This is a genomic window from uncultured Methanobrevibacter sp. (assembly GCF_900314615.1).
Taxonomy (GTDB): Archaea; Methanobacteriota; Methanobacteria; order Methanobacteriales; family Methanobacteriaceae; genus Methanocatella.
In genome coordinates this window covers 1-57,671 of record NZ_OMWA01000010.1, presented here as the reverse complement: position 1 = coordinate 57,671, position 57,671 = coordinate 1, and the positions used below count along the sequence as shown (strand labels likewise).

Sequence of the window (57,671 nt, the reverse complement as noted above, 5' to 3'; positions counted from 1 at the left end):
TCGATTATCTCCTCAATGGTTGCATTCTGAGGAATTGTTACATTGGCTCCGCCTGCATCAACGCTTAATGTGATTCCGGTTATCAGCAACCCCTCCTCAGATTTGAGGTCATAAACAATGTTTTTATTGATTCGGGCGTTTCCAAGTGACACCACATTGATTGCCTTGATGTTTCGTGATTCAAGATCAGTGATGTTATTTCTGGATACGTCAACCATTGCCTTGAAGTTTGTATACTCTATTGCTGTAGCTGAGATTGCGGTAAGAAGTTTATCTGCACGGATATTTTTCAAATCATTGTCTGAAACATACACATCAACACAGCCGACACCTGTTGTTGTTATGCCTGTTGCAGTAGAGTTTTCACCTACCGCTTTAACATCCCGAACTTTAACATCATGAATCAGAGTTTTTGAAGTGTCATTCTGCCCTATTGTTGTTACAGAAACGCTCAGCCCTGTTGCAGATGCATTTGCATTGCTGCTTGTTGAGATTTTGCTTACATCCAAATCAGACACATCGATTGTAGGCAATGTTGTATTGAGTGAAAAAACATCTACATAAACCCCGTATGCCTCAACTGCAGCCAAAATGTTTTTGACAACATTTCCTCCAACATCCAAACCTGTTAAAGTGTCAAATATGCTGTTTGCTCCAATATCAAGCCCGTATGCAGAATCTTTCAGCGACTTGACATTCGAAACATAGTTGTCGGTTACGCTAACCGTCAAATCATCTGATACAATTCCGATTCCGTTTACCTTGATTCCTATTGCAGTTCCATTTTCCCGAGTATTTACAATGTTTATAACCCTGTTTCTTGAAACAATAGGATTGTATGTGTTGATTGATATTCCCGCACCGTTAAGACCTGTGATATTGTTTCCAACAATAAGAGTGTTGTTAATTACTCTTATTATTATTTCACCGGAGACATTTCTTGCAAAGTCATCTGTTGCAATCCCGATGTTTCCTCCGGTTATTTTATTGTCAGTTATCCTGCATCCGCTTGCATTGACATATATTCCTGTTCCGTTAATGTCGGAAATCCTAATGTCAAAGCCTGAAATGGAAGTGTTATTTGCATCTGGAAGAATCATGAAAGCTGTTTTTGAGGATTTCAAAACAGCTCCGTTACTTTTCAGTGAAAGTTCCTTTGAAACAATGACATCTTCCTCATATGTTCCGCTTTCTACAGTTATTGTGCTTCCGGGACTTGCCCTGTCAATTGCAGACTGGATTGATTCTCCTTCACGAACGCTGATTTGTGAAGCATCTAAAATATCCTCATCCTCACTAACTTCAATAGAAATATCTTCACCAATGCCAAGAGCAAAGCCATCATCATCTATGAGGATTTCGCCATCAGATGAAGTTGTAGTGTTGTCGATTGCAGAAACTGAACCTGCAAAGACAAAAATAAGTAAAAATAAAAAAAGTTTATATTTCATTTTCATCAAAAAAATTAAAAAAAAGAAGGTTATTTAGCCTGATAATAGAAGTAAATTGTTTCTATACCATCGCCATTTGATTTACCATCTTTTAAAGTCTCGTTTCCTTTAAGCAATGTGACAGTGGTTGTACCGCCTCCATACTGGTTGACAGTTACACTTGCCATTTTCAAATCAGTAGTGTTTAAGTTTATGGTCTTTGATCCGACACCCTCAGCAGAGGAATAATTGCCGTCAACTGTCAGGTCTAATCTCCATTTGGCAGTTGTATTAATTTGTAATGTACAATTGCCGTCATCTGTTGCCGCATCAGTACTGGATACGGCAGTCACCATTGTTAATGCACAAATTATAATAATTATTGCACCGACTATACCGAACTTCTTGTAATTCATAATACCACCTCAATATTAGAGTAGTTAATAATAGATTACACATTCTAATATATAAATTATACAGTTTGACAATAATATTTAATTAATCTAAACATGCGAAAAAAATTTTAAAAAATAATGTCCGAATAAACTATAATTAATCTAATTTTTATACAATTACTATTTATAACCACGTTATAATTTTTTACATCCAGAATTAAAAAAAGATTATGAAAAAATATTGGACAAAATTCATTATTTCGGCCAAACTAAAAAAAATAACCCTTCAAAAGTAAAAGCAACCGAAGCTATGAGTCCATTAAAAAACGTCCTCTGAAAAAGAAAAAACATCACTGCCAACATGGAGCAAAAAGATTTCATCAGCAAAGTTTTTGAAAAATCACTCTTCAAAAGAAAATTTTATAGTTACTTATGAGTAATATATTATATTATAATAAATCAATGAGGCAAAATATGTTTTGGAATGAAGAAATAGAAACTATGTCAAGGGAAGACCTTGAAGAATTGCAACTAAAAAAGCTTCAGGCTACTGTTAAAAGAGCATTTGAAAAAATTCCATACTACAATCAAAAATATAGTGAAGCTGAAGTATTTCCCGAAGATATAGAAACTTTAAAAGATATTGAAAAACTCCCTTTCATCACAAAGGATGACCTGAGAGAAAGCTATCCTTTCGGATTATTCGCAGTCGACATCAAAGAAATTAAAGAATTGCATTCATCATCAGGAACAACAGGAAAACCAGTTGTTTCCGGTTACACTGAAAAAGACCTTGATACATGGGCAGAAACCATTGCACGTGGACTGACCATGATGGGAATAGGTGAAGAAGACATTCTTCAGAATACACACGGATACGGAATGTTTACCGGAGGATTCGGTGTTCACTACGGTTCACATAAGGTTGGAGCTGCAATCATTCCTATTTCAACCGGACAGACACGCAGACAGATTGAAATCATGAGCGACTTTGGAACAACAGGTCTCATATTTACCCCTTCATACGGTATCCACCTTGGAGAAGTTGCACTTGAAGACGGAATTGATCCAAAAGAATTGGGAATCAAGGCTATCGGATTTGGAGCTGAAATGTGGACTGAAGAGATAAGACAAAAAGTTCAGAATCTCTTCGGATGCAAAGCATACAACATCTACGGATTAACCGAACTTATGGGTCCGGGAGTAGGTATTGAATGTGAAGCGCAAAAAGGTCTCCACATTCCGGAAGACATCTACTATCCTGAAATCATCGATTCAAACACAGGCAAAACCTTAGGCGCCAATACCCCCGGAGAGCTTGTACTCACCAATCTTGAAAGGGAAGGAATGCCGGTCATAAGATTCAGAACAAAAGATTTAACCAAAATCACTTATGACAAATGTGAATGCGGAAGGACACATGCAAGAATGAGCAGAATAACAGGCAGATCCGACGATATGATTAAGGTTAAAGGAGTAGCTATTTTCCCATCACAAATTGAAAAAGCACTGCTTAAAGCAGGTGATGTTGAGCCTCATTACATGATTATAGTTACAAGACCTGGAACTTTAGATGAAATCGAAGTTAAAGTTGAAGCATCACAGGACATTTTCTTTGACGGCGTAAAACAGATGATGTCAATTCAGGAAAAAATCGGAAAATCAATCGAAAACGAAACAGGAATCAGAGTAAAAGTAACACTAGTAGAACCAAAAACACTACCAAGATTTGAAGGAAAAGCAAAAAGAGTAATTGACGAAAGGAATTTACATTAGGTGAAAACATGAAAATCAAACAGCTATCAATATTTTTACAAAACAGAATGGGAAGCCTGTCCAAACCTCTTGAAGTCTTATCAGAAAATGGCATTAACATAAGAGCAATGTGTATGGCAGACACTTCCGAATTCGGTATTTTAAGACTTGTTGTCGACGATCCTTTAAAAGGAAAAGAAGTTCTTGAAGAAAATAATTTCCTGGTTAAAATCACTGAAATTATCGGTGTTGAAATGAATGATACCCCCGGTGGCCTTACTGACGTTTTAAAAGTAATCAAAGACAATGAAATTGATTTAGAATACCTTTATGCATTTACACACGATAAAGTAGATAAAGCTATTCTACTGCTTCATGCAGAAGACATCAATAAGCTAATTAAAGTGATTGAAGACAACGGCATTGTCATTGTTCCTTCAGCTGAAGTTTATGACTTATAACATGTAACGGAATTATAGGATTTTTTTAATCCACTATAATTCCCAAATTATTTTTTTAACACCGCAATTAACTATTTTTCTAATCTACATCCTTTTTACAATCAAATAACCCTGTTTTACCAACACGGCATGCTTTGAGATTAATTAAAAACTGAAGATAATCCAAAATTCAAGAATTTTAATGAATAATATACAATATTTTTTACATTATTAAGTTAATATTTAAATATTATCAAAAATATATTACCAAACATAACTGTCATGATTTATCATGGCAGTATTAAAAAGGTGATGAAAACGGGAAAACTAGACGGAAAAGTAGCAATAGTAACAGGAGCAACCTCCGGTATGGGCAGAGACTCTGCAAAATTATTTGCAGCTGAAGGAGCAAAAGTTGTCATTACCGGAAGAAACGAAGAAAGAGCAAAAGAAGTAGTAGACGACATTAAGGCTGAAGGAGGCGAAGCAATCTATGTAATCGCAGATATGGCAAACCTCGATGATGTTGAAAAAATCTTTGATGCAACAATGGAGGAATACGGAACTGTCGACGTACTGTTCAATAATGCAGGAATGCTTTCAATGTCTCCATTGATGGACCTTACAATTGAAGAATGGAACAGAGTATTCAACGTTAACGTTACCTCAGCACTGCGCCTTACACAGCTCGTTGCACCAGTAATGAAAGAAAAAGGAAAAGGAACTATTGTAAACACATGTTCTGTAGCATCCTTTGGAGCACACCACGGATTTGCAGCATATGTTGACAGTAAACATGCAATGATGGGACTTACCAAATCCATCGCATGGGAATTAGGTCCTGAAATCAGATGTAACGGTATTGCACCGGGATTAATCCACACCGCAATGGTCGACAGTATCGGAGGACCTGGAGCACTTCAGCAGATGATTGACCAGTGCCCTGTAAAAAGACATGGAGTGCCTGAAGACATTGCAACCGTCGCTCTGTTTTTAGCAAGTGACGATTCATCATTCATTGATGGTCAAATCATCAAAGTGGACGGCGGATTTGAAATTTAAATTGATTAAAGACATACCTATATTAGAAAATTGGAAGTTAGAACCTCACTAACTTCCATTTAACAATATCTATTTTTACAAAAGAATATTAACCATCCAACCAAATAGTATATCATGGACAGACATTGTGAAAAATGTGGTGCTAAACTAAATGAAAACGCCAAATTCTGCAAGAATTGCGGCTTCGAAGTGCCCCAAGAAAAAAGGAATTATTCAAAAATTATTGCAGCTTTGATACTTGCGGCCGTTGTAATTATAATTGTCGCAGCGTCAACATCAATGCTTTTAACACCACAAACACAAATTGTAACTGTAGACAATGTCCAGTTTGAAATCCCTATGGACTACAAAAACGATCCCTCAAGAACTGAAATCAGCTATGACGGAAATGTGAAATCAAGTGCAATGGGATGGAGCAACGACAAGCATTACATTGAAATCGGAGTTACAAGAACACCCGGAAACGGAATCAACAGCAGGGAAGTGGCATCCACACTTGGAGGAACACCGACAAAAATGTTCGGATATGACGGATACTATCAAAAATACGATGAAAAGAGCTATTCTTTCATATTCGGCATCAAGGATGAAGTCTGCATGATTTATGTATCAGATTATGATGCATTTGATGATGTTAAAGTAATAGGTCGTAGATGACCTTAAAAAAAAGAAAATTGGACACTATTTTTCAATAGTGAATCCATGGTTTTGAGCTTTTGTGACAAATACAGTTCCTTTATCACCAATAATCTCTTTAGTTTTTTCTACAATATCTGCATTTGATTCGTCAAATACTGTATATAAAACCGGTCCGAATGAACTGATTCCAACACCATAAGCTCCGGCATCTTCAATAGCTTTCATTGTAGGCAGGTAGCTGTCATCCAATGAGTGTTCAAGCTTGTTGAATCCTACTTTTTGAAGCTCGCTTACAGCCCAACCGAAGTTTTTAATGTCCTTTTCAAGCATAAATGGAACAAGGTTCATTAAAATCAGGTGAGATACCTGTTCAACTTCCTCTTTAGGGATTGGACAATATGTCTGGAATACATCAACTTCATCATCTCCTTCCACATGTTTTTCTATGTGAGGAATAGCAATTAGAATATCCCATTCTTCAGGAAAATCATACCTGGCAATCAGTGTTGCAGGTTTTGCCTGTGATGCACCGGACGGCAGGAATAAAGGTTTTTCTTCTTTGCTGTGTCCGCCGTCTAAAATAAATCCGCCTAAATCGTGAGTGTATGTTCCGATTCCGGAGGTTCCTCCTCTTCCAACAATACTGCTTAATTCACGGCTTTCTATTTCAATGCCCATGGTTTCTGTTATCAGGTGAGCTGTTGAAACAGCAATCTGTGTTCCGCTTCCAAAACCGGAATGTGGAGGATATGTATTATGTACAGTAAATTTAAAGCCTGCGTCAATATCAAAATGTTCAATAGTTCTTTTTGCGGCATCAGGGATTTTTTCCCTGCATTCTTCAATAGCTTCCTGGTCTGTTACAGTTTCAGCAAATTCAAGTTCAATTCCGCTTTCAATCTGCTCAACTTCCAAAACAAATTGTGGATCCTGCAATGCAAGACCAATTCCACCGTCGACTCTCCTATATGACCCGTTCAAGTCTATAAGGGACATATGTATTCTTGAAGGTGCTCTGATAATCATTTTTTCACTTCCAATATTATAAGTTTCTTTTAAATATCTATTTTTAATAGTATATATATGTTAAAACGATAGATTATCAACAATATTGATTAATTTTCCGGCCAGACTTAAAGTTACTTCCATCGGCTCATATGAATAGCATTCATAGACAAGTGTGGCAATTCCTGCTTCGGCTGTGGGTTCTGTTATGTATTTTGGACTTGAGCGAAAATCAGGTGCATAATAAATTATCTCATCAATTGAATCAATTATAATATCCATATAAACTGATGATTTATCGTCAAATCCAGGTGCAAAGACAAAATTGGTTATTTCATACTTGCCGGGACCCACTGAACCACGGTTTGAGTGGATATCCAAAAAGAGACTGTAATTTTTTTCTATAATGTCATCCTTTACGAATTCCTGGGCAAGAAGCTGGCCTTCATCCCTGCCTTCGCTGTCAGTAGTTTTATCTTTAACATTGATATTGTAGAGATAGTAGCAGTAATTCAAATCAGTTTTAGAGATAAGCTTTTCAAAAAGCGCCCTGTGGGATTTGCTTTCAAGAGGATGCATGCCTATGAGATAGGCTATTTTTATATCTGAATTTTCATCACCAAAAGGACCGTGGAGATGCACGCTTCCCAAATCGTTTTCACCCAATAATACAGAGTCGTACTGGCAAGAATCAACCTGAGCCTTATCTGTTGGACCGTCAGGATAATTCATATTATCAAAAAAAAGTAAGTTAGACTAGATTAAATCTAGTCTTCGGAAGGTGATCTTTCACCTAATTCTTTGTTTAATTCATACATTAATCTGTTGTCGCCGTTTGCAAATTTAACTTTAGCGAGCAATTCCATTGCGTTTTCTTCTTCTTCAACCTGTTCTTCTACGAACCATTGGAGGAAGTTGTTGGTTGCGTGGTCTTTTTCTTCAATAGCTAAGTCAACTAAATCGTTGATAAGACCGGATACCATTTTTTCATGTTCTAAAACATGTTCGAATGCAGCGAGAGGAGAGTCCCATTCGGTTTGAGGTCCGTCAATTGCTGTTAAGGTTACGGAAGCTCCTCTTCTGATGATGTAGTCATAGAATTTCATTCCGTGTTCTAATTCTTCTGCAGCCTGAACTCTCATCCAGTTAGCAAATCCTGCTAAGTCTTCATCTTCAAAGTAAGCAGCCATAGATAAGTATAAATATCCTGAGTAAACTTCAGCGTTTAATTGTCCGTTTAATGCTTTTTCCATTTTTTCTGATACCATTTTATATCACCAATTTAATTTTTCTGTAAATAATTATTATATATTTTAATCTATTTAAAAATTTAGAAAAAAAAGGATTTTGAAAAGAGATGGAAAAACCATCTCATTTTACAATTTATTACGAATAAATGAAAACAAAAAAATATTCATTAAAAACACATGATATGTGTAATTAAATATATTTTTTTAATATTATATAAACGCTTTGATTTTGAATTATATACGATTAAAATATTAAATGAGAAAAAATTCATTAAAAAAGAGGTGTTAGCCTATGGCGAACTTAATCTGGGTTTTTTATCTTTTTTCAAAAACCGTCATCGGATTTTTGAAATTGCTTTGGCTTAGCTAAAGTAACGGATTGAATTTCAACGAACTTTGTAACTTTTTAAAGGAGAGGTTAAAAACTCAATGAATGGAGTTTAGATTACTTTTCATAGTTAAATTTCACAAAAAATTTACCAGATTACCCCACGCCATCACCTCCCAATCAATCAATTTATTAATTTTCAATATAAATCATTAACCATGATAGAAAAATCCCTCTATGAAAACTACCAGATTGAGTTCAGTGACGAAATTACACCAGCAGATGACGATTACCTATTTATTTTTAATGAAAACAGAGAACTCTATTTAACCGAAAATAAAGAATTGCCAAAAACCTTGGATAACTTTAACGTTGACTTTTGCTTATATATCGGCATATACAAAGGCAAAAAAGCATTTGTTGTCAGTGCCAAAAGCGAAGATGAATTCTATCCTCTTCAGGAAGTCTATGAATTTGACCATGACCTCTACCATATCGGTGGAAAAGCTGTTCTGGTCAGAGATTGGTACCTCCTACACAGATTTTGCGGAAGATGCGGAGTTGAAACTCAATTAGATGAAAAGGACATGATGTTAAAATGCCCTTCCTGCGGACAAGTGCACTATCCGCGCATCGCTCCTGCAATTATTGTAGCTATCAGAAATGGGGATGAATTGCTTATGGCCAAACACAGCTACCATGACAACATCAGATATGCACTTATTGCAGGTTTTGTGGAACCTGGAGAGTCAATTGAAGAAGCGGTTCACAGAGAGGTTCTTGAAGAAGTAGGCATTAAAATCAAAAACCTGAAATATCAAAAAAGCCAGTCCTGGCCGTTTCCGAATTCCCTGATGCTGGCATTCACTGCCGAGTATGACTCAGGAGATATCAAAGTTGACGGCGATGAAATCCTCAAGGCGAAATGGTTTAAAAAGGACGAAATTATCAGATATGATTCAGACATCAGCATTTCAGACTGGCTGATTCAGGATTTCATAGACAGATATTAATAGAATAATTTAGAAAAATTACCTTATGAGTAATAAAAAATTTACATTAATATTATTATCTTTAACAATACTGTTTTTATCAATATCTGCAGCCAGCGCGGCTGATTTGAATGATACTGCAGCAGATGATTCACTTATGGCTTCATCAGATGAAGACAGTGATGTTATTGCAGTTAGTGAAGATGAAAAGCTTTCTGGAGGTTATGCAAAAACCTCATCTCATAACACATCCCTTGAAATTTCACAGACAGGCAACTATTACGGAGAAATTAAGCTTAAAGTATCCCTGACCAATTTAAGTGAAAATAAGGGTATCGCAAATGAGAATGTGGGAATATATGTAAACAATAATTTCTGGAAAGAATTTAAAACCGACGATAACGGAAAATTTGAAGTCAATTTCAACAGATTACCTGGAACATATTTCATCAAAGCGGAATTTTTAGGTGAAACTTTCGATTTGACCACACCAAACTTTTCAATGGGAATATCCGGAATAAGCACATATCTCAAATTAAAACAGACCGGAGCATATTACAAGGACACCAGGCTTACCTTTGAGCTGACAAATCTGGCTAACGGAAAAGGAATTGCAAACGAAAAAATCAGCGTTAAATTTTCAAACAGTAAAAAAGTTACACTGACAACAAATTCAAAAGGAACTGTCACATACAATGTTCCTTTCAATCCGGGAAAATACAGCCTGACTGCAAAAACCCAGTCAAAATACCTTACCCCGAATTCAGTTAAATTAAACAATTTCCAAATAGCTAAAACCTATCTTACATTTACTCCTTCAAAATTAACCACCAGCACTGCATCAGGCAAATATTTCACCGTTAAAGTTACAAACATGTTTACAAAAAATGCAATGAGCAGCATTAAACTCAAATTAAAAGTATTTACAGGTAAAAAATATAAAACAGTCAGTGTTAAAACCAATTCAAAAGGTATTGCAAAATATGACACCTCCAAATTATCACTGGGCAGTCATAAAGTGCTCATCAACAATGCTAATAAATATATGGTCGGCTATGAAAAAGCAAGCTCCATTAAAATTACAAAAGTAAAACTGAGCATTTCAGCTCCTAAAATAACAGCATCTCTCAACAACACAACCACTTTCAAAATCACAGTCAAAAATAAAGAAACAAAAAAAGTTTTAAGCGGCGTTAAAGCTACAATTAAAGTCTGGAGCGGCAAGACATCCAAAACTTTTACAGTCAAAACAAACAAGAACGGTCAGGCCACAATTTCAACCGAGGGATTAAAGACTGGAATCCACAATGTTGACATTACTACTGCTGCAACTTCCAAAATTAACAAGGCAACCTATAAAAGTTCAATAACAATAACTGAATAATGGTTTGATTTCTACAAACCATTATTAAAATTTTTTAATGTTATAACACCTGCTTTCAGGCGTCTTAAACCATCCATCAGCAATTCCTGAGGACATGCAATATTCATTTTCTTCAAAATAACAATTATTTTTTCTATTACAATTAAATATATTTATCCTATTTAAAAATCTCTAAAACATTAGCAAATAAAGTGAATACAAAAATACTAATTTAAAAAAAAAGTTTGATACAATTCAAAATCAATATCAATTGCAGAATAGAATCCTGCAATTTAACACACGATATTGATTATCTACCATTAAATTTGGCCAATTAGATTATCATCTAATTGTGGAGGTTTTACCTCTTGATTAATAATACATTTTTTATAATATATAAAGATTTACATCATATATATAGTTTTAAGCTTAAATAATCCCCAAATAACAGTATGAAGCCAATATTGAGATTATAATATAAAAATAGTAAAAATAAGAAAAAATGATTTGTTTCTACAAACCATTATTAAAATTTTTTAATGTAATAACACCTGCTTTCAGGCGTCTTAAACCATCCATCAGCAATTCGTTGGGACATGCAATATTCATTCTCATAAAGTCCTTGCCGATTTCACCAAATTCATGGCCAGGAGAGAGAAAGAGTCCCTGATTTGTTCTTAAAAATTCCCCTAAAATCTTTGAGTGGACGTTCAGTGCCGAACAGTCAAGCCACAAAAGATAGGTCGCATCACCCGGAACCAGTTTAACAATCGGCAGTTCTTCTTTTAAAAAATTATCAACAGTACATCTGTTTTCATATAAAACTTCTTTAAGCTCTTCCAGCCAGTCTTCTGAGTGATTATATGCTGCAATTACGGCAGTTGCTGCAAAGACATTGCATGCGTCTGAATTATCCACATGCATCTGGGTTCTGATTTTTTCAAGAAGTTCTGTGTTTTTTGTATGAACAACAGAGCTTTGAAATCCTGCTATGTTAAATGATTTTGAAGGTGACAGACATGTAATGACCTTATCATAATCAGATGATGTTTCAAAGGGATTGTATTTAACACCTGGATCAGTCAAGTCACAGTGAATTTCATCAGATATTAAAATTACATCATGTTTTTTGCACAGCTCACCAATTCTTGCCAGATCATCTTTTGACCAGATTTTACCCACAGGATTTTGAGGATTGCAGAGTATCATCATCTTAACGCGGGATAATTTTTCATCAAGATCATCAAAATCAATTCTGTATGCGCCATTTTCATATATAAGCTCATTTTCCAGGACCTTGCGGTTATTGTCTTGGATAAAATAGAAAAATACATGATAAACAGGTGACTGAATCAATATTTCATCACCGACATCAGTTAAACATCTAATCATTGAAGCTATTGACGGCATTACGCCGATTGAATAGATCATGTCTTCTTTTGACATTTTAAATTCATAACGGCAATCCCACCAGTTAATGTATGCTTCAAACAGTTCATCGGGAACTATAGTGTATCCGTATACGGGATGTGCGGCTCTTTTTTGGATTGCTTTTTGAATTGCCGGAGCAACCCTGAAGTCCATATCAGCCACCCACATAGGCAAATCATCATCAAAAAAGTCCCATTTCACACAGCTGGTATTATGCCTGTCAATAAGATTTGTAAAATCATAGCTAGTATTTTTCATAGTGAATCCTTTCTTCATCAAACTTGTCCATGAATTTGTTTTCCCAGCCTTCGGCAGGATAACCGATTGTAATGATACAATAAGGTTTGGTTTCGGTTATATCATCTATTCCAATGATTTTACCTATTTTTTCCATTCTTTCCTCTTCAGGTGCTACTCCATTCCACAGACCACCTAATCCAAGATTGACTGCTTCAAGAAGCATATTTTCTGCAGCCGCACCCATATCCTGTTGCCAGACAGTTTTATAGAATGCTCTTTCAATGTTTGCCACCAATACAATTGCAACAGGAGCATTTGTAACTCTCGGTTTGATTTCACCAAGTTTAGCCAGTGTTTCCTTGTTTTTGACTACTACAAACTCCCATGGTTCAGCTCCAAGCCTTGAACCTGGTGCCTGCATTCCTGCCCTGATGATTTTTAATATATCTTCATCGCTGACATCCTTTTTAGCATATTCACGAATGCTTCTTCTTGTATTAATTATTTGTTCAAAATCAGACATATTTTTAAATAATATCTTATCATATATAAAAATTAGCTTAAGTTAATGGAGGTGAAATAGATGAGTGTTAACAGATATTTCGGATTGTTTTCAATTATTTTAGGTTTGATTTTCATTATTTTCCCGATGTTTTCCAGTGAACTCGTATCCATAATTGTAGGTTTAAGTTTACTATTCTATGGAATAACTACAGTATTCATGGGATGGAATATGAGGTCATCCAATGCAGGCATTTTTTCAACTATTATTATGATTATTGGAATAATTGCGGTAATCTTTGGATTCCTGTTCATATTCTACATTAATGCATTATCATTCTTAATCGGCATACAGTTCTATATTGTTGGAATAATTATGATTGTATGCGGAATAAGTGCATTAATTTCCGGATATCACAGAGCATCTGCCTTTTCTTCAATATTATCCATTTTAATGGGTATTCTGGCTATTGCTCTTGGAACATTTGCAAGTAACCAGCCAGTATATCTTGCAATAATAATCGGCATTATTCTGATTATTGAAGGAATATTGTTCACTATGTCAGATTAAGACCCGGTTAACAATACAAAAAAAAGAGATACAATTCAACCGAAATACTAACCATTACCATTTAAACTTTATCGTTAACCAAGCCGGGATTATTAAATCCTAATACTACTTGGTTTTTTAATTTTTATATGATTTTTTGAAGTGCAAAAAAGCACAGATGCACACTTCAAAAAGCTTTAAATATTACCTGCTTAATTTAGCTCCAATTTCAAAAGCATTTTTTAAATCAGCTGCAAATTCTTCTTCTTTTGCTTTAATGCTTTCATCACCAGATTCAGCAAGATTATATTCTCTTACAGAAATGTGTGAAATATAATTGGATTCAACTTCACCATTGAAGAGTTTAAACAAATCTTCAGATATCTTAAGATGTGAACGGACCTGCTTTTCATAATAGTTTTCAGAATAATTAATTGAATAAAAGATTCCTACATTGATTTTTCCATTAAAAGCAATTCCGACATCATAGTCAACTACGCAGAATATAAGTCTCTCCATCAAAGCCCTGAAATGGCTGGTGGGGTCTGTAAAAAATATGGGAACACCAATTAAAAGGCAATCACTCGCCAGAATCCTTTCAATTAAAGGTGATGTCTCATCTTTCCAGTAGCATTTACCTGACTTTCCTTCCCGTTTGCATATCATACATTCCATACATCCATGCAAATCCAATTTATACAAATCAACATATTCCACATCAGCACCCACTGATTCTGCACCTTCAGCGGCGGATTTCATTATTTTTGCTGTAGGTCCTTTCCTTTTTGGACCTGCATTAATTACAATAGTTTTCATTTATTTCCCCTTGCTTAGTTCGGCTGCAATTTCAAATGCCTTTTCCAAATCATTTGGAAACTGTAAAATCAGCTGTTTTTCTTTTACTTCCTGTGAAAAGCCTGCCATATTGTATTCTGAATATTTGTGCACCTGAAGTGTGTCGCAGACAGGATATGAAATTACTTCACCGTTAAGGTATTTGAAGAGAAACTCATTGCTTGAAAGAGAGTCTTTCATGGACTCTTCATAGAATTCCAGCGGTGCATTCATAGTGTAGAATATTCCTACATTGACCCTGCCCGTAAAATAGCTTGACCCGTCGTCATATGACATGATACAGAAGATCAGCCTTTCAAGAAGAGCCCTGAATTCGCTTGTGGGCTGGCCAAAGTAAATCGGTGAGCCTATGATTAAAGCATCAGCTTCATATATTTTTTCAAGAAGTGGTGTAAGGTCATCTCTCCAGTAACATTTTCCTTTGGTTTTATCTTTTCTTTTACAGATTAAACAGCTCCTGCATCCCTTAAAAACCAAATCATATAAATTGACATATTCTGTTTCAGCACCTACTGATTCGGCACCTTTTCTTGCTGCATCCAGAACTTCTGCAGTATTCCATTTCTTTCTGGGACTTGCATTGATTATTATTGTTTTCATATTATTCCCTACTTAGCTCAGCACCTATTTTAAATGCATTTTCCAAATCAGTTGGAAAATGGGCTTTTCTATATTCTTTTTTGTGTTCCTCATCAAATGCGGCCATTCTGTATTTTGAATAATCCCTGACCTGCAATGTATCAAGTACAGGATAAATCTTAACTTCACCGTTAAGCATGTTGAATACATGGCTTGATGATTCAATATAGTTGACCATGAACTTTTCATAATACTCCTTCGGAGCATTCATTGTGAAAAAGAGTCCCACATTGACTTTGCCCTCAAAATATGAACCGAAACCGTCATAGGACAGTATGCAGAATATCAGTCTTTCAAGCAGTGCCCTGTAATGGCTTGTCGGTTCGCCGAAGTATATCGGAGAGCCTATAAGCAGTGCATCGGCATCAAGTATCCTTTCGATTAACGGAGACAGGTCGTCCTTCCAGTAACACTTGCAGGGTTCCTTGTCTGCTTTTTTACATATAAGACAGCTCATGCATCCATGTAAATCGAGTTTATACAAATCAATGTATTCCACTTCAGCACCAGCAGATTGTGCCCCTTTTGCAGCCTCTTTCATAATTTCAGCAGTGCTCCACTTTCGTCTCGGACTTGCATTAATCACTATAGTCTTCAAAATAACACCTGATTAAATATTTATTTTTGACAGATATATATTATTCTAATCGAATTGATAGTCTTAAAGACCCAAGGTCTTATTTACTTGTCTTATCAATCGGTAATGATTATCCTCAAAGACCTCATCACTTATATTATCACTCATCAAACCCTTATTGATAATCCTCAGATTAAATCATCACAGACATGACCTATAAGTGCCTTGAATAGCAAATATGTCAACACCTCATGATTACTAATACATATTTTGTTGGAAGTCATTAATTAATTTGTTTTAATGACTAAAACTGCATCTTCTCCAAATTTAATGTCATCTGCACCAACTGTCAATGAAGGACCAATAGGTTCTGATACTTTATTGACTGTGAATATTTTATTAACTTCACTGGCCAAATACAAGTCTGTTTTTTCGGATTTTGCAACTGCAGTGTAAGTGCCTGCATTTAAACTAAATATTAATGAGTAAAAAATAAATTACTCCCTTAAAAATAATTATTTAAAAAAATAACTTAAACAACATGATGAATTAAAAAGTATTTAAAAATGTAAAAAATTTTTAATAACAATTAAACAAATCAATATCATTATAACTATAAAGTAATAAAAAGTTAATTAGGTGAATTAAATGGAATACGAAATTATAGGTGGAGCATTTCCACTTGTTAAATGCAAATTGAAAAAAGGAGAAAGAATGAAGGATGACAGTGGTTCAATGGCTTACATGACTCCCGGAATCAAAATGGATACCAACACAGGAGGAGGGCTTCTGAAAGGTCTTGGAAGAGCATTGGCCGGAGATACACTTTTCATGAACTTTTTTACAGCACAAAGAGATGGTGAAGAAGTAGGATTTGCGTCATACTTCCCTGGAAAAATTATTCCTATAAGACTAGACGGATCACAGTCAATAATCGGTCAGAAAAGCTCATTTTTGGCAACCGAAGACAGTGTTGAGATTGACATGTACTTCAAAAAGAAACTCGGAGCAGGTCTATTCGGAGGTGAAGGATTTATTCTTCAAAAATTCTCCGGAAAGGGAATGGTATTTTTAGAAATTGACGGAGATGTTATTGAAAAGACATTAGCACCTGGTGAAACACTTCTTGTCGACAACGGACATGTTGCCGCACTCGATGAAACTGTGGACTTTGATATTCAAAGGGTAAAAGGTGTTAAAAACATGATGTTTGGTGGAGAAGGACTGTTTTTTGCAAAAATGACCGGTCCTGGAAGAGTATGGATACAGACTATGCCAGTAAGCAAACTTGCTGAAGCAATAATACCATACATACCAAAACCAGAGTAGACAATTAAAAAAAAGTTTATTTTTTAAATAAACTTTTTTTACATATTCTGACTGTCCGCAATTAAATTTTAATTTTTAAATTTACTGTTTTTTTAAAAAAGTATCACATAACGCTTATTTTTCAATATAATTACATCTAAATACATTATTTAACAAGCTATTTTAAAAAATAACTAATTAAATAGACAATTAACAAAAGTATAGCCAACTTTTCGATACATCCTCGACTTGCAGAAGTCAAGGCATTCCCGAATTTTTAGACAAACCACCACAAAATTAACATGAAAAAATAATATTTTAAATAAAATATCAACAAATATATTAATTATACATAAAATAATACCTGAGTGAAAAATGTTAACCAGAAATTTTGATTTTTTAAAGCATAAATACAGAGAACTGTTGCTTCCAACATTATTGATGCTGCTTTCGGACAAGATATGTTTCATCGTAGATGTTGCACTCATAGGTTTCTTCATACCAGATTCAACATTGCTTGCTGCAATAAATCTGGCCAGCCCTTTCATCTACTTTTCAACTGTTTTATACACTCTATTTGGTGTAGGTGGGAGCTTATTGGCACTCAGGGCAAAATCAGATCAGGATGATGAAAAGGCAAACTATTACTTTAGCGCTTCAATTAGGGGCGTGATGATAGCAAATATCATTTATATAATAGTCAGTCTAATTCTGGGAGACGAGTTAATCATGGCCCTTTATGGTCCCGCACAAACTATTTATATAGTATTTTTAGTGTATTTCAACATTCTTGTCTTTTATTTCCCTTTTAACTGTTATATACTGACATTAGGTTACTTCGTGCGTTCAGACGGTTATCCTAAATTGCCTTTCATAGCATTGCTGATTGCAAATATATCAAACCTAGTTACAAGCCTTATTTTAATGGGAGTCTTTAATTTGGGTGTTGAAGGCTCATCACTGGGCAGCGTAATAGGTTATGGTCTTGGAGCAGTTTATATATCAAAATATTTCCGCGAGGAAGACCGTTCATTCTACTGGGTCCACAAAATTAAAATAAAAGAAATATATAAAACCGTTTACGAGTTCATAATGAACACACCGGAAATGATTTCTAGAATTTTCATAACTGTTAAAGTCCTTTTTTACACAGTTCTTTGTTCAGAATTTTTAGGCACCGCAGGTTTAATGGCGTATCTTGTCTATGACAACAGTGAAACCGTGGTGTATATGTTTTTATCAGCAATTGCAAAGGTCATGAGCCCAATCGTTACTGTATTTTATAAAGAAAAGGATTATGAAGCAGTTTCATACATTATTAAAAAGTCCCTAAAGCAGGTTCTCATTATTTCAATACCAATAAGCATTCTTTTTGCAGTGTATCCGGAAATTTTTGTATTTATTTTTACCATTGATGATCCCTCAGAACTTGAGGTAATCTGTTCGGCACTTCGTATCACCTCTGTCGGCATTATCGGAAGAAGTTTATCACTGCTGCTTTCAAACTATGCCCAGGCAATAGAACAAAACAGGCTTGCATCAGTAATGAACCTATTAGAGGAATTCATAATGGCATTTGCAGGAGGATACATATTAACATCAATGTTTGGAGGTGTGGGAATCTGGTATGCACTTGTATTGGCTGATGTTGTGCCTTTAGTATTATATGCATCATTTGCATGGATTTATCGCAAAAATAATGAAGATAGAATCAATTCAATTCTTCTACTTAAAGAAAAAAATACCGCTTCATGGACATATATCCGAGGGCAAGAAGACCCTGAAGATTACTTCAACGAAGAAAAAATGAAATTCATAACGGAAATAGAAAAGTTGCTCAAGGAAAAAACACCGAAGACCCTTGAAACCCTTGAAAAAATTAGTGATAATATCTTAAAAGATGAAGAAATTGACAGTGTCGATGTTACCGTCACATACCTCGAAAATGTGATAACCATTACCTTAACTTATGAAGGAAAATTAGTAAATCCAATTACTGACGAAAACAACGAGCAATTAGGTGCAATAAACGGCAATGCAGAATACAGTCCAATTTTAGGATATAACCGAGCATACATCAATATTCCGGCTTAATCAAATTTAAAAAAAATATTGTGGAGATATTACATCCCCGTTTAAATTTATTCTTTTTTAGCTTCAATGACAGTTTTTCCGTTCATGTAAGGGACTAACACTTCAGGAACTTTAACACTGCCGTCAGGCTGCTGATAGTTTTCCAGAATACAGCACATTGTCCTTTCTGTTGCAATAGCTGTACTGTTAAGAGTATGCAATGTTTGCGCATCTCCGGAACCTGCTCTTCCAACACGTGTTTTTGTTTTACGTGCCTGGTAGTCTTTACAGTTGGTACATGAAACGAGTTCCCTGAATGCACCGGAACCTGGGAACCATGCTTCCAAATCGTATTTTATAGCTGCATTATCGTTTAATGCTGATGATACGATAGCTATTATCTGATATGGAAGACCTAATTTCTGATAGATTCTTTCAGTAACTTCCATAAGATGGTCATGCTGGTTTCTTGAGTCTTCAGGTGCAGAGTATATGAACTGTTCGATTTTTTCGAACTGGTGAACCCTGAAAATTCCTAATGTGTCTTTTCCATGTGATCCTGCTTCTTTTCTAAAGCAGGTTGACAGTGCACAGTATCTTAAAGGCAGTTCATCAGGTGAAATGATTTCGTTTCTGTGAAGAGCCGCCAGGGTCTGTTCAGCAGTTGCAATAAGATACATATCCTCATTTTCAACTTTGTACAATGTTTCTTCAAACTCACCAAGTTCTGATGTTTCAGCTGCAACTTCACCTTTTACAAAGAACGGTGTCTGCATAGGAATATATCCTTCACCTTCAAGTTCAGATAAAGCAAACTGAATCAATGCCAGGTTTAAATGCAGGATATCTCTTTTAAGATAGTAGAAACGTGCTCCTGCGATGCTTGCTGCGGTTTCCAGATCAGCTCCGTCAATCTTGTTGATTAAATCCACATGGTTTAAAAGCTCAAAATCGTATTCTGGAATTTCACCGTAGGTTCTTACCACTACGTTATCGTCTTCAGTGTCTGAAATAGGAACATCATCGTCAATGATGTTTCCGACTTTATATCTGTAGTCGTCTCTGAGTTTTAAGTAATCAGCGTTTTTTGCAGTCAAATCCTTGATTTCTGCGGCAACTTCTTTGGATCTTTTGACTACTTCTTCAAAATTGCCTTCTTCTTTAGCTTTTTTGAATGATTTGGATAATTTATTTTTTTCTGATCTTAAAGAGTTGAGTTTTCTTTCACCTTCTCTCCATAAGGTGTCGTATTCAATTACCTTTTCTACGTTTTCAGTATCTCTAAATCTTTTCTTTTCAGAGTCTATGATTATTTCCGGATTTTCTCTGAATAATTTTATATCTAACAATATTTTGTCCCCTAAAATATTTTATACAATTATAACTATGATTGTCTTGTTTTTTAAAGTTAATCCTTAAAAAATGAAAAAAATAGTATTTTTAAACCCACAAGGAAAAATGCTCATGAGTTTAAATTTCAAATCTCAAATCGAACTTGGCGAATTTGGTTTCATTCATGAATCTGTCCATATCCTTATCCAGTTTACGTGCCAAAGTTGTAACAACTTCCAAAAACTGTTCAAAGTCTTCTTTTGACTGTGATTCAAGACCATGGGCCAGAATGGAATTGTTTCTCTTTTTGGTCAGGTTTTTTATTTTGGATTCATTTTGAACATAGTACTTGCCCAGTTTGTCTCCAAGTTCATTTAAAAGCAGAAAATCAGCACTTAAACCTATACGGATTTTTCCGTCTTCCATGTTCTTTTCAAGAAATTCTATAAACTCAGGTGAGACATTCTTATTTTCAAGCACAGAAACGTCAACGTCTGAGCTTTTGATATTGAATTTGGCCAGCCTTATCTGTGCAATCAGTTCAAATGACCTGTATAAACGTGCTATTGCATCGTCATATTTGTATTCATCCGCTTTTCTCATGGAATTGTTTATCAGACTTGCAAGAATGTAGCAGTTTTTCAGGTTTTCAGATTTGGAATTGACCATGATTCCCAGCGCATTGATATTCTTTTTAAGCTTTTCTCTGATTTCTATAAATTCCACATTGGTAATGTCCGCTTTTTTAAGATATGCATATGCGTTTTCAAAGTCCATATTGTCCCATCTGTAATATGATTTGCAGATATTGAGGAATGATTCCTTGTGGAAACTGAAATCAACAATATTTTCCAAAAGATTAATGCATTCCATGAAGTTATGGGAATTGAAATAACGCCTTATTCTCATTATTGAAAGCCTGTCATAAATCTTGTAGAGATTCTGATAGTTTATTATTTCTGTTCCGCTGGACACTTCGCCTCTTGACCTGTCTCCTCCAACAGAAATCAGATCTTTTTTGTAAAACATTCCGCAGCAGGCCATTGCCGCTGACATTGTCTTGGTTCCGGAGGTATAGTCCATAATTATTTGATATTCCTTGGTTACATCATTATCCAGCTGCCAGATTTTAGATTCAAATGCTTCAAAACATGCATTGAAATCATCAATGGATTCAATAGGAACAATTTCATAATCTTCATCAGGGATAAACTCATCATTGTCATTCCTGAACAGATCTTCAATGTATGGAATGGTATTTTTGGACTCTTCAGATGCGAAAAACAATACCTTATTCGGATAAATCTTAGTTATTGTGGAGTAGAGTTTTTGTGCAAGCAGTTTTACTCCATCAACTTCAGAACCTGAATTTATTCCGGTTCCAACAATCATGAACAGTACAACATCTTTTCTTTTCATAATATCACAAAATCAATTATATATTAATATTTTATAATTTTGTTTAAAAAAATTTATGTTAAAAGCGAAACTATAACAGTTTCTCTTCCCATTCCTTGACCTTGAATCCGACAAGAATACAGTCATCAGCCACAACAATAGGTCTTTTGACAAGCATTCCATCGGTTGCAAGCAGTTCAAACTGTTCTTTTTCAGACATGTCAGGAAGCTTGTCCTTAAGTTTCAGCTCACGGTATTTCATTCCGCTTGTATTGAAAAATCTTTTTAAAGGTAAATCAGATGCCCTCCACCATTTTTCAATCTCTTCTGCAGTCGGATTGTCTTCAATTATGTGTCTTGATTCATATTCTATATTGTGTTCATCCAGCCAGTTTTTTGCTTTTCTGCATGTTGAACATTTTGGATACTGTACGAATAACATAATTAATTGTTTAACGTTAAGATTAAAAATAGTTAATGATATAATGTTGCACAAATCAACAATATTAGATTAAAACATCCCCATGACCCCAAAGAGGAACTGCATGATTAAGAAGCGTTAGCCGGAAAGTGAATTATAACTATTCACTTAATCCGAAATAGTCTAAAATTTGGGACATCTCATCGATGCATCCCAAAATATTCTCATTTTCAAAGTCATTTTGATTTCCATAACCCCATTTTACGACAATGCAATCGATTCCCGCATTTTGAGCTGTTTTTATATCGGTTGTGGAATCACCGATATATAATGCATCATCCTTATTGATGCCGACTTTTTTGATTATCCGATTTACGCCGTAAGGATCCGGTTTTGACGGATTTGAAGAATCCTGACCTTCAATTAAAACAAAATCAATATCTGAGAAATATTTTTCTACAAATTCATTTAATGAATAGTTAAGCCTGTTCGAATTTATGGCCAGAAGAATTCCGTTTTCCTGTAATTTTTCAAGTATCTCCAAAGCATTGTCAAATGGAACTGTCAATTCCTTTTTGGAGGGATTGTAAAAATCAAGATATGTTTTTTTAACTTTCTCGAGGTTTTCAGGAGTGTTGTTTTCACCTAAAACCCTGGATGTAATATCATCTATGTCTCCGCCCAAACATGGGATATATTCCTCACGTGTTAATGTGGGAAAACCGTAAATGGTCAATGCCCTGTTAAAACAGGATATTACATCCCATATGGAATCAAAGAGTGTTCCATCAAAATCAAAAATTGCAAGTTTTTTCATGATTTTATTTCTGTAATTCAAAATATATCAATTTACTTTAACAATAAAAATCTCAAAATAGAAAATGATTTTGAAATGGCTTTGATATATATCGCCGATTGAAAATAACATTTAAAAACGAAAAGATGGGCGTTAAAGTAAAAATCAATTAATTATTCTAAAAGAAATTAAAAAAAGTATATGAATTAATTATCATTGCTTTGATAATTAAGACATTGTGATATTATTAATGAACTCTAAAATCTTATCTACAGTCTGAGTCTGCTGGTCCTGGTGGGAAATCTTGGCAGGATTATCTCCTTCCTGAACTCCGTAATAAGCAAACTGAGCATGATTTCCGCCCTGAATTACATACTCTGTCATGTTGCTCATCAAAGGCAAAGCCTTTTTGTATGATTCCATATTTAAAATACCATCATCAGATCCGTAAATTGACAGAACAGGCTTGTTGATTTCCTCTGTAGGATATGCTGCCAGCAATACAACACCATCAGTATTATTGGAATGAGTTGCATAAGCTGATGCTGAAACTCCTCCAAGAGAATGGCCTGCCAGAAGATAGTGAGTGTAATTTGTTGAATTAATGACTGAATCTGCACTGTCCTGACCGAAAACTGCAAAATTCAACGGCATCTGAATCAGATAACAGTCCACACCTTTCTCCGCCAGTTCCACAAATAAAGGCAAATAGGCAATGTATTCATTTTTTGCACCAGGATAGAAAATCAGTGCAGTATCGTTTCCAGGCCCGTCCACTGACAATCCTTTATCTATCTTTTCAACAGAAACATTATCCGTACCGTTTAATAAATCCGTTGCAGTTTTTTCAGCATGATGATACTCAGTGAAATAATAAATTCCATAAGCTAAAATCAATGCTATGACAATAACAATTACAATCTTTATTTTTTTATTCATAATACTCAACTTGTAAATTAGTTTTAAAAAAAATGATTAATATATTTATCTAATAATTTAAAAAAAAATATAACCCCTATTAAAATATTCAATCTAATATTTATAATATAAACAAAAATATTATAAAAATAAAATAAAATCACCAAAATAATATATTTTATAATAAATTTTTAAAAAATAAGTCCAAATATGAAAAAAAGTTATATAAAAGCAAAATTTAAAGACCTCCAAAAACAATATTTATATTAATGGTGATTATATGATTTTTGAAAAGAGAAATATAATTATTCTTTTGATATTGATCGGCACTTTAGCTATTGTCGGCGGAGTATATGCACAGGATTCCTCCGACAGCAATGTTTTAAAGACAATTAATATCGCAAAAAAAGTTTCAAACAGCAATGTGAAAACCGTAACCGTTAAAATCAACAACTTTCCGTCAGGAGTATCATGGGGACCGAAAGCTACCAAACTCAAAAATGGAGATGCAATAGCAGGATATGTTACATACACCGGAAATTCCCAATTCGATAAGGGAACAGGAGTTACTTCATGGTATATCGGAAGCGGCATCAACGGAGATATGATTCCACACCACACAAAGCTTGTTAAAGTAAAATTTTACTTCAAAAACAATAAAGATTCCAAAAAAATCAAGACAAAAACAGTCAAGGGAAGCGGCAGCCACATCAGAACAAATCTGATAAGCGGATACACCCCATATAAGGCAACAGTTTCCTACAAAACATACTGATTTTAAAAAAAAAAGTTGATTAGAGTCATAATGAAAATTATGAACACTAATAATTTATTTATTTAATTATTGATTCTAAAGTTGCATCATCCGGTGCAATGACATCCGCTAATTTTCCATCTTTAAGGAATTTGAATTCAACAGAACCATCAGAGAATGCTTGGTTGTTATATACACCATCAATACCAGCAACGGTTTTGTTAACGTCACCTTCATTGGTACCGCTGAGAGATGTGAATTTATCATCATCAGAGAAGAAAACTTTTACAACAATTTGTTTTCCATCTTTATCAAATGCAGCTAATGAATATTTAGCATTTTCAAGATCTACAGCTGGTTCAGCTAATTTTTTAGCAGATTCGTTTTCTTTGTATCCATCAGGTATTTTAAAAGTTAAATCCTGTAATTTTAAAGCCCCATTGGTAAACTCATATTGTCCACCGTCAGAATTGGATGAACTTGAAGAACCAAAATTAAAACTCCATTCTTCTGCGCTTACTGCACCTAAAGTCAAACCGACTACTGCAAGTAAGACCGCAGCTAATATTAAATATTTTTTCATGTTTTTCACCTTGTATATATAACAATATTTTTTAAAAAAAAAATATGTTACATTATAATATATATTACAAATATTATTTAAACATACCTATTATTTAAAAAAAAGATATAAAACTGAATATATAAAAATATAAACCGTTGAAATTTTTAAAAATATTCAAAAAAGTTAAATGAACAATGTAAAATATTTCATACGAGAAAATATAAAATTAAATTAAATAACTGGAAAACGTATAATTATTTTTTAAAACTATTTTTTAAGGCAAATAAACAAATCGGAAGGGCCAATATGGTTATTATCGAAGAAATTAAATACACCGGCGCATACCCGTTGGCAGCAAAAATTCCTAAAAGTGCCGGTCCAAAACCCATTGTAGCATCACAGAATATAAAAAAAGTCGAAACGGCATATGACCTGCGGTTTTGGGAGACATTTCTTGTAACTATGGCAGTGCATGCTGAATTGAGAGTTCCAAAACCCAAAGCGGCACATACTGCACAAACTATAACCGCTAATGCTGACGGGTAAACCGCAATCAAAAAGAGCCCTGCAGCCTGTGCGATTATTCCAACGACACAGATTATCATATCTCCGCCATTATCCTGAATCTTGCCTGCAATAGGTCTTGACAATATTAAAACTACTGAATAAATTATAAAAAACCATGAAAAAACTGAAGTCAGGTTTACTTCAACCGCATACAGCCTGTAAAATGACAGGATTGAAACATATCCAAGGCTTGTAAGTGCTGTGAAAAGTGAAACCGGAATTGCACCTATTTCAAATACCTTTTCAATTCCTGAATATTCATTTTTATTTTTGACTTTAGGGCCATTTGCAGGATCATGTGCTGAAACATCAACAAAATAGATGCATATTAAAGCAATTGCTGAAAAAATCGCAGCAATTAAAAAGCATCCCTGAGATCCCCCAGTATCATATAGAAATCCTCCGATAAAGGGCCCGAGTCCAACTGCCAAAGTGGTCCCCATCATGAAATATCCGAATGCTTCACCAAAATGCTTTTTTGGAAGTACATCAGAAGCAATGGTAACTATAGCATTTGCTGATGCTCCAAAACCGATTCCATGAATGAATCTGACAATCAAAAGCAAAGTTACATCACTGACAATGAAATACAAAAGGCATGAGAGAAAGTGAATTCCCATAAATATCAGGGCAGTTTTTTTCCATCCGACCTGCTCCAGAGCGTTTCCTGAGTATATTCTAGAACATAATCCTCCAAAAATGTATATTCCGGAAACCAGACCTGCAATTGTAGCTGTTGAACCCATTGATGTTGCATATTCAGTGACTGTAGACATCAGTACATACATTACGAGAGCCGTGCACAGCAGAGCTCCAAAAACAAGAAAGAAGGGTTTTGTAAATATCCTGTCGTCATCCACTCGAGTGTTCATTAGTTAAAGTTAGTTTTTAAAGGTTAAAAAATATTTTTGTCAGCCCATCAAATCATCATAAATAATCTTCCACTGAGGGTTTTTCTCATGGAGAATGAACCTGTTAAAAATATAGCTTAAAAAGAATTCGCCTTTTTCAGTAATCTGATATAATTTGATGGATTTATCATTGAGAGTTATTAATTTGAATGTGACCAGTTCATCGTCTTCCATCTGCTTTAAAATAGGATAGATTTTACTTGGATTTGATTTTTTCATAACCCCTTCATCAATCAGATGTTCAAAAAACTTGTCCAGCTCCTTCATGATTCCGTAGCCATGAATTTCATCATTGTATTTTATAATCCACAATACTAAAAAGCGGTATAATCCGTTTACAGTCGATTTTACGATTTTGTTGTTTTTAATAAATTCAGTGTAATTATTCTGTTTAGTATCTGTCATAATAATCTAAAAAAAGAAAAATAAGAAAAAATTAATTTTCTTATTTAAACTGTCACATATGTGATTTTTACTTTAACAGGTGTGAATCTGTATGAATATTCTTCATCAGGATACTGCCATCTTCCATTATCAAAATCAGAGCATTCTACTTTTTTGATTATTTTACCAGTGTATTTGTTTTTGAAGTAGAATTCCGCTTTGAGAATATTGGATTTTTTGGCAACACCTTTAAAGGATACCCTTATTTCCTTATCATCTTCATCATATCTTGTGTAAACCCTTATAACATCCTTGTTTTTTAATTTCAATTTGGAATTAGGTTTTAGGGTTGCAGTGTATTTTTTGCCGACGAAGATGTTCGCTTTTTGATAAACCTTGTATTTGTCATCAACTGAAGTAATGACAACTTTATGATCTCCCAGTTTTAAATTCTTGGTGTTGAACTTTGCGATTCCTTTAGAATCTGTTTTAATAGTGTATGTTTTACTTTTAGAGTTTGTAAATACCTTTACTTTAAGTTTGAGGTTTTTAATTGGTCTGTCTGTATCATCATTTTTTACTTTTACTTTCAAATAATTGTTTTTCTTGTATTCGACAACTACATCATCTGCATCTGCATCAGTATCTATTTTTCTAGTTGGTTTTTTTACTACAGCAGGCTGAGTGTCCGCAACAGGCTTGGTATCGTTTTGATTTGTGTTTTGCGTCACTCCACCATGTACTTCATTTTCCTGAATCTGGTCTTGTTCACCGGCAACGGTTGAATTTTCAGCTGAAACTGAACCAATGCATAATGCCAGAGCCAAAAAAATGAAAAATATTAACATCATTTTTTTAAGATTCATTGAAAAAACCTCCTTGCGTAATATAAATTATATATTGTATAATATTTAAATAAGTATTCTAAATTTTAAAATAGACCCATATTTATCTGAAAAAATATCATTTATATAAAGGACGGTTAAAAATTATTCAATAGTTAAAAAAAAAAATGAAAAATGTGCGATTTAAGCATCATTCCTCAAAAAGAATCTTTTCAGCAATTTTTGTTGCAGAATCCACCATTTTTGGACAGAATTCCTTAAACAGATTATTTTCAACAGCATAATTGACTCCTTCAGGAGTGGTAATGTCGCAGTTGAGCAAATCATTGCAGATATATGATCCGTTTTCTGCTGCAAATTCGTCCAGAAATCTTACACAGGCATCATTGCTTTTTTGCTTGTCATCACCAAACTTCAATCCCAAAGCCATTAATGCACCGGTACATGCTCCACATACTTCACCTTTACGCATACCACTTCCAAAACAGGCCCCTATTTTAAGTGCATACTCTTCATCAAGACCCAAATCTTTTGAAAATGTTGCAAAAACAGCCTGTGAACACACATACCCACTGTCAAATAACTTAACTGCATAGTCACTATAATTCATAAATTATTGTTTGAATTTTAAAGTATAATAACTATTCTAAAAAAATAAAAAGAGATATTTTTTAAAAAATATCTAAAAATTATAAGATTCGTTTATTTTACCGGTTACATCTCTAATTTCAGCAGTTGCTTCTTCAAGATGGAAAATAGCTAACTTGAAACCGGTTTCATCATTGTAGATACTTTGAAGGAATTCATTTTCAGCAACAATTGCATCTGCAAGAGTGTAGTCCTCTTCAAATACTGCTTTTCCGTAATATCTTAGGAAATCTGTTTCAACAAGAGCAACTATTTCAACATAAGGATTTTTCTCCATCTGTTTGTAGACATCCTTGTGATTTCCTATACCGAAATAGAGTTTTCCGTCTTTAAGCAGGTGAAAACCTAAAGGTCTGTTTTTAGGTTTGTCCCCGTCTACTGTTGCCAGGAAAAATACCTGTGCTTCGTTCATGAACTCATCAATTCTTTGTGCGTTTTCTGACATTTTATCACCAATTATTAAATAATATGTTTATTCTTTTTAAGAATATAAAATCCTATTATAACAAGCACTATTGCATCCAAAATCAGAACAGGATCTGCCAAATTTCCGATATATGCCATTGCTCTTGCATCTGAAGTTGCATAGAGGTTAAAGTAGTCTGCAACACTGTTGATACAGAAATGTGCAATAATCGGTGCGATGATTGATTTTGAGTGAATGTATAATCCGAGAGTAAATACTCCCAAACCTACTGTGAACACAATCTGGCAGGAAGTTGCATACCATCCGTCGACAAATCCGTTGAACAGATGGCCTATTGAGAATGCCAAGGCTAAAAATATTATATTGTACCATCTGAATTTGCCGTTTTCTTCAAATAGGGAACAGCCGACATATCTAAAGAACAGCTCTTCCCAGATTGCAGTTGTTAGAGTGCCCAGTACTGTAGTCAGTATAAAACTAGGATAAGGTTCAAAGTCTAAAGGACAATTCTGCAAGACAATAGAAAATATTACAGGTATAATTATCAAAAGCAAATAATGCCATTGAAAGTGAACATTAAAAAGTGAGCGCAAGTCTCCACGTTTGACTGCATACAGACAAAGGATAATTATTATACCTATTTTCATGATTATATCATAGTAATCAGGCCAGCCAAAAAATCGGGCCACATCACCTGAAGCGAAAAACAGATATCCTATTATTAATGCAGAAATTAAAAATAGTATATAATTTGTAAATTTTATTTCACTCATGATTATAATTTTAAACAACGCTATAAATAACTATTTTGATTTTGAATGAAATCATAAAAAATGTATATTTTCAACTTTTAGAAGTTCAATCTTTTTGTCAATTCCTGCAGCATAACCTGTAAGTTTTTGATTCGCACCTAAAACCCTGTGGCAGGGAATGAGAACAGCTATAGGATTGTGTCCGACTGCACCGCCGACAGCCTGGGCGGACATTGTTGGCGAAATCATCGATGCAATCTCACCATATGTCAATGTTTCGCCATATGGAATCTGTGTTAGAATCTTCCAGACTTTCTTTCTAAATTCACTGCCGTGAGGTCGGAGGGGAAACGTAATTTCAGGGTTTAAACCTTGAAAATAATCATCAAAAAAATTGAAAACATCACTAAAAACTGCTAAATCACTGTCTTCTATAATTTCACCACTGAGGGATGATTTGAAGTGTTTCTGACCGTAAAACCAGACCCCGCAAATGGCCTCGCCGTCACTTGCAATCATCATCTCGCCAATCGGTGAGATGTAATTTGTTGAATAGTACATACTAAAGATATGATTTGAAAAATTCCTCGAATTCCTCATCACTCATAGGTTCGGGAGTTGATATGTTTTCATTAGCCATAATGCTTGAAGCAAGGTTACGGTATTCTTGTGCTTCATCACTTTCAGGGTATTTTTCTACAACAGTTTTTGCATCTAATTCAGCATCCTGAATCAAATTACTTCTATGAATTGTACCAACTATATGTGTTCCTATCTTTTTTGCAAAGTCATTAACAATCTGCTCTTCGTTATCAACATTTCTGCAGTTGCATACAATACCGCTCAGATTTCCTTTAAGCTTTTTAACACCACGAACAATATTGTTTGCAGCATAAAGTGACATGTATTCACCTGAAGTTACAATCAAAACCTCATCAGCGTATTTTTCACGAAGAGGCACTGAAAAACCGCCGCAGACCACATCACCAAGCACATCATATACGACTACATCCAAGTCCTCATCAAAGATTCCCAATTTTTCAAGTCTTTTCATAGCTACAATAACGCCACGTCCTGCACATCCCACACCAGGTTCAGGACCTCCGCTTTCAACGCATAATATGTCCTTGAATCCTCTGAAAACAAGGTCATCCCTTTGATAATCTTTATTGTTTTTTATTGTGCTGACAACAGTAGGGATTCTTGAGCCATATAATGTACGTGTAGTGTCCGCTTTCGGGTCGCATCCTATAACAAGGCAGTTTAAATCATCACTGCCCCATATTGCAGATAAATTTGCCACAGTAGTACTTTTTCCGATTCCGCCCTTTCCATAAATAGCAATTTTTTTAATCATAAAATTCTCTCATAATTTTAATTGTTAAATTAGATGTTACTGTAAATAGATTAGTCAACATCAATATTATATTTTTAGAAATTCAAGCCTGGCATCCGGAGGCAAACACACAAAAAATATAAAAAAAGAGTAGTTAGTCAAATTCTTCTAAAAAATCATTAAAGATTTTATTCAGTTCGCTGTAGTCGACATCAAATTCAAAATGATTGAAATTTAACTCCAGAGGTATGATTTCGCAGTTTTCAATTAAATCCCCCAAAGGCAATATGTCATATTCCTTGGAAAAATACATCTCATCAACAGGAATTATGACTAGTGTCTTTGCTTTGATATTGGATATTTTATTTTCCAGATTAAAATTCATTATAGCATAATTCTGCAGCTTAAAGTCATAAATGTCGACAAACAGCTGATCCTCTGCATGATCTTCCATCAGAATATCAATTTCATCATTAGTCATTTTTTGGAAATTCTTTCTGGAAGGGTAGTTTGTATACAAAATCTTGTTAATTGAAAGCATCATTCTGGATAAAGAATCATTATAAATATCTGAGTAAAAATCATCACTGGACTCTATAATACTTTCAATTGCTTTAGATACGGCATATCTATAACCGTTAGTTTTAAATGAGCTGTTTACTATTACAATAAAGTCCATGAAATCAGGATATTCACATGCCCATGTATAGACTTCATAACCGCCCATACCGGTTCCTATTAAACCTAAAACTTTTTCAATATTGAATTTTTCCTTTAAAAACTTTTTTTTGAAATTAACCTTATCACTAAATGTATATTCCGGGAATTTGTATCTCAATCCGGTAGTAGAAGGACTGCAGGAGTCAGGAGTTCCTAAAGATGATATTGATATTAAAAAATATTTATTATAATCAAAAGCTGCCCCTTCACAGGTTATTGAATACAGTTCATCTATTGAAGAGCAGTTCCCATCATATTTATGACATATAAGAATCGCATTTGTGATATTGCCGGATTCATCATACTTTGGAACGCCCTTTGTCCTGAATTCCACTTCAGGATTTTCAATTACGATTCCGTTTTCAAATTCAAATTTATCAAGAGTAAATTTTCCATAATCATATACGACATCAGAGTTTTTAAATATAAAAATCACCACTCATTACTAATTAATTATCTTTAATGAATGCTATTTAAATTTTTCCAAATAAATGAAAATTTTAAAAAATAATCAAAAAAATGTAAACATAATTTAATATATATGTACAAACATGTACATTATTTTAAAAAAAGAAATAAATTTATAATTACTGCTTTCTTTCAATGAGCTTATAAACAAAATCATTTTGCCGTACTTTATGAGGAATAGCTATTGCAACATTTTTACCTTTTTCAGCACTTTCAACAGCTTCACCTTCAATCTGCATGGAATCAATAGTGTGAGTTATAGAACCTGTGGTTTTTCCCTGGATGATAATTTTATCGCCGAGTTTCAAATCATCCCAAATCCTCAGCTCAGCAGCCTTGACCTTGCTGTAATAGTTAACAACCTGCCCCATGTCTTTTTTTATATATTTTGACTGGTTGTCATGGCTTGTCTCGAATGGTGTTGAAAAATAGAAATTTGTGTCAAATCCACGATTGAATACACTTGTAAGCTCATCCATCCATTCATCCTTAACTTTGTAGTTTAAAGGATCGTTTAAGTAGTCATCCATAGCCTGCCTGTATATTCCAGTAACCATTGCTCCATAATCAGGGCTTCTGGCCCTTCCTTCAATTTTAAAGGATGCAACTCCGCTTTTCATTAATTCAGGGATGTATTCTATCATGCACATGTCCTTCGGGGAGAAGAAATTTGTTCTGTAGCTTCCGTCATCACTGCCAGATATTATGAATCGTTCATCTTCAACATCAGAGAAGTTTACAACATTGTCTTCTCCTTCCTCATATGTAAGTGTCCAGTTTTTACGGCAGGGCTGGAGGCAATCGCCGCAGTTTGCACTTCTCCCATAGAGCCCATAACTCAAAAAGCATCTTCCAGAAATTGCCATGCATATTGCACCGTGAACAAATATTTCAGTTTCAATAGGTGATTTTTGAGTGATATCCGTGATTTCGGCAAGTGACAGCTCCCTTGAAAGAATCGCCCTTTTGGCACCAAGTTTTTTAAGGGTTTTTAAGGTATAGGAATTAGTTACATTTTCCTGAACGCTTATATGGGCTTCAAGTCCGTGTGAAACAGTGTCTTCTATAAGACCTATGTCAGATAATATCAGTCCGTCAATTTCAGATTCAGAGATGGACTGGAGATTTTTTTCAAGCTCTGATGCCAGACGTTCATTTAAAATGATGTTTGTGCATAGATAGGTTTTAGCTCCGTATTCCTTAGATACTTTGGAAACTTCCTTTAAATCATTTAGAGAAAAGTTTTTTGCATTGGCCCTCATGTTATAGTCATCAAGGCCAAAGTAAACTGCATCGGCTCCATTTTCAAGAACCGCACGTAAAGATATGAAATTTCCAGCAGGAGCTAATAATTCTACCATAAAAATCTTTTAAGGTTTATAGTAAGTTTCCGCTTCAATATCATCAGGCAGTTCTGTAGGATACTCCTCATTCAAACAGCCTAAACATAAATCTTCCTTAGGCATTCCAATTGCATCAACCAAAGCAGGCAGTGTAATGTAACCTAAAGAATCAATATCAAGCTGATCTTGAATTTCATCCACACTGTAATTTGCTGCAATCAGTTCTTTTTTGGTTGCCATAGCAACACCATAATAGCATGGAGAAACAACAGGAGGGCAACCTACCAAAAAGTGGATTTCTTCAGGTTCTGCTTCTTTTACCAAATCAAGCAATTGTTTTGAAGTGGTACCTCTTACAATACTGTCATCAATTAAAATAATCTTTTTGCCTTTGATGGCTTCTTTAATCGGATTCAATTTAAGCCTGACTGCAAGTTCACGTTCTTCCTGAGTCGGCATGATAAATGTTCTTCCAACATATCTGTTCTTGATTAATCCTTCACCGTAAGGAATTCCTGATGCTCTTGAATATCCGATAGCTGCAGGAATTGATGAATCAGGAACAGGAATTACAAAATCAGCATCAATAGGATATAATTTGTGAAGCTGCTCACCAATGTGCATTCTGGTCTGATATACATTTATTCCATCAATTGTACTGTCAGGCCTTGCAAAATAAACATATTCAAACATGCAGTGAGACAGTTTGCATTTTCCGGCACTTTCAAGCATGTGGGATTTTATTTCATCATCTTCAAAATAAACGACTTCACCAGGGACAATATCTCTGATGTATTTTGCGTTGATAACATCAAAAGCAACTGTTTCAGAAGCTAAAATGTATTCATCCCCTCTTTGTGCAACCGCAAGAGGTTTAATTCCCATAGGATCTCTTACACCATAAAGTTCGCCGTTTACTAAAATAGTCAATGCATATGAACCTACGAGTTTTTTACAAACAGCTTCAATAGAGTCTATAATAGTTTTATTGTTGTCATAATGCTCCTTTTTAAGCATATAACAGATTACTTCAGAATCAGTATCAGATTTAAATTCATAACCTTCCCCTATCAGTTCATCCCTTAGTTCAGAGGAGTTTACGATATCTCCGTTATGAGCCATAGCTATAAATCCGTCATCAAAATCAGTTACAAAAGGCTGTGAATTTTCCAGTTTTGACTGGCCTGTAGTTGAATATCTTACATGACCGATTGCCATACTGCCCTGCAGATTCTGGATTTCATAATCCCTGAACACATCAGTAATTAAACCCATACCGCAGTAATAATTCAAACCCTTATCCGGATTAAAAGTAGCTATTCCAGCTGATTCCTGACCCCTATGTTGTAAAGCATATAAACAATAATAAACAAAGGAAGCGACATTTTTAGATTCATCCTTGCAGTGAATTCCAACGATTCCACACTTATCTTCCATCTCACCTTGCATCTGCAAACACCTATAAAATAGTATAATTATAATTATCTAAAAACTAGTATAAAATAATAATGTTTAATCCCAAAAATTCTCGAAAGTATTAGGAGCGTCATCATAGGAATCTCTTACTTCGGGAATTTTTTCTTCTTCGGTATCCTTTAATTCTTTTTTTAAATCATCGGAATTGTCATCAACAAATATTAAAGCAGTTCTTACAATGTTAAGCCATTCTACAGCCTTTGACTTTGATTGTGCCGCAATATAATTTTGACCTACAATTATGTTATCCGGCCTGAACTTGTTTGTAGCTATAACAATCCTTTCCTCATCTTCAAGATCACTTCTGAAAGTTTCCTGCCAAAGCTCTTCAAGATTGAAAATTTCTAAAATCTCTTTTGAATAAATGTCCTCATACCTTAGCCTGAATGCTGAAAAATCGGATTTTACTTCTTCAAGGTCTTCTCTCAGTTCATTGTTTTCCTGAGATAAAATTTCATTTTCCTTAATCAGCTTATTGTAATCATCCAGGAGATTATTGTAATTATGGGTTACTTTCATAAGTTTATTTTCCAGAGTATGGATGTTTATTAAATTTAAAGAATAAGACAATGTTGATTTTATTATTGAATTTAGAATTTCCTTTTCAGCCAGTCTGAAGTCAATGGATTCATCTTCAACAATAATGTTGTTATAGTCAAATAAGCCTATATGATTAAAATCAGTTTTTAATTCATTAAAAAGAATATTGTAAGTTTCATCAGACCCGTAACCTCCAATAAGCAGAATATCGGCACCTCCAGCTACCTTTTTTACAATGCTTATTTCAGTGGTTGGTATAATGGATGAAACTATTATATTATAATCAGATTCGAGCTGGATATTGTTGACTGCCTTTGATACCAGCTGAGCAATATCCAATCCCTGAACAATAATACGAACATCAATTTTTGATTCATGATTTTCGTTTTCCATGAAAACTACCTAAATTATATTTATCTTTTCATGCCATTTCCATGCGGACTCAACAATACTTTCCAGGTCATACTGAGGAATCCATCCGAGTTTATCTCTGATTTTGGTTGAATCAGCTATTAATACAGCAGGATCTCCTTCACGGCGTTCATCGAGTTTTACCTCAAAGTCACATCCGGTGACCTTTTTGCACATGTCGATTACTTCACGAACGGAATATCCTTCACCGTTACCAAGATTGAAAATGTTTGACTCATTTTCATTGCATAGGTATTCATATGCCTTAATATGTGCATCAGCAAGATCGTTTACATGAATATAATCACGGATGCATGTTCCGTCAGGAGTATCATAGTCAGTACCGAAAATTGAAATGCTGTCCCTTTTTCCGATAGCTGCATCTAAAATCAATGGAATAAGGTGAGTTTCAGGGTCATGGAGTTCCCCTACCTCACAGTCGAAATCAGCTCCAGCAGCATTGAAATATCTAAGTGACACATAATTGAAATCACCTTTTTCAGCTTCCCTTTCAAGGGCTTTTTCGGTAATGAATTTGGAATGTCCGTAAGGATTGATTGGTTTTAAATCTGTATCTTCAGTAATTGGAATCTGTGTCGGATTTCCGTATACCGCTGCAGTTGATGATAAAATAAATTTGTCCACATTAAATTCCCTCATGATTTTAAGGAGATTTAATGTGTTTTTATAATTGTTTTTCAAATATTTTTGAGGAAATTCAACTGATTCTGCTACTGATGAGAAAGCAGCAAAATGAATGACACCGTCAATGTCATATTTTTCAAAAACTTCCCTCAGGTTATCCTTACCGAAGTCATAGTTTTCAAAATTACCCCATTTTACAAAATTTTCATAACCTTTGCAGAGATTGTCAACAACTACTGTATCATAACCTGCATTGTGTAGTGCCTTGTTTGTATGAGAACCAATATAACCTGCTCCACCAGTAACCAAAATCATTGAAACACCTTTAGATAAATTTACCTAATTTAAGTAAAGCTTTTGGAGATATTTTGATTAATTTTTGAACTATTTCAGTTGTAGAGATTTTCTCAAAGCTTTCTCCTTCAAATGCATGAGCAATACTGTCTAGTTCCTTATCTGATAGGGTGAGTAAATATTCCTGTACTTTTTTGTATCTTTTGATTTCACGGTCAAGTTCATCATGAGCCATTTTGTCGTATTGTTTTAAGAATTTTTTGGAACAGTCCTCTTTGATTGCCTGTGCAGCAACTTGTCCTGCACACATTCCACCGGTCATACCTGAAATGATTCCTCCACCAGTCAATGGGTTAACTTGTCCTGCAGCATCTCCTACAACCATAATGTTATCATCATAAAGTTTTTTGGTCATTCCGCCGACAGGGTCTCCACCTACATTCAGCTCAACAGCCTGAGCGTTTTTGAGGTAAGGGGATTTAGCAACAAAATCATCAAGGTATTCTTTAGCTGATTTTTCCGCTTTGTGAGGAAGAATTGCCAAACCGACATTTGCGATGTCATCTCCTTTAGGGAAAATCCATACGTATCCTCCAGGTGCGCATGATCCGAAGTAAAATTCAATGACTCCAGGTCTTTCGAATTCCACGTTACACATTTCGTACTGTACACCGGATTCCATTTCCTTAGGTTTTGCAGCCGGTCTGAGTCCTGCCCATCTTGCAACGTGGCCTTCAGGACCGTCAGCGGCGATTAATATTTTACATTTGTAGTCGGTTTTTACGCCCATGGATTCTGTTTCAACAATGTATCCATTATCAATTTTTTCAATACCTGTTACTAAGGTTTTGATTTTGATTTCAGCACCTGCTCTTGCTGCATCCATTGCCATGTGCTTATCGAATACTTTTCTTTCTAAAATGTATCCTGCTTCAGGTAACTGTACTTCGTCTTTTGTTAACCATACATCGGTTCCGTCAGGTGCCTGCAGTCTTACACCTTGAATTTCCTGGGTAACCCAGCGAGGGGAAGGTTCAATTCCCAATTTTTCAAGACCCTGAATTGATACACCTTCAGCACATCTTTTTGGTGCTCCAATTTCAGATTTTTTATCCATTAAAATAACTTTTGCTCCACCTAAAGCAGCATGTTTTGCTGCGCTGGAACCTGCAGGTCCAGATCCTACAACTATTACATCAGTTTCAATCATATAATCATTCCTCTTTTTCTAAAGCATCAATTGGACATGCTTTGATACATGTATCACAATCTTTACAGTCGTCATCGTTAAAGACTAATGAATACTCTCTAACTTGAATCAAATTTCTTGGACATACCCCAGCACACTCTCCGCAGAATGAGCACCAATCTTTCACTATCATAAATATCTCCTTTTATAACCAAATAATTTAGTTATAAATAATAAGTTTTTTATAATATTTAAAAGTTTAGTAAAAAATAGCTAAAAAAGGGTAAATAAAGAAAAAAAATAGTTTTAAAGAATTATTTAATCAGTAATACTGGAACATCACAAGTCCTCAAAAGCCTTTCTGCAACAGAACCTATCTGAGTATCACTAACTTCATTATCTTCAAATGATACAAATCTGTTGTTATTAGCTCCGTGAGCATGAATAACAACCAGATCAGCACGGGTTTGCTCAACGATGAATTTCATATCCCTTAAAGGATCAGCAGTAAGCAAATGTTCTGTAACTTCAACTCCAACATCAGCTGCCTTTTTGGTGATTTTTCCCAGAATTTCATCACCGCTGTCCTCTTCATCGTCATAGCTGTTGAGCGAAAACTCTTCAAGAACATGAACTGCAGCTATTTTTGAAGAATATTTCTGAGCAAGGTCAATTGCAATTTCTGCCGCTTCATCTCCATATTTAGATCCGTCAACAGGAAGCATAATAACATCAAACATTATTTGTCCCCTTTCAGGTAGTCTGCATGACAGAAATCAATGAAGTTATCTACTATTTCATCTATATTTTCACTGTCGTCAATTATCTTTCCGTCATCCATAAATACTGCTCTGTTGGACAATTCCTTAATGAAATCAGTATTGTGAGAAATCATTACAATAGTAATGCCGTACTGTTTGGAAATCTTTTTAAGTGAGTTTGTAACATCTCTTAAAGTAACAGGGTCCAAATCACCGAACGGTTCATCTAAAAGCAGGAATTTTGGTCTTGAAACCAAAATCAGGGAAAGCATTACACGAACCTTTTGACCGCCGGAAAGTTCATAGGACCTTCTGTGGAGAATATCCAAATCCAAGTCAAGGCTTTCAAATATGTCTGCAACAGCTTCTTTTGTAGCTGTTTCAGGAAATCTCGGGAACAGATCATTTAATATTTCCGCATCAAGACCAATCTGTTCGAGACGATGTTTGGCTTCCATTTCTGGAAGGTCAGTCAACAAATAAAATGAATCAAGCAATTCTTCACTTACACCAATTCTTCTGGCTCTTTCCTGAGCTTCCTTAACTACATTTTCATTTTTGTATCCGAGTCTTGCTGCAAGCTGGTTTAAAACAGTAGCATAATGGCTTAAGGCAAATTCCTGATGCATGAAACCCAGTTTTGAACGGATTTTCATACGGTTCATACCTGGAATTTCAATGTCTCTCCATTCACCGTCAGCGTAATAAAGGATGTCCCCCTTGTCGGGATGGTCAAGTCCACCGAGCATTCTTAATAAAACAGTCTTGCCGGCTCCGCTCGGACCTATAATGCTTAAAATATTTTTATCCTGAACCTTGAAGTTTATGTCTTCCATCTGGAGAACTTCTCCTCCGGTCAAAAGATAGAACCTTTTAAAGACATCTTTAACATCAATAACGTCCTCATCAGTTGCGATGTTTTCAATATCAACTATAGGTTCCATATCTGCCATGAACTTGTCACAGATTTCTTCAGCAGTACCTTCATCTGCAATTTCTCCGTCTTCAAGCAGAATTACTCTATCTGCGAGATATTTCTGTACATCCGGCAGGTGGGAAACAAGAACCACAGTAATATTCAGTTCCTTGTTGATTTTTTTGACCGCATCAAGTATTTCCTGTTTGGTTTTAGGGCATGCCATAGTAGCAGGTTCATCAAGAAGTAAAGCTTTTGGTTTTTTTGCAAGCTGACGAGCCATGATAAGCCTTTGTTTTTCACCGCCACTTAATACAGATGCATAATGGTCTGCTTTATGAGTGAGTGAAACAAGTTCAAGAAGTTCGTCCGCTTCCTCTCCGAATTCACTTTCGGCCACTTCAAAGTTAGTGTCACCTTCATCGAAATATCTTCTGGCGTAAAGTTTTCTCAAGACATTTTCACGGACTGTATCCGGCCATACACCAAATGACCTTTGAAGATGAATTGCTGTAACCTTTTTAAGATTGTTATAATAAAACTGGGAAGAGCCTGCATCCACACTGACATCACCTACAGTAATCTTACCTGCGTCAATGTGTTCGACCCCTCTTAAAGCTCTAAGAAGAGTAGTTTTACCAGACCCGCTTCTACCCATGATTCCAAGGATTTCACCTTCTTTAACTTCAAAGCTGATGTCTTTAACAGCAGTTACTTTAGTTCCGTCATCTAATTCATAATCTTTACTTACATTTTCTACTTTTATCATTCTTTATGCCCCTTATGATAATACAATTATATTCATGAAACTATTTATATTTTTAACAATAATATTTAAGAACAAGTGATAAAAATGGCTGACGACATTAAAATTGAAGAATATTTAAACTATCTGGAACAAGAAAAAATAATGATTGAAACTCATTTTGCTAATATGGAACGTATCCTAAGGGATGAACCTAAACTAGACCAGCAGAAAGCATTCGGACTACTGTCTAACTTTAATACATACAGTATTCAATACGACCAATTATGCAATGATTTAATCAATTTTTTAAGAATATTCAAAGAAGATGAGAAAGAAATAAGACTTTACAAAACTGAAGAACTGGTAGAGTTATTAGAATCAAAAATCGGTGAATTCTAACTGTCATAGTTTAATGAAACACTACCACCGTTACCGGCTGTAGTTGAATTTTCAGCTACAACTTTACCATTTCTTAAAATTTGAATTGTAAGTTCTCCTTCACCGCCATATTTTTCAGCTTCTATGTGTACATCATCCCATGCAGCACAGTCAAGTGCATATGTATTAGTTCCATTACCTGTTTTTTCTATAAGATAATTCGGATCACCCATTTTAGCATACCAGTTACCATCGTATTTGATTACTGCTTTGAAGGGATAAGAAGAAGACTGATGCTGGCTTCCATCATCAGCTATAATATTCAATGATTCATCATTACTAGGTTGAGAATTATTATAAGCAAAAGAAAACAATAAAAAAGCAATTACAATTATTCCCATAACAATTACAATCTTTTTAGCTATGCCAACTCCCCAGTGTCTATCTTTCTTTGATTTATTTATTGGTTTAGAATTTTTATTTAGAAGGGGGTAGGCACAATTATCACAATACTGAGATGAGGTTGCATTTTCGTAACCGCATCGTGGACATCTAACCATAAATTTAATTCCTTTTCATTTCTTATAAAGACTTTTAAAAATTATGATATTTAAAGTTAATGTAAAATTAGTTGTTTTTCCTAAAAATAGATAAGGAATTAATGATAATAATTATAGACATTTTCAGCTGTTTTTTGATTCATACCCTCTGTTTTAGCTAATTCCTCAATTGATGCCTTCTTAATTCCTTCGATTGTTCCAAATTCTTTTAAAAGATTCATCTTCCTTTTTTTACCGATTCCAGCAATATCATCAAGTGAAGAGGCTGATATATTCTTACTGCGTAGTTTTCTATGATACGTAATAGCAAAGCGATGTGATTCATCACGCACTTGCTGAAGCAGATGCAAAGCTTTGTTATTTTTAGGAATTATAATTGGACGACTTGAATTTGGAATAAATATCTCTTCAAATTCCTTTGCAAGCCCAATAATTGGAATATGAGTGAGATTTAATTTTTCTAAAACACCGCAGGCCATACCAAGCTGTCCCTTACCCCCATCTATTACAATCAGGTCCGGTTCAGGATCTCTATCCACCATTTTTAATCTTCGGGTCAAAAGCTCTTCCATCATGGCAAAATCGTTCGGTCCGGGAGTTTCCATTCTGAAATGCTTATACATTTTTTTGTTGGGTTTTCCATCTTTGAACGATACCTTGGAACCAACAGCAAACTTACCGGAAATGTTACTGATATCATATCCTTCAATTACCCTAGGCAGTTTTTCAAGTTTAAGGTATTTTTTAAGCTCTATTAATGCTGATTCCATCTTTTTCTTCTGATGTTTAATGATTTCGGCATTTTTACGCGCCATTTTAACTAGACGTAATTTAACACCCTTTTGAGGAACCTTAATATGGACCTTGTTTCCCCTTAAATCACTCAGCCATTCCTCAAGCAGTTCCTTTTCATCAATATCCTCATCGAGAAGAATCTGCTTTGGAACATGACGGTTGTAGCCGTAATACTGCTGAATAAAAGCAAACATGATTTCAGATGATGAATCATATTGTGATGCACTCATCAGGAAGTCATCCCTTCCGACTATTTTACCGTTCCGGATAGGCATAATAATGACCACAACTTCATTTTCGCCCGGAGCAATAGCTATAACGTCCTGGTCAAGGTCATCATCGACTAAATCAACAAACTGCTTTTCCATAATCTCTTCGATAGAGGCAATCTGGTCTCTTAAAACCGCTGCCTTTTCATATTCTTCATTTGAAGCAGCTTCCATCATTTCCTTTTTGAGATTTTTCACAATGGTTGAATATTTGCCCTGGAAAAACAGATCAATCTTGTTGATGATTTCGGAATATTCCTTTTCGGAAATCTTTCCGTCACATGGTGCGTAACACAGGTCAATCTGTGAATTCAGACAGGGTCCATGCATATTTCTGCAGGTTCTAATCTTAAACAATGATTTCAAGAATTTAACAGTCTGTTTAACGGAACCCACATCAGTAAACGGACCGTAATATATCCCGTTTTTGGTTACGTTTCTGGTAATGACAAGACGTGGAAACTTTTCATCTGTGATTTTTACATAAGGATATCTCTTGTCGTCCTTAAGCTGAACATTATATCTCGGGCGATGCTTTTTAATTAAAGTAGCCTCTAAAATCAAAGCTTCCTTTTCTGAATTGGTTACAATATATTCAAGGCTGTCAAAGTGACTCATCAGTATCTGAGTTTTTGGCCTGTCCAGCTTTTCCCTAAAATAAGATTTAACCCTTTTTATAAGATTTTTAGCTTTGCCTATATAGATTATGGTGTCATTTTCATCACGCATAATATAGACACCTGGTTTATTTGGCAAATTATCGGGAGATTTAACTTTTGTAGACATGAATCTCACCTAGTTAAGCTCAACATAATCATTGACTATTTTAACGCGATTGTTTGCAATCATTAAATCCAAAACGCTGTTGATTCTTGAAGCAGTCTTTTTGGAAGTTGACTTGAAACCGAAATTACGTGAAGTTTCTTTTGCAATATCCTTGGTTGTGATGTTGTCTTTGTGAATTAAAACCGCCTCTATGCTTTTAGCTATCTCTTCATCGGAAATCAGTTCTATATTAGGCTTGTTCCTTTTTCTGATTATTACATTATTGCTTGATGCATCATATAAAAAATCACCGATTTTGATAATTTCACCGGAGTTTTCAGCTTCGGCAATAGCAGAGTTTACAGTCTTTTTCAGTTTGGAACCTGCTCTTTTTACATGGCAGCTGTCCTTAACTCTGTTAGTGACTTCCTTAATATGAATCGGACCTTCAACATCAACAATTGTTTTAACGGACTTTGCAATATTTGCTATCGGCTGTGAATAAAGCTCGCTTTGTGAATTTAAACCAATGTCGGTAACCTGAACGTAATCCACGATTTCATCTTCAAGTTTTTTCTTGCCAGGAAGTTTCTTATCATCAAAGGCTTTCAGTTTATTATTGCTTTGATACCTTTCTTTTTCGATTTCCTTATAATCTTCATCTGCTGAGAGAATCATTTCCTCTAATGCCTCATCATCTGAGATGGCTCTTTGAGGGGTCGGAACGATAACATTTTCATCTTCAAAACTTCTTTCAAATTCATCAGGAGAGTATTCTCCTCTGATTGACTCTTCCTCCATCTGAATGATTTTATCTGAATCATCATCACTAGGCTGTGAGAGATAATCATTAGGATCATAATCTTCAGTTCTGTCAACAACAGAAACATAATCTATCTGAGTCGGATTTTCAATTTCATTAAGAGACTTGTTAATGTAGGCCATATCCTTTTTAATTCCTCGAATGGAATCTTTTAAAGACCTTTTCTGTTCATTTTTATAATAGACATTATTTTTCCTTAACGGATTTGTAACATCTGTTGCACCTTTAAAGTAGATTACTTCGTCCTGTGCAGGCGCATCCTCAGCATCATCCTCTTTCTGCTCAGCGATTGGAGTTTCTTCTGTCTGCCGAGTAGCATCTGAAGTATCTTTTTCGATATCTGAAGAAGTCTCAGGAGCAATCTGTTCATCTTCAATATCGGAAGTGATTTCCTCATCAACATATAAATCTTCAATGCTTGATTCAAACTCTTCAATGTTACGGCGGGAAACATTAATCGGTTCATCAGGTTTATGTTCAGGAGTTTGCGGAACATCTTTTACGAGTTTAACATTTTTACCTTCAAAAACATCATCCATAAATTCGTTTATAGCTTTATCAACGATATTTACAGCTTCTTCATGAATTTCATCATTATTATGGCTTAAATCAGGCAGTTCGTCATTGAAAATATTCCATTCTTCATCTTCTTCATCAAAATAATCTTCAGGATAATCACCGTTTACAATTTCCGCCTCAACAACAAAATCATCTTTAGGAGCCGGTTTGTGCAATGCTTCCTCTTCATCAATTATTTCCCCACGAACGGTTTCAACCTCTTCACGTTCGAGTTTGGACTCACCGGACATTACATCTGAAATGACTGATTTTACATAGTTCGCTCTTCTGTTTTTAACTTTAGCATTTTGAGGATTTTCCAAATTACCTGAATTATCTGAAGTTTCTTGTTCAGCTGCTTCCCCGTCACTGTGGTCAACATAAATATAATCATCATCAGAGCCTGAATCAGCATTATCCTCAGAAGATTTTTCCTCATGGCTAACTTCAGTCTCTTTTATATCCTCAGATTGTCTCTCATGATGTTCTTCAGAGACTTTAACATCATCATCATAATCGTCAGATATTTTGATTTCTTCTTCAACTTCAACATCATCTTCATAGTTTTCTTGATTGTCAAAGTCGTTGATTTCCTCTTCAAATGATTTATCTGATTTGATATTTACACCTGTGGAAAATACTGGTCTTTTAATGTTTTGAGTTTTTACATCTTCTTTAACATCGTCTTCTTGGATGAATGTTTCTTCTTCTAGTGGTTCATCATCATATTTGGAAGCGTAATCCTCAATATCGAATTCATCATCTGGTAAGTCATCGGCCACTTCATCATTTGTGTGGTCAACATAAATATAATCATCATCAGAACCTAAATCCACTTTATCATCAGCAATATCTTTTTTATTATCTGATTCAACTTTAACATCATCAAAATCAATGTCTTCAGGCATTTCTTCTTCCAAATCTGAATCATCGCCTAAATCTCTATGGAATTTAAGTCCTGAGAAAAATGAAGATTTGTGGGATTCCTCATCATCATCACTTTCATGAGTGATAAAGTCCCTAATTTTTTGTGATAAAGACCTTGAGTGTGATTTTGTTTCATCAGAATAATCGGTATCGTCTTCCCAGACTTCAGCATTATCTTCAGGAGAAACATCCTTGTCATCTTCCCAGACTTCAGCGTCATCATCAACTTCTTCAGGTTCTTCCTGAGATTCCCAAACTTCTTTTTCATCCTGAGAATCAGAATCAGTTACTTGTGTTTTTTCGCCAACAACAGAGTCATCTACTGTTGTATCATAATCAACAGAATCAGCCTCTGCTGTATCCTCAACAACAGGATCAATCACAGTAACATCCTCATCAACAGAATCAACTACTGTTGTATCATAATCAACAGAATCAGCCTCTGCTGTATCCTCAACAGCAGGATCAATTACAGTAACATCCCCATCAACAGAATCAGCTGCAGGAGTTTCCTCACCAATATCAACAGAATCAACTACTGTTGTATCCTCAACAACAGAATCAACCACAGTAACATCATCATCAAGAGAATCGGCTACTGGAATTTCTTCATCAACATCCTCTTCAGTGACATCTGTAGTTTTAACATCTTCCTGCAGTTCGGATAAATCTTTTTCAATGGAAGCATCTTCCTTGAACTCGGATGCATCTTCGCTAAATTCTCTTTTCTCATTATCGTCTTTTACTGTGACAAATTCAGAAGGAGTATCTTTTTGAGTATTATCATCATTGATTGTATTTTCACCGACAGGAGCTGCACTTACATCTTCTCCAAAGAATTCTTCAGGGTCTATTGCACTTACATCAATCGGTTTTTCCAATACGTCCCCGTCATCGACCTTTTCAACTTCAACAAAATCGGCAGGTCCGATGTCTTCAGGATTTATTTCAGCTTCCTCGGCTTCTTTTTCAGCTCTTTCTTTTTCTTCCCTTTCACGAGCTAATCTTAATTCTTCAGCTTTTTTCTCAGCTTCACGTCTTCTTTTTTCAGCTAATTTTTTCTCTTCTTCAGATCTGCGTCTTTCTTCTTCACGGGTTTGGCGAATTGATTTTTCAACAAAGTCTAAAAGTTTTTTACGACCTAAATCCCTGTTTCTGTACCAGTCGGTTGACCATAAATGGTACAGTTTCCAGCCAAGGCCAGTCAGGACCTGTTCACGAAGCCTGTCTCTGTCACGGGCCACTTTGCTTGAGGCATACATTTTTCCGTCAGTCGTAATTCCCAATATGTATTTGCCTGGGTTTTCATCATCAACAATAGCCAAATCAACTCTAAAACCTGCACAACCGATTTGCCTGTCAACAGTATATCCGTTTTCTTCTAAAAAGTTAGCAATTGCATCTTCAAACGGTTCTTTAGTGTGTTCATCAGCATCGTGAGTGCCTAATGTCAGGTTTTCAGCATATTCCAGAAATTCCTTAAGGGATTTTACACCGTAAGGAGGATTGGCTGTAAGATTCATGTCATAAGCTTTAAAGTTTGAAAATACTACACATTTTTCTCTTGCACGTGTAATCAGTACGTTCAAACGTCTTTCCCCACCGTCCTGATTCAGCGGACCGAAATTCAAAGACATTTTTCCGTCCTGGTCGTATCCGTAACCTACACTGATTAGAATAACATCCCTTTCATCCCCCTGGATTGTTTCAAGGTTTTTTACAAAGAAACGTTCTTCCTTGTTTTCTGAAAACAGAGGTTCATATTCAGGATGTTCTTTACGTTTTACCTCTAAAGCTTCAAGTATAGCGTTTTTCTGTGCAACGGAAAATGTTCCTACACCTAAACTTTTGGTATCGCCGTACTTTTCAAAGTGGTTGAAAATCTCTTCCACAACATCTTCTGCTTCGAGAGGATTTTTGGATGAAGCTCCTCTTAAGTACTGGGTATTCGGATTATAGTGGAATTTTAATCCAAGTTCAGGGTCTGAATGTGAAGGTGAAGGATAAACCAGCAAATCATTATCGTAAAATTCCCTGTTTGATACTGTAATCAATGATTCATGGCGGGATCTGTAGTGCCATTTAAGCATTTTTACCGGAAATGACAGTTTACATAAATGGAGAATACTTTCCATATCCAGTGAAGTTGCCTCTTCCTCATCGCTGTCTGCATCGGACATCTGGTCGAAAAATGAAGTCGGAGGCAGCTGCTGAGTATCTCCCATAACGACTGCAGTTTTACCTCTCATGAATGCACCAAGTGCATCTTCAGGTTTTACCTGACTTGCTTCGTCAAAAATAACTACATCAAACTGAAGTTCCTCATTAGTCGGGTCAAGATACTGTGCAATTGATAGAGGAGACATCATAAAGCAAGGTTTAATCTGCTTTATCATTCCGCCTGCTTTTTCCAATAATTTTCTAACAGGCATGTGTCCGCTTTTTCTTGTAAATTCCCCTGCCAATATCTTTGCCTGAGGGTTTTCGGTTCCTCCGAAAATCTTTGGAATGTTGCTGTTCAGTTTATGGAATATTCTTTTACGGTTAAGTGTTAAAATCTTTTTATCCAAATCCTTGAATTCACGAATTCTGTTTTCATGAAGTTCACCGACAAATGTTGCCAGTTCCTGATTTTCTACAAATAATATATTTAAAAGTGAATCTGCGAAGTTTCCTTCAACCAGTGCTTCAATGTCATATTTCTGAATGTTTCTCTTTTCTATTGAGTCCACAAACATCTTTGCATTGGAGGTTTTAAGCGCATTTTTAGTGTTGAGATACTGTGACCATAAATGAAGGCTTGATAGCTGTCCTCTCCATGTATACAGCTGTTCTTTCCATGCTTCAAACGGTACGTCACCTGTTTCTCTTTTAAAGATAAGTTTACTTCTAGGGTTCAGTTTTTCCCTTAATCTGTTCAGTACACGTACAAACTCTTCACCGGAATCAATGTAGTCTGCAAGGTCTCTTTCAGGGTTGATATCAAAGAGATCTTTGCTCATAAGGTCAATTGTATTTTGTGAGAATGTACCTTCCCGGACAAGCGCTGTAAATTCATGCATCCAGCGGGCAATAGCTTTCAGGTCATTAGGATTTGCATTAAGATGCCAGTATCCTCCGTAATATTTTCTGCCCAGTGCATCGTTAGCTTCCAGAGTTCTTCTCATTTTTATTACTGCTTTTGCTTCCTGCAGTTCTCTTATGATATCCTCAGCACTGCCTGTTACGGGACGTGCGTAATATCTCTGTACAATTTCCTGGTGCTGATTTGAATTAAAGAATCTGAAACGTTTGTGTGAAAGCTGCTGAATCTCATAGATTATACGGTCAATATCTGCCTGTAAAATGCTCTGATTGAATTTGTTTAAAATTCCGGCATATTTCTGATATCTTTCAAGTTCCTGAATCAGTCTGAATGCATCATCATTGTTGTTATTCCATGCTCCGGATTTGAGGATGCTTCCGTCTATGAGTTCTGCATTCTGTGATTTGATTATTTCAAATGCAGAAAGTGAATTTTGAAACTCATTCATTGTGTCTGGTTTTTTAATTCCGTAAATGTCATAGACTCTTCCACGTTCAACAAGGAAATTATCAAGACTGTGAAGAGTATCGCTGATCAGCATTTCAATTTCTCTTAAGTCAGCCGGAAGCAGACTTTTCGGAGCGCATTTGCTCCATGGATTTTCCTTTGAAATTGTCTGGTAAAGCTCAGCAAGGTTTTCTAAAGCTATCTTCATGTCATCCAGGTCTTTTAGAGTAACGCTTTCAGGATTTTCAAATCTGACCAGCGGCATCAATGTATCTTTTTTTGCGAAATGGTCATCAGCTGACTCCTTCATACCGTATAGCTGGAACGGAGACAAGTTTACCGCAAAGGCAGGCTTATGAATAATCTGTGAATAGTCATCAAGCTGACGGCGTAAAGTTTCCAGTTTACGTATGGTCTGGTCAATGTTTAAAGGTTCCTGATGGCGAACATTGGTTGCCTTCTGCAGGTCTTTCAGGAACTTTTTACGTCTGGTTTTATGTGAATGAAGTTCGAGAACAAACTTGCCTAAACCCACACCGGTCAGACGGTCCTTTACCACATCCAGTGCGGCCATTTTCTCAGATACAAATAAAACTGATTTTCCTTCAGCAAGAAGCTCCGCTATAAGGTTTACGATTGTCTGGGACTTACCTGTTCCAGGTGGTCCTTCCACAACAAGGTTACGGCCAGCTTTTACATCCTGGATTGCCGCAATCTGTGATGAATCCGCATCGAGAACCTGATACATGCTTCTGTATTCAAGCTGTGTGTCAATGTCCTCTTCCTTAAATGCTTCCTGGTCATTTTTTGCAGGATTAAAAATAGCCTGTATCAGTTCATTTTTGGTTAAATCAACATTATCGGCCCACGCTTCAGGGTTCAAATCATTGTACATTACGAATTTGGTAAAACTGAAAAAACCTAATGCAACGTTATTGTTGACGTTCCAACCGTCCATTCTTGAAACTGCACGGCGAACGCTTGCAATATAATGGTCAATTACCTCACCGTATCTTTTGAACTGAAAATCAGGAAGTTCAATGCCCGCTTCAAGAAGCTTTGCCTTAAGTGAGATGTTTGTCTGGATATCTTCTCCGGTCCATTCGAGATTGAATGATTCACCGACCTTTTTTCTCTCCATTGCAACAGGAATCAGAACCAGAGGCGCGTTGTTTTTTTGTCTAGGCTTGGATTTGTCTTTCCATTCAAGAAATCCTATTGCCAGATACAGGATGTTATAACCCTGTTCCTGAAGCATTGTCTTTGCCTGGTTGTTAATGTAATATAATCTTTTTTGAAGTTCCTTAGGGGTCAAATCAGTGGCTAATTTTCTGTCGCCTTCTGTAAACTTAGAAAAATCAAAAGGAATGTGGTCCCAGACTGAAGACTTGTCTTCTTTTTTGTCCTTTTTGTTGGCGACAAAATACATTTTGCTGTCCTGCAGCACCAAAGTCTGGAAAAGATTTGCAGGGCTTTGATTTACTATTGTAATTGTTTTAGCTCTTGTTTTGAAATTAAGAAGCTGGTTTCTTAAAGTTAAGTCCAACAGTTCCCTACGTAAATTCTTAAATTCCTTTTCGATTAGATTAGTTGATTTGTTTAACATGATGACCCTTTAAAGTGTAAAAAAAATTTAGAATGCATATATTATTATAATCATATTAACTTATAAAGTTTTCTAAACTAATCAATAATAAGTGAAATCTATTAAAAGTTAAAAATACTCAATATTAAAAAGTATTATTATAATATTTTAAAATTAAGTTATCCGTTGGAATTGTAAGGTCCGAAATTTTTTATTTTTTCACTTGCAATTCTTGATGCAAAGTTTCCGGCATTTTCAGATGATTTCAAGAGTAATTTCTGTGTGATGTATGCCGCCATAAATGTATCTCCGCAGCCGGTTGTATCCACAACATTATCACATTTTACAGCCTTTATTCTTATTTCACCTTCACTTACAATTCTTGAACCGTTACTTCCGTCAGTTATGACCATCTCATCTACATCATAGTGTGTCCCAATAATATTCTTTTCACGTTCATCCAAAAATATTGTATCAACGCCTGATAAAATAGCATCCAACTCATCAAAGTTATCTAATTTTAATCGATAGTTTTCATTTACTTGATTGTCAGGGACTCTTAAAAAACCCTGCATGGACATGAAGATAGGAACATTGAAAGTTTTCAGGTATTCGACAGTTTCAAGAGGAAAATCATAACGGTTAAGGGGATTTAAAACAAATGCATCAACATCAACACCATCCAGTACGCCTTCCAGATCACTTTTTAAAATAGGAATATTTGCGAAATTGCTTAACTGATAGCGGATATCGGGGTTTTCGGGATTGGGATATTCATTGATGAAAAAATGAGTAGAGTCCTTTTCAATGACTTTAACTTTATCCGAATCGGGAAAGCCGCTGACGAGATTTTTGCTTTTGCAATTTACAACCGCCAGATAATCAGTGTAAAACTCTTCAAAGACAAAACTTTGAAAATATGTAGCTCCTCCAATCTTTATGGAGCTTTCATCACCAATAACAATTAAATCCTGTGTAACCGGACCGATAACAACCAATGTCATAAATTTCCCTTTTTAATTCTATTCAAGTTCAATAGTAATGTCTACAACGTGATACCTGTTTGAAATTTGATAAATCTCTTTTTTAATCTGACTGACATCCTGGCCGAAATCAACGTCAACCTTTAGAGTCATAACCGAATCGATTCCGTCTAAAGACCATATATGAAAATCATCGATTGCATTAACGCCTTGTATATCCAGAATGGAATTTTTAAACACGTTAACGTCGAAATAATCAGGAGTCTTTTGAAGAAGAACTTCCAGTGACTTGTACAGATTTCTTCCGAGATTGAATATCAGCCACAGTGCAATACCTATTGAGACAAACGGATCAAGATATGGTGCACCGTCCCAGAATATCAGAACAACACTCAGTATCAGTATTGCCAGCCATTCGAAGATATCTCCAAGCTGATGGAAAAATATTGCCTTTTCATTGAATGTTTCACCTTTATGAAGACGATATACTGAAAGTGATTTGAAAACAAGACCTATAATTGATATGACAAGCATTCCTTCAGCATCAACACCTTCAGGTGCAAATAGTCTCGGGATAGCTTCCTGAAGAATTACAAAAGCCATTATGATTACAAATACTGAGATTATTACGGCTCCGAGAATTGAAAATCTCTGATAGCCGTATGAGTAGTTATCTGTAGAATCCTTCTGTGAAACCTTTTCAAGCACCCAAGCAAAAGCAATTGAAATGGTATCTGAGAGGTCATGTATACAGTCTGCAAGGATAGCCACACTGTTTGTAGCAAGTCCTCCGACGATTACAATAATATTAAAAGCCAAATTCATAAAAAAAACAAATGCTAGATTATCACCTGCTTTTTTGTGATGATGATGCGTATCAATTCTCATATTAAAATAATCTATTAAAATAAATATAAAAAGTTAGCTAATTTTTAAACAAAAAGAAATAGAATGAAATTTAGGTTAATTTTATATAACTAAACAAATAAAATTATAGTAGTGATAAAAAATGGCAGCGATAGTTGGAACTACAATATTTTCACATATTTTACCGGTTGTCTTCGGATTTTTCTCAATCCTTTTAATAATCTCCGGAGCATTAGATGAAAACAAACCGAAATTAGGTTTAGGAATTGCATTTTTTGTAATTGCATGCATATTCCCTTATGTAGTTTTAAGTGTTTTAGTCTAGAGTTATCCTGAAAATTATTTCTAATTTTTATATATTATTATTCAAAAGCTTATTTAAGCGTTATTAAAGAAATTTTTGACCAAAAAAGGTCATTGATATTTATTTTTAAACATCAAAGCATTTCCAATGATATTTTTGAAAACACAAAAGTAATGATTTACTTTAACATCCGCCTTTTTGAATTTAAAATCTGATTTTAAAATGAACTTGATATATATGCAGTGGTTTTAATTAACTTTAACATTGCCAAACCCTTCCGTTAAAGTGAAAAGCCATTAAGAATATTGAAGATGGAGATTTACTTTTGATTTAATTAACATTAACGTTAAAATAACGGTAGCTGATCTGAAACAGAATCTACTTTAACATCAGCCTTATGAGATTTGAAATCTGATTTTAAAATGAGCTTGATATATATGCATAATTAAAGGAAAGGCTGATTTTTAATAGCCTTAGCGTTAATGTAAAAAGCAACTTATAAAAAGATAGTTGCAAGGCCAGTTTTAATTAAAATGACACATCCAATTGATTAAACTGAATGTGATATTTGATGGTGAAATGATTTAGAAAAAAATAAAAAATAAGGAATTGAAAAATCCTTATTTAAATTATTCCAAGTTTTTTGGCAGTCTTTTCATCAACCTTGCCGGTTACTTTCAGGCCTTTGGCTTTCTGGAACTGTTTTACAGCTTTTACAGTGTAGTCCCAGTAGATGCCGTCAACCTTCAGGTAATGACCGTAAGCTGTGAGATAATATCCGTTGTTTTTCAATGCCCTTTGAATCTCTTTAACAGTTGATTTTGCTTTGCTTCCTTTAGATATTGTTTTCCAGGTAGAAATGACTTTAACAGTTACTTTCTTGCTAGCCTTGTTGAAGTACTTGTTTCCTTTATATGTTACGGTTGCCTTGAATGTTCCAGTTTTGGAAAGTTTGGTAATTTTGAATGTAGCCTTGCCTTTACTGTTTGTAGTGGCTTTATATGTTTTGCCGTTTACTTTCAGATAGACTTTGGCATTCTTGATTGGTTTGCCGGTATTGTCCTTTAATGTTATGGTGTACTTTTTGTTTTTAGTAGTTGTCTTGAACATTTTATTGGAAGCAGTAATCTTTGGAGTTGCCTTTTTAACTACAACCTTAGCAGTGGCATCTGATCCAAGATAGTTGTTGTTGCCTGCAAATGTTATTTTTGCATTGTATGTTTTTGGAACCAGATTGCTTACTTTAATTTTGATTTGGCCGTTTTCATCAGTAGTGTAGTTTTTAATTGTGTTTAAATCAACAGTTACACTAGCATTTGCCAAAGGATTTCCTTTACTGTCTTTTAATGTGATTACAAGATATTTGTCGACTTTATATGTTGCAGTCACATCAGCTGCAGTAATCTTGGTGGAATCCTTGTCTATACTGATTGTAGTAGTTTTTGAAGCAGATTTGTATTTATCATCACCGGAGTAAGCTATTTCAGCAGTATGGTTTCCAGCGTCTAATGCTGGTAGCTTGACACTTGCAGTTCCATTAGTTACAGGTACGGTATTGATTTCTTTACCATCAACTGTTAGTGTTACGTTTCCTGTTGAGTCATCTGGAAGCTTGATATCAACAGTAGCATTATCACCGAATTCAATGTCTGACGGAATTGTAATTTCAGGAGTTATATCATTTTTAGAAACAGAGATTTCTTTAGTTTCATTTACAGGATTGTATTTGCCGTCACCGGAGTAAGCTATTTCAACAGTGTGGTTTCCAGCACTCATGGAAGGAATTGTAACATCAGCATTTCCATCTTTTACAGGTACAGTATCTACAACTTCGTCGTCAACTTTAACTGTGACATTGCCTTTAGCATCAGCCGGCAATACTACATTGACTGTTGAATTATCACCGACAGTAATGTTTTCAGGAATTGAAACATCTGCAGTTGTGTTTATTTTATTTACTGTTACTGTAACGGTGGTTGAGATTTTAGCATAGATTTCATCATCTCCAACTTCAATGGTAATGATTGCTCTACCTTCACCGACAGCGGTAACAATACCATTTTTATCTACAATGGCAACAGATTCATTGCTGGATGTGTACTTAATTTTAAGCATTATTGTATCAGGGTTTATAGTTGCATTAATTGCGCTTGTTTCATCAACTTTTAAATTCAAAGTATCGTTTTCAACACTGACGCTGGCGTCGTTTAATGCGACATTGACGGTTATTGTCTTGTTTTCAGCAGCAGTATAATTTTCGTTACCTGCAAAACTGACTGTAATAATTGCTTGACCTTGACTATTAGCAACAATAGTTACATTATCTTCAACAAAAACAAGATCTTCATTACTGGATGTGAAAGTTAAATTACCTGCACCCGCAGGAGTTAAATTCGCTAAAACAGGGACCTCATCACCTACTTTTAAATCAAGTGTTTCATTAGCGAGAATGATTTCAGTAGATAATTTATTTACAGTAATGTTGACTTCTTTAGTTACTGGATTGTGATTTTTGTCAGCTATTGTTGTTACAGTTAATGTGTAATTTCCTGCGCCTAAACCTGAAATTGGAATAGTATAACCATTGACAGTTACATTAGCTCCGTCAATTTTAGCAGTAATGCCTGTTGCTCCTTCAGTTGTTACAGTAATATTTTTACTTTCACCATAATCTAAAACAACATCATTAACGGTTAAAGTAGCATTAACCTTATTAACAGTAATGTTAGCTTCTTTAGTTACTGGATTGTGATTTTTGTCAGCTATTGTTGTTACAGTTAATGTGTAATTTCCTGCGCCTAAACCTGAAATCGGAATAGTATAACCATTGACAGTTACATTAACTCCATCAATTTTAGCAGTAATGCCTGTTGCTCCTTCAGTTGCTACAGTGACATTCTTGGAGTCACCATAATCCAATTCAACATCATCCAATGTTAAGGTTGAATTAATTTTATTGACTGTGATTGTAGCAGTTTCTGTTACAGCAGTATGGTTTTCATCAGGAACATTAGTAACATTCAAAGTATAAGTTCCAGCGCCCAAACCAGAAACAGTAATCTTATTATCATTTACACTAATAACAGCAGAAGGCTGATTGACAACATTAGCAAGGACTTCACTTGCACCAGTGAAAGAAACATCACCAGAACCCTCACCATCATAATCAAATACAATATCACCAACAGTTAACGTGGATTCTACCTTATTGACTGTGATTTTAGATGTTACATTTACAGGATTGTGATTATCATCAGGGATTGTAGTTACAGTCAATGTGTAATTTCCTGCGCCTAAACCTGAAATCGGAATAGTATAACCATTGACAGTTACATTAACTCCATCAATTTTAGCAGTAATACCTGTTGCTCCTTCAGTTGCTACAGTGACATTCTTGGAGTCACCATAATCCAATTCAACATCATCCAATGTTAAAGTGGAATTAATTTTATTGACTGTGATTCCAGCGGTTTCTGTTACAGCAGTATGGTTTTCATCAGGAACAGTAGTAACATTCAAAGTATAAGTTCCTGCAGCCAAACCAGAAACAGTAATCTTATTATCATTTACACTAACAACCGCTTTAGGTTGGTTGATAACGTTAGCAGTAACTTTGCTTGCACCGGTGAAAGAAACATCACCAGAACCCTCACCATCATAATCAAATACAATATCACCAACAGTCAATGTAGATTCTACCTTATTTACTGTGATTTTAGATGTTACATTTACAGGATTGTGATTATCATCAGGGATTGTAGTTACAGACAATGTATAATTGCCTGCACCTAAACCTGAAATCGGAATAGTATAACCATTGACAGTTACATTAACACCATCAATCTTAGCAGTAATACCTGTTGCGCCTCCAGTTGTTACAGTAATGTTTTTAGTTTCACCATAATCTAAAACAACATCATCCAATGTTAAAGTGGAATTAACCTTATTGACAGTGATTGTAGCAGTTTCTGTTACAGCAGTATGGTTTTCATCAGGAACAGTAGTAACATTCAAAGTATAAGTTCCAGCAGCCAAACCAGAAACACTAATCTTATTACCACTTACACTAACAACAGCAGAAGGCTGATTGACAACGTTAGCAGTAACTTCACTTGCACCAGTGAAATACACATCACCAGAACCTTCACTACCATAATCAAATACAATATCACCAACAGTTAACGTGGATTCTACTTTGTTTACATTAATGTTAGCTTCTTTAGTTACTGGATTGTGATTTTTGTCAGCTATTGTTGTTACAGTTAAAGTGTAATTTCCTGCACTTAAACCTGAAATTGGAATAGTATAATTACTGACAGTTACATCAACACCATCAATCTTAGCAGTAATACCAGTTGCTCCTTCAGTTGTTACAGTAATGCTTTTACTTTCACCATAATCTAAAACAACATCATCTAATGTTAATGTGGAATTAACCTTATTGACAGTGATGTTGACTTCTTTAGTTACAGGGTTGTGATCATCATCAGGTATTGTTGTTACTGTTAAATTGTAGGTTCCTGCATCTAAAACAGGAATTTGAATAGTATAATTATTAATAACAGTCACATTGTTACCATCAATCTTGGCAGTGATTCCAGTGGCTCCGGTAGTTGTTACAGTGACATTCTTGGTTTCACCATAATCTAAAACAATATTGTCCAAGGTTATTGTTGAATTGACTTTATTGATTGTTATAGTTCCATTGTTGATAGTGACATTGTCAAGTCCAACATATGTTGCATTGATTTTATATTCTCCGTAAGCGTCAAATGTATGTTCTGCCCACCAGGTACCATTAGTACCATAAGTCGCATTGATTTGGGTGCCGTTTGGTAAGATAAATAGTAATTTACCTGGCATAACTTCACTGAAAATATTTGATTTTGCAGTGATGTTAACAGTCTTGTTGTTGGTTGTAAGAGAA

52 protein-coding genes (1 of these 52 running past the window's edge) are annotated in these 57,671 nt (G+C 35.1%); 13 read left to right on the top strand and 39 right to left on the bottom strand.

Annotated features, from left to right (window positions below):
* A protein-coding gene (locus tag QZN33_RS04535) for a right-handed parallel beta-helix repeat-containing protein (protein ID WP_296789765.1) crosses the window boundary here: on the bottom strand, nt 1-1,451 show its 5' portion. 901 nt of this gene lie to the left of the window's left edge; 1,451 of the gene's 2,352 nt are visible here — the first part of the coding sequence; it begins with the start codon at nt 1,449-1,451; its stop codon lies beyond the left edge, outside the window.
* Nucleotides 1,452-1,480: 29 nt separating this feature from the next.
* The gene (locus tag QZN33_RS04530; protein ID WP_296789764.1) at nt 1,481-1,846 is read right to left on the bottom strand and encodes a hypothetical protein; all 366 of its coding nucleotides are present in this window, start codon (nt 1,844-1,846) and stop codon (nt 1,481-1,483) included.
* Between the two features lie 453 nt (nt 1,847-2,299).
* Between QZN33_RS04530 and QZN33_RS04525 the strand changes: the two genes are divergently transcribed.
* The 4 genes from QZN33_RS04525 (at nt 2,300) to QZN33_RS04510 (ending at nt 5,739) form a co-directional block, all read left to right on the top strand.
* On the top strand, nt 2,300-3,601 hold the full coding sequence (locus QZN33_RS04525) for a phenylacetate--CoA ligase family protein (protein WP_296789763.1): 1,302 nt from the start codon (nt 2,300-2,302) through the stop codon (nt 3,599-3,601).
* A gap of 8 nt (nt 3,602-3,609) precedes the next feature.
* Nucleotides 3,610-4,041: an acetolactate synthase gene (locus QZN33_RS04520; RefSeq protein WP_296789762.1), complete on the top strand. Its 432-nt coding sequence runs from the start codon at nt 3,610-3,612 to the stop codon at nt 4,039-4,041.
* 261 nt (nt 4,042-4,302) lie between these two features.
* Complete coding sequence (locus tag QZN33_RS04515; protein WP_296789761.1) at nt 4,303-5,082, top strand: SDR family NAD(P)-dependent oxidoreductase; 780 nt, start codon at nt 4,303-4,305, stop codon at nt 5,080-5,082.
* A 114-nt stretch (nt 5,083-5,196) separates the two neighbouring features.
* Nucleotides 5,197-5,739 carry a zinc ribbon domain-containing protein gene (locus QZN33_RS04510; RefSeq protein ID WP_296789760.1) on the top strand — a complete coding sequence of 181 codons (543 nt, stop codon included), beginning with the start codon at nt 5,197-5,199 and terminating at the stop codon, nt 5,737-5,739.
* Nucleotides 5,740-5,763: 24 nt separating this feature from the next.
* On the opposite strand, the gene QZN33_RS04505 is transcribed toward QZN33_RS04510, so the two are convergent.
* Genes QZN33_RS04505 through QZN33_RS04495 form a run of 3 tightly spaced genes read right to left on the bottom strand, consistent with a single transcriptional unit; the run spans nt 5,764 to nt 7,994 of the window.
* Complete coding sequence (locus tag QZN33_RS04505) at nt 5,764-6,747, bottom strand: beta-ribofuranosylaminobenzene 5'-phosphate synthase (protein ID WP_296789759.1); 984 nt, start codon at nt 6,745-6,747, stop codon at nt 5,764-5,766.
* 60 nt (nt 6,748-6,807) lie between these two features.
* Nucleotides 6,808-7,458 carry an adhesin gene (locus tag QZN33_RS04500; RefSeq protein ID WP_296789758.1) on the bottom strand — a complete coding sequence of 217 codons (651 nt, stop codon included), beginning with the start codon at nt 7,456-7,458 and terminating at the stop codon, nt 6,808-6,810.
* A 35-nt stretch (nt 7,459-7,493) separates the two neighbouring features.
* Entirely contained in the window at nt 7,494-7,994 is a 501-nt protein-coding gene (locus tag QZN33_RS04495) for a ferritin (RefSeq protein ID WP_296789757.1), read from the bottom strand.
* A gap of 528 nt (nt 7,995-8,522) precedes the next feature.
* Here QZN33_RS04495 and nudC point away from each other — a divergent pair.
* The gene (gene nudC / locus QZN33_RS04490) at nt 8,523-9,317 is read left to right on the top strand and encodes an NAD(+) diphosphatase (protein WP_296789756.1); all 795 of its coding nucleotides are present in this window, start codon (nt 8,523-8,525) and stop codon (nt 9,315-9,317) included.
* 25 nt (nt 9,318-9,342) lie between these two features.
* Complete coding sequence (locus tag QZN33_RS04485; RefSeq protein ID WP_296789755.1) at nt 9,343-10,680, top strand: hypothetical protein; 1,338 nt, start codon at nt 9,343-9,345, stop codon at nt 10,678-10,680.
* A gap of 492 nt (nt 10,681-11,172) precedes the next feature.
* Here the strand turns inward: QZN33_RS04485 and QZN33_RS04480 are convergent, their stop codons facing one another.
* Nucleotides 11,173-12,366 carry a MalY/PatB family protein gene (locus QZN33_RS04480; protein WP_296789754.1) on the bottom strand — a complete coding sequence of 398 codons (1,194 nt, stop codon included), beginning with the start codon at nt 12,364-12,366 and terminating at the stop codon, nt 11,173-11,175.
* Nucleotides 12,335-12,853: a nitroreductase family protein gene (locus QZN33_RS04475; RefSeq protein WP_296789753.1), complete on the bottom strand. Its 519-nt coding sequence runs from the start codon at nt 12,851-12,853 to the stop codon at nt 12,335-12,337. Before QZN33_RS04475 ends, QZN33_RS04480 begins: the two co-directional genes overlap by 32 nt.
* Nucleotides 12,854-12,913: 60 nt before the next feature.
* Between QZN33_RS04475 and QZN33_RS04470 the strand changes: the two genes are divergently transcribed.
* Complete coding sequence (locus tag QZN33_RS04470; protein WP_296789752.1) at nt 12,914-13,402, top strand: DUF308 domain-containing protein; 489 nt, start codon at nt 12,914-12,916, stop codon at nt 13,400-13,402.
* Between the two features lie 183 nt (nt 13,403-13,585).
* On the opposite strand, the gene QZN33_RS04465 is transcribed toward QZN33_RS04470, so the two are convergent.
* From QZN33_RS04465 to QZN33_RS04455, 3 genes are read right to left on the bottom strand one after another with little or no spacing between them, the layout of a single operon-like run.
* Nucleotides 13,586-14,197: a flavodoxin family protein gene (locus tag QZN33_RS04465; protein WP_296789751.1), complete on the bottom strand. Its 612-nt coding sequence runs from the start codon at nt 14,195-14,197 to the stop codon at nt 13,586-13,588.
* The gene (locus tag QZN33_RS04460) at nt 14,198-14,836 is read right to left on the bottom strand and encodes a flavodoxin family protein (RefSeq protein WP_296789750.1); all 639 of its coding nucleotides are present in this window, start codon (nt 14,834-14,836) and stop codon (nt 14,198-14,200) included.
* Nucleotide 14,837: 1 nt separating this feature from the next.
* Nucleotides 14,838-15,473 carry a flavodoxin family protein gene (locus QZN33_RS04455; RefSeq protein WP_296789749.1) on the bottom strand — a complete coding sequence of 212 codons (636 nt, stop codon included), beginning with the start codon at nt 15,471-15,473 and terminating at the stop codon, nt 14,838-14,840.
* 279 nt (nt 15,474-15,752) lie between these two features.
* Between QZN33_RS04455 and QZN33_RS04450 the strand changes: the two genes are divergently transcribed.
* The 3 genes from QZN33_RS04450 (at nt 15,753) to QZN33_RS04440 (ending at nt 18,854) form a co-directional block, all read left to right on the top strand.
* Nucleotides 15,753-15,908 carry a hypothetical protein gene (locus tag QZN33_RS04450; RefSeq protein ID WP_296789748.1) on the top strand — a complete coding sequence of 52 codons (156 nt, stop codon included), beginning with the start codon at nt 15,753-15,755 and terminating at the stop codon, nt 15,906-15,908.
* Between the two features lie 192 nt (nt 15,909-16,100).
* Nucleotides 16,101-16,781, top strand: coding sequence for a TIGR00266 family protein (locus tag QZN33_RS04445; RefSeq protein ID WP_296789747.1), 681 nt, complete (start codon nt 16,101-16,103; stop codon nt 16,779-16,781).
* 354 nt (nt 16,782-17,135) lie between these two features.
* A complete protein-coding gene (locus QZN33_RS04440) occupies nt 17,136-18,854 on the top strand; it encodes an MATE family efflux transporter (protein ID WP_296789746.1) in 1,719 nt (572 codons plus the stop codon).
* Between the two features lie 47 nt (nt 18,855-18,901).
* Here the strand turns inward: QZN33_RS04440 and serS are convergent, their stop codons facing one another.
* The 5 genes from serS to QZN33_RS04415 form a co-directional block, all read right to left on the bottom strand.
* Nucleotides 18,902-20,182: a serine--tRNA ligase gene (gene serS, locus QZN33_RS04435; RefSeq protein ID WP_296789745.1), complete on the bottom strand. Its 1,281-nt coding sequence runs from the start codon at nt 20,180-20,182 to the stop codon at nt 18,902-18,904.
* Nucleotides 20,183-20,303: 121 nt separating this feature from the next.
* Nucleotides 20,304-21,584, bottom strand: coding sequence for a TIGR02710 family CRISPR-associated CARF protein (locus QZN33_RS04430; RefSeq protein ID WP_296789744.1), 1,281 nt, complete (start codon nt 21,582-21,584; stop codon nt 20,304-20,306).
* A 70-nt stretch (nt 21,585-21,654) separates the two neighbouring features.
* Nucleotides 21,655-22,005, bottom strand: a complete 351-nt coding sequence (locus tag QZN33_RS04425; RefSeq protein ID WP_296789743.1) for an arsenate reductase family protein — start codon at nt 22,003-22,005, stop codon at nt 21,655-21,657.
* A gap of 139 nt (nt 22,006-22,144) precedes the next feature.
* Nucleotides 22,145-22,801 (bottom strand): HAD family hydrolase, encoded by a 657-nt coding sequence (locus QZN33_RS04420; protein WP_296789742.1) that lies wholly within the window; start codon nt 22,799-22,801, stop codon nt 22,145-22,147.
* A 207-nt stretch (nt 22,802-23,008) separates the two neighbouring features.
* Nucleotides 23,009-23,719: an alpha/beta hydrolase gene (locus tag QZN33_RS04415; protein WP_296789741.1), complete on the bottom strand. Its 711-nt coding sequence runs from the start codon at nt 23,717-23,719 to the stop codon at nt 23,009-23,011.
* Between the two features lie 259 nt (nt 23,720-23,978).
* On the opposite strand from QZN33_RS04415, the gene QZN33_RS04410 reads away from it, so the two are divergent.
* A complete protein-coding gene (locus tag QZN33_RS04410; RefSeq protein ID WP_296789740.1) occupies nt 23,979-24,473 on the top strand; it encodes a hypothetical protein in 495 nt (164 codons plus the stop codon).
* A gap of 58 nt (nt 24,474-24,531) precedes the next feature.
* On the opposite strand, the gene QZN33_RS04405 is transcribed toward QZN33_RS04410, so the two are convergent.
* From QZN33_RS04405 to QZN33_RS04320, 18 genes are all read right to left on the bottom strand, one after another.
* A complete protein-coding gene (locus tag QZN33_RS04405; protein ID WP_296789739.1) occupies nt 24,532-25,035 on the bottom strand; it encodes a hypothetical protein in 504 nt (167 codons plus the stop codon).
* Between the two features lie 236 nt (nt 25,036-25,271).
* Nucleotides 25,272-26,456, bottom strand: a complete 1,185-nt coding sequence (locus tag QZN33_RS04400; RefSeq protein ID WP_296789738.1) for an MFS transporter — start codon at nt 26,454-26,456, stop codon at nt 25,272-25,274.
* A 39-nt stretch (nt 26,457-26,495) separates the two neighbouring features.
* Entirely contained in the window at nt 26,496-26,900 is a 405-nt protein-coding gene (locus tag QZN33_RS04395) for a PadR family transcriptional regulator (RefSeq protein WP_296789737.1), read from the bottom strand.
* A 44-nt stretch (nt 26,901-26,944) separates the two neighbouring features.
* Nucleotides 26,945-27,745 (bottom strand): hypothetical protein, encoded by an 801-nt coding sequence (locus tag QZN33_RS04390; RefSeq protein ID WP_296789736.1) that lies wholly within the window; start codon nt 27,743-27,745, stop codon nt 26,945-26,947.
* A 169-nt stretch (nt 27,746-27,914) separates the two neighbouring features.
* Nucleotides 27,915-28,334 carry a C-GCAxxG-C-C family protein gene (locus QZN33_RS04385; protein WP_296789735.1) on the bottom strand — a complete coding sequence of 140 codons (420 nt, stop codon included), beginning with the start codon at nt 28,332-28,334 and terminating at the stop codon, nt 27,915-27,917.
* A 72-nt stretch (nt 28,335-28,406) separates the two neighbouring features.
* Nucleotides 28,407-28,817, bottom strand: a complete 411-nt coding sequence (locus tag QZN33_RS04380) for a pyridoxamine 5'-phosphate oxidase family protein (RefSeq protein WP_296789734.1) — start codon at nt 28,815-28,817, stop codon at nt 28,407-28,409.
* 14 nt (nt 28,818-28,831) lie between these two features.
* Nucleotides 28,832-29,572 (bottom strand): CPBP family intramembrane glutamic endopeptidase, encoded by a 741-nt coding sequence (locus tag QZN33_RS04375; RefSeq protein ID WP_296789733.1) that lies wholly within the window; start codon nt 29,570-29,572, stop codon nt 28,832-28,834.
* A 51-nt stretch (nt 29,573-29,623) separates the two neighbouring features.
* Nucleotides 29,624-30,112 (bottom strand): methylated-DNA--[protein]-cysteine S-methyltransferase, encoded by a 489-nt coding sequence (locus tag QZN33_RS04370; protein WP_296789732.1) that lies wholly within the window; start codon nt 30,110-30,112, stop codon nt 29,624-29,626.
* Between the two features lies 1 nt (nt 30,113).
* Nucleotides 30,114-30,908, bottom strand: coding sequence for a Ni-sirohydrochlorin a,c-diamide reductive cyclase ATP-dependent reductase subunit (cfbC, locus tag QZN33_RS04365; protein WP_296789731.1), 795 nt, complete (start codon nt 30,906-30,908; stop codon nt 30,114-30,116).
* 133 nt (nt 30,909-31,041) lie between these two features.
* Nucleotides 31,042-32,046, bottom strand: a complete 1,005-nt coding sequence (locus QZN33_RS04360; RefSeq protein WP_296789730.1) for an alpha/beta fold hydrolase — start codon at nt 32,044-32,046, stop codon at nt 31,042-31,044.
* A 148-nt stretch (nt 32,047-32,194) separates the two neighbouring features.
* Nucleotides 32,195-33,436, bottom strand: a complete 1,242-nt coding sequence (locus QZN33_RS04355; protein ID WP_296789729.1) for a U32 family peptidase — start codon at nt 33,434-33,436, stop codon at nt 32,195-32,197.
* Nucleotides 33,437-33,445: 9 nt separating this feature from the next.
* Nucleotides 33,446-34,855: an amidophosphoribosyltransferase gene (purF, locus tag QZN33_RS04350; protein WP_394347044.1), complete on the bottom strand. Its 1,410-nt coding sequence runs from the start codon at nt 34,853-34,855 to the stop codon at nt 33,446-33,448.
* 75 nt (nt 34,856-34,930) lie between these two features.
* On the bottom strand, nt 34,931-35,827 hold the full coding sequence (locus tag QZN33_RS04345) for a hypothetical protein (protein WP_296789727.1): 897 nt from the start codon (nt 35,825-35,827) through the stop codon (nt 34,931-34,933).
* A gap of 9 nt (nt 35,828-35,836) precedes the next feature.
* Nucleotides 35,837-36,805 (bottom strand): UDP-glucose 4-epimerase GalE, encoded by a 969-nt coding sequence (gene galE, locus QZN33_RS04340; RefSeq protein WP_296789726.1) that lies wholly within the window; start codon nt 36,803-36,805, stop codon nt 35,837-35,839.
* Between the two features lie 10 nt (nt 36,806-36,815).
* On the bottom strand, nt 36,816-37,994 hold the full coding sequence (locus QZN33_RS04335) for an NAD(P)/FAD-dependent oxidoreductase (RefSeq protein WP_296789725.1): 1,179 nt from the start codon (nt 37,992-37,994) through the stop codon (nt 36,816-36,818).
* A 4-nt stretch (nt 37,995-37,998) separates the two neighbouring features.
* Nucleotides 37,999-38,166 carry a 4Fe-4S binding protein gene (locus QZN33_RS04330; RefSeq protein WP_292744004.1) on the bottom strand — a complete coding sequence of 56 codons (168 nt, stop codon included), beginning with the start codon at nt 38,164-38,166 and terminating at the stop codon, nt 37,999-38,001.
* Nucleotides 38,167-38,287: 121 nt separating this feature from the next.
* Nucleotides 38,288-38,713: a universal stress protein gene (locus tag QZN33_RS04325; protein ID WP_296789724.1), complete on the bottom strand. Its 426-nt coding sequence runs from the start codon at nt 38,711-38,713 to the stop codon at nt 38,288-38,290.
* Nucleotides 38,713-40,419, bottom strand: coding sequence for an ATP-binding cassette domain-containing protein (locus tag QZN33_RS04320; RefSeq protein WP_296789723.1), 1,707 nt, complete (start codon nt 40,417-40,419; stop codon nt 38,713-38,715). The genes QZN33_RS04325 and QZN33_RS04320 overlap by 1 nt, the downstream gene beginning before the upstream one ends.
* A gap of 84 nt (nt 40,420-40,503) precedes the next feature.
* On the opposite strand from QZN33_RS04320, the gene QZN33_RS04315 reads away from it, so the two are divergent.
* Entirely contained in the window at nt 40,504-40,797 is a 294-nt protein-coding gene (locus QZN33_RS04315) for a hypothetical protein (protein ID WP_296789722.1), read from the top strand.
* Here the strand turns inward: QZN33_RS04315 and QZN33_RS04310 are convergent.
* The 5 genes from QZN33_RS04310 to QZN33_RS04290 all read right to left on the bottom strand — a co-directional run bounded on the left by QZN33_RS04310 (nt 40,794) and on the right by QZN33_RS04290 (nt 52,461).
* Nucleotides 40,794-41,336 (bottom strand): zinc ribbon domain-containing protein, encoded by a 543-nt coding sequence (locus tag QZN33_RS04310; protein WP_296789721.1) that lies wholly within the window; start codon nt 41,334-41,336, stop codon nt 40,794-40,796. The genes QZN33_RS04315 and QZN33_RS04310 overlap by 4 nt on opposite strands.
* A gap of 98 nt (nt 41,337-41,434) precedes the next feature.
* Nucleotides 41,435-43,186, bottom strand: coding sequence for an excinuclease ABC subunit UvrC (gene uvrC, locus QZN33_RS04305; RefSeq protein WP_296789720.1), 1,752 nt, complete (start codon nt 43,184-43,186; stop codon nt 41,435-41,437).
* 9 nt (nt 43,187-43,195) lie between these two features.
* On the bottom strand, nt 43,196-50,611 hold the full coding sequence (locus QZN33_RS04300) for a DUF3320 domain-containing protein (protein WP_296789719.1): 7,416 nt from the start codon (nt 50,609-50,611) through the stop codon (nt 43,196-43,198).
* A 158-nt stretch (nt 50,612-50,769) separates the two neighbouring features.
* Complete coding sequence (locus tag QZN33_RS04295; RefSeq protein ID WP_296789718.1) at nt 50,770-51,594, bottom strand: PfkB family carbohydrate kinase; 825 nt, start codon at nt 51,592-51,594, stop codon at nt 50,770-50,772.
* An 18-nt stretch (nt 51,595-51,612) separates the two neighbouring features.
* Complete coding sequence (locus tag QZN33_RS04290; RefSeq protein WP_296789717.1) at nt 51,613-52,461, bottom strand: cation diffusion facilitator family transporter; 849 nt, start codon at nt 52,459-52,461, stop codon at nt 51,613-51,615.
* Between the two features lie 121 nt (nt 52,462-52,582).
* On the opposite strand from QZN33_RS04290, the gene QZN33_RS04285 reads away from it, so the two are divergent.
* Entirely contained in the window at nt 52,583-52,765 is a 183-nt protein-coding gene (locus QZN33_RS04285; protein WP_296789716.1) for a hypothetical protein, read from the top strand.
* A 603-nt stretch (nt 52,766-53,368) separates the two neighbouring features.
* Here QZN33_RS04285 and QZN33_RS04280 read toward each other — a convergent pair.
* On the bottom strand, nt 53,369-57,671 hold a 4,303-nt coding region (locus QZN33_RS04280), incomplete at its 5' end, for an Ig-like domain repeat protein (protein ID WP_296789715.1).

Coding starts and splice junctions, on each gene's coding strand:
- QZN33_RS04530 (WP_296789764.1), bottom strand. CDS start 1,846: ATGAATTACAAGAAGTTCGGTATAGTCGGTGCAATAATTATTATAATT.
- QZN33_RS04525 (WP_296789763.1), top strand. CDS start 2,300: ATGTTTTGGAATGAAGAAATAGAAACTATGTCAAGGGAAGACCTTGAA.
- QZN33_RS04520 (WP_296789762.1), top strand. CDS start 3,610: ATGAAAATCAAACAGCTATCAATATTTTTACAAAACAGAATGGGAAGC.
- QZN33_RS04515 (WP_296789761.1), top strand. CDS start 4,303: ATGATTTATCATGGCAGTATTAAAAAGGTGATGAAAACGGGAAAACTA.
- QZN33_RS04510 (WP_296789760.1), top strand. CDS start 5,197: ATGGACAGACATTGTGAAAAATGTGGTGCTAAACTAAATGAAAACGCC.
- QZN33_RS04505 (WP_296789759.1), bottom strand. CDS start 6,747: ATGATTATCAGAGCACCTTCAAGAATACATATGTCCCTTATAGACTTG.
- QZN33_RS04500 (WP_296789758.1), bottom strand. CDS start 7,458: ATGAATTATCCTGACGGTCCAACAGATAAGGCTCAGGTTGATTCTTGC.
- QZN33_RS04495 (WP_296789757.1), bottom strand. CDS start 7,994: ATGGTATCAGAAAAAATGGAAAAAGCATTAAACGGACAATTAAACGCT.
- nudC (WP_296789756.1), top strand. CDS start 8,523: ATGATAGAAAAATCCCTCTATGAAAACTACCAGATTGAGTTCAGTGAC.
- QZN33_RS04485 (WP_296789755.1), top strand. CDS start 9,343: ATGAGTAATAAAAAATTTACATTAATATTATTATCTTTAACAATACTG.
- QZN33_RS04480 (WP_296789754.1), bottom strand. CDS start 12,366: ATGAAGAAAGGATTCACTATGAAAAATACTAGCTATGATTTTACAAAT.
- QZN33_RS04475 (WP_296789753.1), bottom strand. CDS start 12,853: ATGTCTGATTTTGAACAAATAATTAATACAAGAAGAAGCATTCGTGAA.
- QZN33_RS04470 (WP_296789752.1), top strand. CDS start 12,914: ATGAGTGTTAACAGATATTTCGGATTGTTTTCAATTATTTTAGGTTTG.
- QZN33_RS04465 (WP_296789751.1), bottom strand. CDS start 14,197: ATGAAAACTATTGTAATTAATGCAGGTCCAAAAAGGAAAGGACCTACA.
- QZN33_RS04460 (WP_296789750.1), bottom strand. CDS start 14,836: ATGAAAACAATAATAATCAATGCAAGTCCCAGAAAGAAATGGAATACT.
- QZN33_RS04450 (WP_296789748.1), top strand. CDS start 15,753: ATGACTAAAACTGCATCTTCTCCAAATTTAATGTCATCTGCACCAACT.
- QZN33_RS04445 (WP_296789747.1), top strand. CDS start 16,101: ATGGAATACGAAATTATAGGTGGAGCATTTCCACTTGTTAAATGCAAA.
- QZN33_RS04440 (WP_296789746.1), top strand. CDS start 17,136: ATGTTAACCAGAAATTTTGATTTTTTAAAGCATAAATACAGAGAACTG.
- QZN33_RS04430 (WP_296789744.1), bottom strand. CDS start 21,584: ATGAAAAGAAAAGATGTTGTACTGTTCATGATTGTTGGAACCGGAATA.
- QZN33_RS04425 (WP_296789743.1), bottom strand. CDS start 22,005: ATGTTATTCGTACAGTATCCAAAATGTTCAACATGCAGAAAAGCAAAA.
- QZN33_RS04420 (WP_296789742.1), bottom strand. CDS start 22,801: ATGAAAAAACTTGCAATTTTTGATTTTGATGGAACACTCTTTGATTCC.
- QZN33_RS04415 (WP_296789741.1), bottom strand. CDS start 23,719: ATGAATAAAAAAATAAAGATTGTAATTGTTATTGTCATAGCATTGATT.
- QZN33_RS04410 (WP_296789740.1), top strand. CDS start 23,979: ATGATTTTTGAAAAGAGAAATATAATTATTCTTTTGATATTGATCGGC.
- QZN33_RS04405 (WP_296789739.1), bottom strand. CDS start 25,035: ATGAAAAAATATTTAATATTAGCTGCGGTCTTACTTGCAGTAGTCGGT.
- QZN33_RS04400 (WP_296789738.1), bottom strand. CDS start 26,456: ATGAACACTCGAGTGGATGACGACAGGATATTTACAAAACCCTTCTTT.
- QZN33_RS04395 (WP_296789737.1), bottom strand. CDS start 26,900: ATGACAGATACTAAACAGAATAATTACACTGAATTTATTAAAAACAAC.
- QZN33_RS04390 (WP_296789736.1), bottom strand. CDS start 27,745: ATGAATCTTAAAAAAATGATGTTAATATTTTTCATTTTTTTGGCTCTG.
- QZN33_RS04385 (WP_296789735.1), bottom strand. CDS start 28,334: ATGAATTATAGTGACTATGCAGTTAAGTTATTTGACAGTGGGTATGTG.
- QZN33_RS04380 (WP_296789734.1), bottom strand. CDS start 28,817: ATGTCAGAAAACGCACAAAGAATTGATGAGTTCATGAACGAAGCACAG.
- QZN33_RS04375 (WP_296789733.1), bottom strand. CDS start 29,572: ATGAGTGAAATAAAATTTACAAATTATATACTATTTTTAATTTCTGCA.
- QZN33_RS04370 (WP_296789732.1), bottom strand. CDS start 30,112: ATGTACTATTCAACAAATTACATCTCACCGATTGGCGAGATGATGATT.
- cfbC (WP_296789731.1), bottom strand. CDS start 30,908: ATGATTAAAAAAATTGCTATTTATGGAAAGGGCGGAATCGGAAAAAGT.
- QZN33_RS04355 (WP_296789729.1), bottom strand. CDS start 33,436: ATGGTAGAATTATTAGCTCCTGCTGGAAATTTCATATCTTTACGTGCG.
- purF (WP_394347044.1), bottom strand. CDS start 34,855: ATGGAAGATAAGTGTGGAATCGTTGGAATTCACTGCAAGGATGAATCT.
- QZN33_RS04345 (WP_296789727.1), bottom strand. CDS start 35,827: ATGGAAAACGAAAATCATGAATCAAAAATTGATGTTCGTATTATTGTT.
- galE (WP_296789726.1), bottom strand. CDS start 36,805: ATGATTTTGGTTACTGGTGGAGCAGGTTATATTGGTTCTCATACAAAC.
- QZN33_RS04335 (WP_296789725.1), bottom strand. CDS start 37,994: ATGATTGAAACTGATGTAATAGTTGTAGGATCTGGACCTGCAGGTTCC.
- QZN33_RS04330 (WP_292744004.1), bottom strand. CDS start 38,166: ATGATAGTGAAAGATTGGTGCTCATTCTGCGGAGAGTGTGCTGGGGTA.
- QZN33_RS04325 (WP_296789724.1), bottom strand. CDS start 38,713: ATGTTTGATGTTATTATGCTTCCTGTTGACGGATCTAAATATGGAGAT.
- QZN33_RS04320 (WP_296789723.1), bottom strand. CDS start 40,419: ATGATAAAAGTAGAAAATGTAAGTAAAGATTATGAATTAGATGACGGA.
- QZN33_RS04315 (WP_296789722.1), top strand. CDS start 40,504: ATGGCTGACGACATTAAAATTGAAGAATATTTAAACTATCTGGAACAA.
- QZN33_RS04310 (WP_296789721.1), bottom strand. CDS start 41,336: ATGGTTAGATGTCCACGATGCGGTTACGAAAATGCAACCTCATCTCAG.
- uvrC (WP_296789720.1), bottom strand. CDS start 43,186: ATGTCTACAAAAGTTAAATCTCCCGATAATTTGCCAAATAAACCAGGT.
- QZN33_RS04300 (WP_296789719.1), bottom strand. CDS start 50,611: ATGTTAAACAAATCAACTAATCTAATCGAAAAGGAATTTAAGAATTTA.
- QZN33_RS04295 (WP_296789718.1), bottom strand. CDS start 51,594: ATGACATTGGTTGTTATCGGTCCGGTTACACAGGATTTAATTGTTATT.
- QZN33_RS04290 (WP_296789717.1), bottom strand. CDS start 52,461: ATGAGAATTGATACGCATCATCATCACAAAAAAGCAGGTGATAATCTA.
- QZN33_RS04285 (WP_296789716.1), top strand. CDS start 52,583: ATGGCAGCGATAGTTGGAACTACAATATTTTCACATATTTTACCGGTT.